Annotated in this window: 46 protein-coding genes and 2 tRNA genes (1 of these 48 only partly in view); 25 read left to right on the top strand and 23 right to left on the bottom strand. The window is 66.5% G+C overall.

Translation table 11 applies throughout. From position 1 onward, the window contains the following. Together ACFXHE_RS25540 and ACFXHE_RS25535 are read right to left on the bottom strand one after the other, a co-directional pair. A partial coding sequence (locus ACFXHE_RS25540) for an IS3 family transposase (protein ID WP_379386882.1) occupies nt 1–378 on the bottom strand: 378 nt, incomplete at its 3' end. A gap of 83 nt (nt 379–461) precedes the next feature. Continuing rightward, nucleotides 462–785 (bottom strand): transposase, encoded by a 324-nt coding sequence (locus ACFXHE_RS25535; RefSeq protein ID WP_376946689.1) that lies wholly within the window; start codon nt 783–785, stop codon nt 462–464. A gap of 244 nt (nt 786–1,029) precedes the next feature. Between ACFXHE_RS25535 and ACFXHE_RS25530 the strand changes: the two genes are divergently transcribed. Continuing rightward, nucleotides 1,030–1,554 carry a very short patch repair endonuclease gene (locus ACFXHE_RS25530; protein ID WP_379386880.1) on the top strand — a complete coding sequence of 175 codons (525 nt, stop codon included), beginning with the start codon at nt 1,030–1,032 and terminating at the stop codon, nt 1,552–1,554. On the opposite strand, the gene ACFXHE_RS25525 is transcribed toward ACFXHE_RS25530, so the two are convergent. The 5 genes from ACFXHE_RS25525 to ACFXHE_RS25505 form a co-directional block, all read right to left on the bottom strand. Then, nucleotides 1,496–2,620 carry a DNA cytosine methyltransferase gene (locus ACFXHE_RS25525; RefSeq protein WP_379386878.1) on the bottom strand — a complete coding sequence of 375 codons (1,125 nt, stop codon included), beginning with the start codon at nt 2,618–2,620 and terminating at the stop codon, nt 1,496–1,498. The genes ACFXHE_RS25530 and ACFXHE_RS25525 overlap by 59 nt on opposite strands. Nucleotides 2,621–2,740: 120 nt before the next feature. Then, nucleotides 2,741–3,274 (bottom strand): hypothetical protein, encoded by a 534-nt coding sequence (locus ACFXHE_RS25520; protein WP_379386876.1) that lies wholly within the window; start codon nt 3,272–3,274, stop codon nt 2,741–2,743. A gap of 81 nt (nt 3,275–3,355) precedes the next feature. After that, nucleotides 3,356–5,122 (bottom strand): DEAD/DEAH box helicase family protein, encoded by a 1,767-nt coding sequence (locus tag ACFXHE_RS25515; protein ID WP_379386874.1) that lies wholly within the window; start codon nt 5,120–5,122, stop codon nt 3,356–3,358. Next, nucleotides 5,119–7,647 carry an ATP-binding protein gene (locus ACFXHE_RS25510; RefSeq protein ID WP_379386872.1) on the bottom strand — a complete coding sequence of 843 codons (2,529 nt, stop codon included), beginning with the start codon at nt 7,645–7,647 and terminating at the stop codon, nt 5,119–5,121. The genes ACFXHE_RS25515 and ACFXHE_RS25510 overlap by 4 nt, the downstream gene beginning before the upstream one ends. Before the next feature lie 105 nt (nt 7,648–7,752). Continuing rightward, nucleotides 7,753–9,177, bottom strand: a complete 1,425-nt coding sequence (locus ACFXHE_RS25505; protein ID WP_379386871.1) for a PIN-like domain-containing protein — start codon at nt 9,175–9,177, stop codon at nt 7,753–7,755. A gap of 256 nt (nt 9,178–9,433) precedes the next feature. Between ACFXHE_RS25505 and ACFXHE_RS25500 the strand changes: the two genes are divergently transcribed. From ACFXHE_RS25500 to ACFXHE_RS25490, 3 genes are all read left to right on the top strand, one after another. Beyond that, complete coding sequence (locus tag ACFXHE_RS25500) at nt 9,434–10,312, top strand: alpha/beta fold hydrolase (RefSeq protein WP_379386870.1); 879 nt, start codon at nt 9,434–9,436, stop codon at nt 10,310–10,312. Nucleotides 10,313–10,581: 269 nt separating this feature from the next. Then, nucleotides 10,582–12,654: a neutral/alkaline ceramidase gene (locus ACFXHE_RS25495; RefSeq protein ID WP_379386868.1), complete on the top strand. Its 2,073-nt coding sequence runs from the start codon at nt 10,582–10,584 to the stop codon at nt 12,652–12,654. A gap of 4 nt (nt 12,655–12,658) precedes the next feature. Further along, nucleotides 12,659–13,159: a GNAT family N-acetyltransferase gene (locus tag ACFXHE_RS25490; RefSeq protein ID WP_379386866.1), complete on the top strand. Its 501-nt coding sequence runs from the start codon at nt 12,659–12,661 to the stop codon at nt 13,157–13,159. Between the two features lie 115 nt (nt 13,160–13,274). Here the strand turns inward: ACFXHE_RS25490 and ACFXHE_RS25485 are convergent, their stop codons facing one another. Next, nucleotides 13,275–14,285, bottom strand: a complete 1,011-nt coding sequence (locus ACFXHE_RS25485) for an MBL fold metallo-hydrolase (protein ID WP_379386864.1) — start codon at nt 14,283–14,285, stop codon at nt 13,275–13,277. 530 nt (nt 14,286–14,815) lie between these two features. Between ACFXHE_RS25485 and ACFXHE_RS25480 the strand changes: the two genes are divergently transcribed. Together ACFXHE_RS25480 and ACFXHE_RS25475 are read left to right on the top strand one after the other, a co-directional pair. Next, nucleotides 14,816–16,864, top strand: coding sequence for an ATP-binding protein (locus tag ACFXHE_RS25480; protein WP_379386862.1), 2,049 nt, complete (start codon nt 14,816–14,818; stop codon nt 16,862–16,864). Nucleotides 16,865–17,695: 831 nt separating this feature from the next. Then, entirely contained in the window at nt 17,696–17,914 is a 219-nt protein-coding gene (locus ACFXHE_RS25475) for a cold-shock protein (protein ID WP_379386860.1), read from the top strand. 87 nt (nt 17,915–18,001) lie between these two features. Here ACFXHE_RS25475 and ACFXHE_RS25470 read toward each other — a convergent pair whose 3' ends face one another. Next, nucleotides 18,002–18,961 (bottom strand): DNA polymerase beta superfamily protein, encoded by a 960-nt coding sequence (locus ACFXHE_RS25470; protein WP_379386859.1) that lies wholly within the window; start codon nt 18,959–18,961, stop codon nt 18,002–18,004. A 412-nt stretch (nt 18,962–19,373) separates the two neighbouring features. Between ACFXHE_RS25470 and ACFXHE_RS25465 the strand changes: the two genes are divergently transcribed. Both ACFXHE_RS25465 and serA read left to right on the top strand, forming a co-directional pair. After that, nucleotides 19,374–19,619, top strand: a complete 246-nt coding sequence (locus tag ACFXHE_RS25465) for a hypothetical protein (protein ID WP_379386857.1) — start codon at nt 19,374–19,376, stop codon at nt 19,617–19,619. 166 nt (nt 19,620–19,785) lie between these two features. Next, a complete protein-coding gene (gene serA / locus ACFXHE_RS25460; protein WP_379386855.1) occupies nt 19,786–21,384 on the top strand; it encodes a phosphoglycerate dehydrogenase in 1,599 nt (532 codons plus the stop codon). 71 nt (nt 21,385–21,455) lie between these two features. Here serA and ACFXHE_RS25455 read toward each other — a convergent pair whose 3' ends face one another. After that, on the bottom strand, nt 21,456–21,698 hold the full coding sequence (locus tag ACFXHE_RS25455; protein ID WP_379386853.1) for a hypothetical protein: 243 nt from the start codon (nt 21,696–21,698) through the stop codon (nt 21,456–21,458). A gap of 35 nt (nt 21,699–21,733) precedes the next feature. Here ACFXHE_RS25455 and ACFXHE_RS25450 point away from each other — a divergent pair, with 35 nt between their 5' ends. Both ACFXHE_RS25450 and ACFXHE_RS25445 read left to right on the top strand, forming a co-directional pair. Continuing rightward, on the top strand, nt 21,734–22,048 hold the full coding sequence (locus ACFXHE_RS25450; RefSeq protein WP_379386851.1) for a hypothetical protein: 315 nt from the start codon (nt 21,734–21,736) through the stop codon (nt 22,046–22,048). Between the two features lie 180 nt (nt 22,049–22,228). Beyond that, on the top strand, nt 22,229–23,236 hold the full coding sequence (locus ACFXHE_RS25445; protein WP_379386850.1) for a 3-isopropylmalate dehydrogenase: 1,008 nt from the start codon (nt 22,229–22,231) through the stop codon (nt 23,234–23,236). A 288-nt stretch (nt 23,237–23,524) separates the two neighbouring features. Here the strand turns inward: ACFXHE_RS25445 and ACFXHE_RS25440 are convergent, their stop codons facing one another. Continuing rightward, complete coding sequence (locus tag ACFXHE_RS25440) at nt 23,525–24,703, bottom strand: MFS transporter (protein ID WP_379386849.1); 1,179 nt, start codon at nt 24,701–24,703, stop codon at nt 23,525–23,527. Between the two features lie 326 nt (nt 24,704–25,029). On the opposite strand from ACFXHE_RS25440, the gene ACFXHE_RS25435 reads away from it, so the two are divergent. From ACFXHE_RS25435 to ACFXHE_RS25420, 4 genes are all read left to right on the top strand, one after another. Then, nucleotides 25,030–25,803 (top strand): fumarylacetoacetate hydrolase family protein, encoded by a 774-nt coding sequence (locus ACFXHE_RS25435; protein WP_354837894.1) that lies wholly within the window; start codon nt 25,030–25,032, stop codon nt 25,801–25,803. Between the two features lie 13 nt (nt 25,804–25,816). Beyond that, a complete protein-coding gene (gltX, locus tag ACFXHE_RS25430; protein WP_379386847.1) occupies nt 25,817–27,283 on the top strand; it encodes a glutamate--tRNA ligase in 1,467 nt (488 codons plus the stop codon). Between the two features lie 158 nt (nt 27,284–27,441). After that, a tRNA-Gln gene (locus tag ACFXHE_RS25425) sits at nt 27,442–27,513 on the top strand. 69 nt (nt 27,514–27,582) lie between these two features. Further along, nucleotides 27,583–27,655, top strand: a tRNA-Glu gene (locus ACFXHE_RS25420). Nucleotides 27,656–27,753: 98 nt separating this feature from the next. On the opposite strand, the gene ACFXHE_RS25415 is transcribed toward ACFXHE_RS25420, so the two are convergent. Together ACFXHE_RS25415 and ACFXHE_RS25410 are read right to left on the bottom strand one after the other, a co-directional pair. Continuing rightward, the gene (locus ACFXHE_RS25415) at nt 27,754–28,254 is read right to left on the bottom strand and encodes a pyridoxamine 5'-phosphate oxidase family protein (RefSeq protein ID WP_379386845.1); all 501 of its coding nucleotides are present in this window, start codon (nt 28,252–28,254) and stop codon (nt 27,754–27,756) included. A 253-nt stretch (nt 28,255–28,507) separates the two neighbouring features. Next, nucleotides 28,508–29,209 (bottom strand): IclR family transcriptional regulator, encoded by a 702-nt coding sequence (locus ACFXHE_RS25410; protein WP_364613585.1) that lies wholly within the window; start codon nt 29,207–29,209, stop codon nt 28,508–28,510. A 116-nt stretch (nt 29,210–29,325) separates the two neighbouring features. On the opposite strand from ACFXHE_RS25410, the gene leuC reads away from it, so the two are divergent. From leuC to ACFXHE_RS25395, 3 genes are all read left to right on the top strand, one after another. Next, nucleotides 29,326–30,750 (top strand): 3-isopropylmalate dehydratase large subunit, encoded by a 1,425-nt coding sequence (leuC, locus tag ACFXHE_RS25405; protein WP_379386843.1) that lies wholly within the window; start codon nt 29,326–29,328, stop codon nt 30,748–30,750. A gap of 57 nt (nt 30,751–30,807) precedes the next feature. After that, nucleotides 30,808–31,416 (top strand): 3-isopropylmalate dehydratase small subunit, encoded by a 609-nt coding sequence (gene leuD, locus ACFXHE_RS25400; RefSeq protein ID WP_354837884.1) that lies wholly within the window; start codon nt 30,808–30,810, stop codon nt 31,414–31,416. Nucleotides 31,417–31,572: 156 nt separating this feature from the next. Beyond that, entirely contained in the window at nt 31,573–32,208 is a 636-nt protein-coding gene (locus ACFXHE_RS25395) for an HU family DNA-binding protein (protein ID WP_379386841.1), read from the top strand. Nucleotides 32,209–32,497: 289 nt separating this feature from the next. Here the strand turns inward: ACFXHE_RS25395 and ACFXHE_RS25390 are convergent, their stop codons facing one another. The 3 genes from ACFXHE_RS25390 to cofC all read right to left on the bottom strand — a co-directional run bounded on the left by ACFXHE_RS25390 (nt 32,498) and on the right by cofC (nt 36,422). Then, complete coding sequence (locus tag ACFXHE_RS25390; protein ID WP_379386839.1) at nt 32,498–33,457, bottom strand: NUDIX domain-containing protein; 960 nt, start codon at nt 33,455–33,457, stop codon at nt 32,498–32,500. Beyond that, on the bottom strand, nt 33,454–35,658 hold the full coding sequence (locus ACFXHE_RS25385; RefSeq protein ID WP_379386838.1) for an RNA degradosome polyphosphate kinase: 2,205 nt from the start codon (nt 35,656–35,658) through the stop codon (nt 33,454–33,456). The genes ACFXHE_RS25390 and ACFXHE_RS25385 overlap by 4 nt, the downstream gene beginning before the upstream one ends. Nucleotides 35,659–35,720: 62 nt before the next feature. Continuing rightward, nucleotides 35,721–36,422, bottom strand: a complete 702-nt coding sequence (gene cofC / locus ACFXHE_RS25380) for a 2-phospho-L-lactate guanylyltransferase (protein WP_379386836.1) — start codon at nt 36,420–36,422, stop codon at nt 35,721–35,723. A gap of 135 nt (nt 36,423–36,557) precedes the next feature. Between cofC and ACFXHE_RS25375 the strand changes: the two genes are divergently transcribed. The 3 genes from ACFXHE_RS25375 (at nt 36,558) to ACFXHE_RS25365 (ending at nt 39,122) form a co-directional block, all read left to right on the top strand. After that, nucleotides 36,558–37,553, top strand: coding sequence for an NAD(P)H-dependent glycerol-3-phosphate dehydrogenase (locus ACFXHE_RS25375; RefSeq protein ID WP_379386834.1), 996 nt, complete (start codon nt 36,558–36,560; stop codon nt 37,551–37,553). Nucleotides 37,554–37,617: 64 nt separating this feature from the next. Then, complete coding sequence (locus tag ACFXHE_RS25370) at nt 37,618–38,715, top strand: D-alanine--D-alanine ligase family protein (RefSeq protein WP_379386832.1); 1,098 nt, start codon at nt 37,618–37,620, stop codon at nt 38,713–38,715. A gap of 107 nt (nt 38,716–38,822) precedes the next feature. Then, nucleotides 38,823–39,122, top strand: coding sequence for a DUF6191 domain-containing protein (locus ACFXHE_RS25365; protein WP_379386830.1), 300 nt, complete (start codon nt 38,823–38,825; stop codon nt 39,120–39,122). Between the two features lie 48 nt (nt 39,123–39,170). Here the strand turns inward: ACFXHE_RS25365 and ACFXHE_RS25360 are convergent, their stop codons facing one another. After that, complete coding sequence (locus tag ACFXHE_RS25360) at nt 39,171–39,962, bottom strand: DUF3515 domain-containing protein (RefSeq protein ID WP_379386829.1); 792 nt, start codon at nt 39,960–39,962, stop codon at nt 39,171–39,173. Between the two features lie 171 nt (nt 39,963–40,133). On the opposite strand from ACFXHE_RS25360, the gene ACFXHE_RS25355 reads away from it, so the two are divergent. The 3 genes from ACFXHE_RS25355 to ACFXHE_RS25345 are packed head-to-tail and all read left to right on the top strand — an operon-like array spanning nt 40,134 to nt 42,088. After that, nucleotides 40,134–41,069, top strand: a complete 936-nt coding sequence (locus ACFXHE_RS25355; RefSeq protein WP_379386827.1) for a thiamine-phosphate kinase — start codon at nt 40,134–40,136, stop codon at nt 41,067–41,069. 47 nt (nt 41,070–41,116) lie between these two features. Then, nucleotides 41,117–41,794 (top strand): uracil-DNA glycosylase, encoded by a 678-nt coding sequence (locus ACFXHE_RS25350; protein ID WP_379386826.1) that lies wholly within the window; start codon nt 41,117–41,119, stop codon nt 41,792–41,794. 33 nt (nt 41,795–41,827) lie between these two features. After that, nucleotides 41,828–42,088: a hypothetical protein gene (locus ACFXHE_RS25345; RefSeq protein ID WP_356997644.1), complete on the top strand. Its 261-nt coding sequence runs from the start codon at nt 41,828–41,830 to the stop codon at nt 42,086–42,088. Here the strand turns inward: ACFXHE_RS25345 and ACFXHE_RS25340 are convergent. Both ACFXHE_RS25340 and rpmB read right to left on the bottom strand, forming a co-directional pair. Then, entirely contained in the window at nt 42,072–42,608 is a 537-nt protein-coding gene (locus ACFXHE_RS25340; RefSeq protein ID WP_379386824.1) for a GNAT family N-acetyltransferase, read from the bottom strand. The genes ACFXHE_RS25345 and ACFXHE_RS25340 overlap by 17 nt on opposite strands. A 73-nt stretch (nt 42,609–42,681) precedes the next feature. Then, nucleotides 42,682–42,873, bottom strand: coding sequence for a 50S ribosomal protein L28 (rpmB, locus tag ACFXHE_RS25335; protein WP_011210730.1), 192 nt, complete (start codon nt 42,871–42,873; stop codon nt 42,682–42,684). 339 nt (nt 42,874–43,212) lie between these two features. Between rpmB and ACFXHE_RS25330 the strand changes: the two genes are divergently transcribed. Both ACFXHE_RS25330 and recG read left to right on the top strand, forming a co-directional pair. After that, nucleotides 43,213–44,937, top strand: coding sequence for a DAK2 domain-containing protein (locus tag ACFXHE_RS25330; RefSeq protein ID WP_379386899.1), 1,725 nt, complete (start codon nt 43,213–43,215; stop codon nt 44,935–44,937). After that, nucleotides 44,938–47,208, top strand: coding sequence for an ATP-dependent DNA helicase RecG (recG, locus tag ACFXHE_RS25325; RefSeq protein WP_379386822.1), 2,271 nt, complete (start codon nt 44,938–44,940; stop codon nt 47,206–47,208). It abuts the gene before it with no gap. Between the two features lie 4 nt (nt 47,209–47,212). Here the strand turns inward: recG and ACFXHE_RS25320 are convergent, their stop codons facing one another. From ACFXHE_RS25320 to ACFXHE_RS25305, 4 genes are all read right to left on the bottom strand, one after another. Beyond that, nucleotides 47,213–47,938: a hypothetical protein gene (locus tag ACFXHE_RS25320; protein ID WP_379386820.1), complete on the bottom strand. Its 726-nt coding sequence runs from the start codon at nt 47,936–47,938 to the stop codon at nt 47,213–47,215. Between the two features lie 97 nt (nt 47,939–48,035). Then, nucleotides 48,036–48,257: a DUF397 domain-containing protein gene (locus tag ACFXHE_RS25315; RefSeq protein WP_379386818.1), complete on the bottom strand. Its 222-nt coding sequence runs from the start codon at nt 48,255–48,257 to the stop codon at nt 48,036–48,038. Nucleotides 48,258–48,580: 323 nt separating this feature from the next. Further along, the gene (locus ACFXHE_RS25310) at nt 48,581–48,952 is read right to left on the bottom strand and encodes a hypothetical protein (RefSeq protein ID WP_379386817.1); all 372 of its coding nucleotides are present in this window, start codon (nt 48,950–48,952) and stop codon (nt 48,581–48,583) included. 24 nt (nt 48,953–48,976) lie between these two features. Further along, nucleotides 48,977–49,053, bottom strand: the 3' end of a protein-coding gene (locus ACFXHE_RS25305; RefSeq protein ID WP_379386816.1) for a roadblock/LC7 domain-containing protein. It continues 346 nt past the right edge of the window; 77 of the gene's 423 nt are visible here — the last part of the coding sequence; its start codon lies off the right edge, out of view; its stop codon occupies nt 48,977–48,979.

Genomic DNA, 49,053 nt, shown 5'->3' with positions numbered 1-49,053 from the left:
GGTGAGATAGGTGATATCGGTCAGCCAGACCGCGTCGATTCGGCCCCGATCGAAGTCCCGGACGACCAGATCCGGCGGGAACGACGCCTTCGGGTCGACCACCGTCGTTTTCACCTTGAACGTGCGTGGGCTGATGCCCTCGACCCCGAGACCGGCCATGATCTTGGCGACGGTTTTGCGGGTCACGATCTCACCGCGCTCGCGCAGCTCGGCGGTAATCCGCGGTGATCCGTAGGTCCCGTCGAACTCGGCGTGGATATCGGTGATCTTCACTTCGAGATCGGCGCGACGCTGCTGACGTGGCGTCAAAACCGTTGCCGCGCATCGTTTGACATGCTCGTAGTAGCCCGAGGTCGATACCCCCAGAAGCCGTGCCATCCGCACGATCGAGAACCGGGGGCGCGATCCTCGCGTGGTGGTGGCGCTGGCCGCTAGGTCGTCGGGGTCGGCGTACTCGGCCATCAGAGCGAACCGGGCCGGTTCGTCTGCATCGCGGCAAAGTACGCCGAAGCTTTTTTCAGGAACGCGATGTCTTTGTCCTGGTCGGCGACTTGCTTTCGCAGCCGCAGCAACTCGGCCCGCTCGGCCGAGTCCAGGGGCTTCTCGCCATGGGCCTCAGCGGCGGCGATCCTGCGCCGTTCGTCTTTGACCCAGTTGCTGAGCAAGCCCTCGTTCAAGCCCAGTTCCCGGGCAACGTCGGCGATCGTGCGTCCGGAATCGATCACCCGATGGGCAGCCTCGACCTTGTACTCGGTCGTGAATGACCGGCGCTTACGAGGAGGCATGGAGACATCCTTCCAGCAGGACCTTCGGTCCTGCCAAATCGGTGTCCACTATTCGGGGGAAGCCTCAGTTGTCGCATCCTCCGGATCGTGCAACCGCCTGTCTTCGATGGCAACTGATTCGGTTCATCGGCGCTGACCGGATTGTGTCCTTACTGAGCCGTAGGCTGACCCGATCACGATATTGTTTGCTTGTGGGCTCAGCCGATCTGTGCGTTAGCGGCTTGGAGGGCGGTATCGCACAGCCATGGGTACTTGGAGGCAAATGAGCAAGAAAGCTCAAGCTGGGCAGTTGGAAAGGGATGGGGTGCCTTGGCATCCGCCCAGCGGATCATGGGCATCATCCCAGGGAAACCGGCGAAGCATGGTGGGAAACCGTAGTCGGGATACAAAGCCGGAGCTGGCGTTGCGGTCGCTAGTGCATGCAGCTGGCCTGCGATACCGGGTGGCCCAGCGACCACTCCCAGAGATACGCCGCAGCGTTGACCTAGTCTTTGGCCCGGCAAAGGTTGCAGTATTCGTAGACGGCTGCTTCTGGCACGGTTGCCCGGAACACTACGTTCCGCCGAAGACTAATCCTGATTACTGGAATTCGAAGATCGGCGGAAACGTTGTCCGTGACCGCGACACGGACGCAAAACTCGAGGCAGCGGGATGGCTCGTGTTGCGGTTCTGGGAGCACGAGGATCCCGCATCCGCCTCGGAGGAAGTTGTCAGAACAGTTGTTCAGCGTCGCGCTCGGGCTTCGGGTCCCCGCGCTCCGCGGACCTGATTGCCATAGCGATCTGACGGCCGATCGCCTCAGCGACTGGGGGTGGAAAGGCATTGCCGACTTGGCGGTAGGCAGCCGTCTTGCGTCCAGTGATCTTCCAGTCGGGTGGAAATCCCTGCAGGAGGGCTGCTTGCTCGACTGTCAGCTTGGGGTGGTGGTCTTTCGGAGCATTCTCGTCGGGGACTTCATCGGCTACCCCCATAGCGTCCACGCTCATCGTGGCCCATGCCTGCTTCGCCCGAGTGGGTCCGAGGTCAGCGCCACCGTGTTTCTTGGATCCGCCGACCAGGGTCGGCGCAATCCTTTTGGCCTTGAGCGCCCAGGCTGCCGCGCCAGGCCAATGCCTCTTAGACATCGAGTGCTCAAGCACCTCTCCAACAGTTGGAGCCTTTTCAGGGTGTTTCTCGGGCCAACTGAAGTACGGGTCGTATCTAGGCTTGAGCGCCACCAGGACTGAACGCGGCCGGAGTTGAGGGACACCGTAGTCGCTGGCGTTGAGCAGCTGCCAGCTCCGAACGTTTTCGGGCTCGTCTTCACGGTGGACGATGTAGCCGTGGTGGACATAGTCGCTGCACGCGAGCGGTTCATCGAGCAAGGGCGCAGGGCTTTCGCAGAAGGCGTGCTCAAGCCTCCACAAGATCCACCGCCGGTAAGCTCGGAACTTTGGTTGCAGGAGTCCGCGGACGTTCTCGATCATGACTGCCTTGGGCTGCAGCGCCCCGACCAAATCGAGCATGGCGGGAAAGAGATCCCTCTCATCCTCATGGCCCAGCTGCTTTCCTGCCATCGAGAATGGCGGGCAAGGTACGCCGCCCGAGAGAAGGTCAAGCTGCTGGTAGCTGCGATCCCCGTTGAGGACGTCGTCCCGGAAAGTCAGGACGTCGCCTTGGATGACATCCGCTCCCGGATTCCTGTTCGTCAGGTTCAATTCAAGGGTGGCGCACGCGTTCGCATCGATCTCCACTAGCGCGGAGTGGGAGAAGCCAGCGTTCTCGAGGCCGAGGGCCTGGCCTCCTGCTCCGGCGCAGATCTCCACAGAGGTGAGCTTCCGCTCGCTCGTGGTCATGCCGACCTCCCCGTATTGAAATGCCGGGTCCTGATGACCCGGCTTGCGTCGGACAACCTTATCCACTCGGTACGACAGCCTCGGACCGGTGGCCTCCTGCCTGCGGGTCCGGAGGTGAGGTCAAGGGTTCTCAAGCCCGAGAATAGCTAGTACCTCTGCCTTTTCCTGGTCGGATGCGTGCTTCATGCGGAGGTTGTTCTTGATGATCGATGGGACGAAGGCAGTATCAATCATCAGGGATTGGAGCGTGTATACGTCGGCGCCGCTTGACTTGCCAGTCTGGATCTGCAGTCCGAGCTCTCGTAGCTCACGTGTCCTGCGTTCGGTGTGGACTGAGTCTTGGGTTGTAAAGCGCAGCCAGTCGGCGCTTACAGGCTTGCCAATCCATTGGAGGAGGACTGCGAAGAGGGTCTCATGGGTCTTGCTGCCGTATGGGACGGTGAGGTATCTATCCGGAATATGTTCTCCCCATTGATCTTTCATCTTAACGGCCAGCTCGGTGCGAACCTCGTGGAACGTTGGGCAGTTGTTCGGAAGCGTCGAGAGGAAGAGCGCTTTCATCGATTCGGCGAGGAGTTTCTTAGTGTAGTTGTACATATCCAGAATGTCCTGGTTGGGAGCCTCGCTCTCCAATAGCTCGTGTAGCTTGCCCACCGCGTGTACGGTATCCGGTTTGAGGCGGGACCAATCCGCCTGTGGATCGGAATTCCCTTGTGCCATAATGAATCTCCCCTATTATTCGCTAATCATTGTTATTGCATTGTCGGGTGGGTAGCGCAGAATATGGACGTCCTCACCTGCATCCTGGATGGCCTGCAGGTCTCCGAGCCACTCCCGTAAGAACTGGGCCCCTCGTTTGTCTTCGTCGTTGGCCCGCATGAAGGACACCTTGCTGCCGATGCGTACCCGCGGGTTCCGCTGGGCGTCAGGCTGCTTGAGGGACGCCTGCAGTTCAAGGCCGGCCGCGAAGCGGCGGATATCAGAGACGAAGTCGAGAACGACGACGCGATCCTTGCCCGGTGCGAGGCGGAGCCCTCGCCCGAGCTGCTGGATAAAGATGCGACGGCTGTGTGTGACGCGTTGGAAGACAACGATATTGACATCTGGAACATCGACTCCTTCGTTCAGCACATCAACAGCGCACAGTACTCCCGTGTGGCCATCGGAGAAGTTCCATAGGATCCGGCTCCGCTCCGCAGCGCCCACCGACCGGCCATCGGAGGTACGGGAAGCGATGACTTCGGCACTAGTGAACGCGAGGGAGTTGATACGGGCCGCCACGCGCTCCGCGTGGTCGATGGTGCCGCAGAAGACGATTGCGCGGGGACGAGGCTGTTCTCCCCATGCATCGGCTAGTCGATCAACGACGGCGTCGTCCCATTCTTCGATGAACAGGGTCCGGTTGATCCCTCGAGGGGTAAGTGCTGCAGAGGTCTTAGAGGAGAGGCCCGTTTTGAGGTTGTCCCAGTCGATGTTGTCCGTATACATCCGATAGTCCACGTTAGCCAGGTAGCCCTCCTGAAGCCCTCGCACAATGTCGATGTCAACGACAGGGAAGTCGAACCATCGGTTCAAAGACTTGCCGTCTGGTCGCCATGGCGTAGCGGTCATACCGACCAGGAAGGCTCCACCGTCACCTGCGGAGAGCTCGCCCAACACTGCGTCATACGCAGTTGTGCCGAGGTGGTGGCATTCGTCGACGATTGCAAGTCTGAAGTCGGGCAGGACTCTTCCAGATGCGACAGCGGAGGCCACTGTGTCGATGCATGCGAAGACGACGTCGAGATCCTCAAGCGTGTCGGTGTCAGGACGCTCGTAGCCATTCCACACCCCGGTAGCCACCGACGCTGGCAGCAAAGGCCAGAAGGAACGCTCCAGTTGGTAGACAAGCTCGTTGCGGTGGGCCAAAACTAGCGTTTTGGTGCCAGGTCGGAGTGCGGCAAAACGCCTGTAGAACTCGGAGGCAACGAAGGTCTTTCCCAGGCCGGTGGCTAGGACGACGAGTGCGCTGCGGGAGCCATTAACGAATTCCCGCATGATGGAGTCCACTGCGCGTACTTGGTAGGAGCGGAGCTCATATCGCTCTGGCATGCGCTGTGCTAAAGGCTCGGTCGGCACTAGTTCTGCCTGCTTCAGAAGGACTCTGCGGTCCCACAGCTGCAAGGGAATTCCTTTGTGCATGAGTTGGACCTGTTGGGCTCGGACCGTCTGGGTAAAACCGTTGAGGCTGACGATTACCGGTATATCTGCCTCGTAGCGGCGGCACGCTGCGACGACCTCGGCGACGACTTCGGTGCCGACTGGTGTGCGCCAGCGCTTCACCTGAAACAGCCAGCGCCTTCCGGAAAGCGTGCCAATAACGTCAGCTCCCCCATCCCCAGAAGCACCCGCTAGCCGCACGCCCTGGTATCCGCGTGCAGCCAGGAGTCGTTGCACCGTGCGCTCGAACGCCTGCCAACCGGTGCCGCTCAGGCCCAGCTCTGTCACGATTCGTTGGGTCATGACGACAGCTTGTCGGCCAGGAATTCCGCTGCGGCGCGGGCCCTGACGACGATGAGACGCTCCGGCTGTTCGTACCGTAGGTACGACGCGGCGTCTTCCAAGCAGCGCAGGTACTTGACTTGGAGCTCATGGCGCATCTTGGCGGTGACAACCGGACCCATATCGCTCTCTTGTGGCCACGTGTCCTGCCAGACCTGGCCGTCAAACCAATCCTGCGGCCGGAACTTGAAGAAGGCCGCGAGAGTTTCGCGGTCACAGTAGCGTAGGTAACTTCCAGTCGACTTCATGTGGCCTAGCTGGGCTAGGTCCACGCCAGATTTGATCATGGCCTCAGCCATTGCCCTTTGCTGGGCATCGTCGAGCTCGCGGTAGAAGTCTTCAGCCCACGGTGAGTTCTGTACCTTCTCGATGATTGCAGTGAAGAGTTCTTTGATGGTGCTGCGTACGGTGTCGGCATTCTCGTCGACATCATCGCCCCAGCCTTGCTTGAGCAGTTCGGATGTCAACACGGCAACCGTGTGGCCTGGCCGGCTCCGTAGGTACGGGTGCAGACTATAGACGTACTGAGCTGCTTCAGTCGCGATCAAATACTGAGGGTAGAGACTAGTTTCAGAAAAGACCTGGTGCGTGAGGTTGATATAGATCACTAGGTACCCGGACTTTGGAAAAGTCACCAGCGGAACCGGGTCTCGACCCCAGTCGGCCGTGATCGGTCTCTGGACGCTGAAGACGGAGATGTCCAGTGGATCACTGGACTTTCCGTTGGCGAGTATGACCGATAGATTCTGCACCCCGAGGCCCGGCTCTGGCTCGGCGCCGTACGAGAGGGCTTCATCGCTCGCAGGGTGTGGGGAGTCCTTCAGGCTGCCGCAGGTCGCACAATGCTCGGCCCCTGCTTCGTTATCCGTATCGCAGAATGCGCAGTGCCAGGGCATCAGCACCTTCACGACCTGAGAAGTGCCGCAGCGTTGACAGCTAATGGCAGAGCGAACAATTACTGCATCGCATTCGGAATTACGGCAGGACTTGCCCTCAAAAACGTGCCCGCAACCAATGCAGGCTTCAGCGCCTTTCGTGTTCTGAGACGCACATGCAGGGCAGGCGAGAAGCTCGTCTAACGGAGGCTCGTTTGCGGATTCGACCAGTTCCCACCACTTCATATCATCGTAATAGCCCGGCTCCCGGCTCAGGAATCGCTGATAATACTCCCGCTCAACCTCCCTGGAGATACGCTCGGCCTTTCCTTTCGCCTTGCTGTACTGGCCCATGTACATATCGCCGCGGCCGAAGCTCCGAACCTTGCGGTAGCCCTGGAACAGGCGAGAGACCGGCGAGTTATTGGGCTCGCCGTCCGCCCATTTGTTCGGTAGCAGCGAGCCTCCGCGTAGAAATCGAATCGCAGCCTGCCACTCGGCGGTAGCCCTTTGGAAGTTTTGTTTCTGGAAATCGACCGGGACCTGGTCGAGGTGGATTTCTCCCACGATGCGGCCGTACTGCTGGTCGATCGGATACTCGCGCTCCAGCTTCCCAGTTACCTCGTCGGCGAATTCGAAGAAGGCGGGCTTTTCTGCCTCACGGATTGCCCTGCCGTTTCGGATCAGATCGATGCCGTAGTCGTTAGCGTCATCGAAGCGTTGGATCCCGACCCAGCCACGCACTCTCTGCACAACCTCTCGGCTTTCGCGGCCGCCGCATCGGGGGCAGGAGTCGCCGGATCCGAATTCGGTCGCGTCTTTCAAGCAGCGGCGAGACCGGTCGACTGCTTCGTCAAAGGAGAACCTCGCAGGTACCTTTCCGTACTTCTGGTGGTCGACGAAGCGCGACTCGGACCAGGTGCAGTGTTCGTACGCCCGGCAGTTGTCGCCATTCACGCTGAGGAGTACTGGACTCCCAAGTTCCCCGCGTAGCAAAGTGGCGTACCTGCGCCCAAGACGTTCGCGGACAGTGCTTTTCGGTATCTGTGCCAGTCTCTTGATGAATCGGCTGTTGGCGTCGCCGTCCGGCCACCAGCCCCTTACCTCCACGACGGTGCCATGCGTCATTTGGGGAGGTTTCGAGACCTGCTCAGCCTCAACAGTGAAGGTGCCGGCCCGCTGGAGATGCGGAATGTCGAGCGTGACTTGGATTGCGTAGTCGTTCTCCGTGCGCGCAGAGATCACCCGGGTGACTTGTCCGAGTTTGCCTGTCGCGATGTTGAAGCCCATTCCGAACAGCCCGAGGGTGTCATAGTGGTTCTTGTTAGAGTATCCGGCCCGCATCGCATCGGCGATCTGCTCCTCAGTCAACCCAGGACCTGTGTCGCGGACCCGGACAAGACCTTCGCCCCGGTTTACCTCTGAGGCACCAGGGATCTCCACCAAGACCTGTTGGACTGCTGAAGGAGTCCCGGCGATGCGGGCTGCGTAGAAGGAGTCGACCGCGTTGTCGATGAGCTCGCTCAACGCATCGATCTCTGTAATAGGCGTCCGGGTCAGAGCGACCAGGACCTCCGGTGTCGGTGTGATGTCCAGCAGCTTGTGCGACATCGCTTTGATCCCCGCTTCTTCTTGTAGTGCGCTGCACTGGCCGATCTACAAACGTAGCGCTCAACTTGGGCGGTGAGGTGGCGTTCGGGCCAGCGCCAAGCACTTTCAGGTGGTGGTTCCGTGCAAGTCGGCTTGCCTTGCGGCAAGTCGCTGAAGAACTAGCCGGTCGGCCTCAGGAGCAGGCTGGACGACTTGGGCGAACCATGGAGCTATCCACGTCGAGCTTCGGTAGGGCCACTCACCATCGCGCAGAACCGTTCCCCGCAGCCAGTCCGGGCCGGGGGGAGGAATGGACCGGACTGCGGCCAGCATCTCGATAAGGGGCTCGTCGTCCCCAGGATTTCGGCGCCCGAGCTCGGCGGTTACTCCGATAAGCCACCACTGGAACAGGCGGTGTGCGGGAGACTCAACCGCGCGACGGATCGAACTGGTTGTCAAGCCTGCGGATTGGTAGGCGGCCACCCGCAACTCTGCCGTCGGTTCCAAGACTGCCGCGCCCATCTCTGTTACGACGATCCCGGGGAGCGGACTCGATTCTGGCGGCGGAGGCAATTCAGCCGCCCGCTTGATTTCCTCTGAAGTCTCTTCTCCAATGTCTGCGTCCAGGAACTGGCGGATTCCGTCGAAGAACTCCTGTGGCTGCTCTATACGCAGTTCGGCCCCAGCACGCTGCCTGATCTCGTCGAACAGCATCGGCCATGGCCTCGCTTTCGCGCCATCCCTCGCAGGCTCGTACCAATCCTCTTTGGTGTCAGAAGAGACGAGTAGGACACGGCGTGGCTCAGGCATTGCGGCGGCCTGCTCGATCACCTCCTCCCACAGGAGGTAGTCGCCCGCCGACCGAAGAGGCGTGCTCTTGTCAGCGTCTGCGAAGCCTGGCGGGATCTCGTTCGGAAAACGGTATGCAAAGGCATCCTCGACCCGCTGTCGCAGCACATGCGGATGCGGCGGTTCACCTACTCGGTCGTCGAAGAGGTTTGCGACCTTCTGCAGGATGCTGTCATCGGTCCACAGTGTGCCTTCGCGGTGGTCCTGTGCATCCTTAAGGGCTTTCACCTGGCCGCGGAGAAGGGCTGCCCACTCCTTCAGATGGTCGTCCACGGTCTTGTTGTTGATGGCCGCTTCAAGGTCCTTCTGGGCTTGTTCGTCCCTGGTGTACGTCTGTAGCAAGTGCTGGACCTGTTTTCGGACAGTGACTAGCGCGCGGACCGCTTCGCCGAACTTCTTACCGATCTGGTCGGACGCATCCCTAAGTGCCGCGTCGTGCGACTTCACCCTGCTGTGCCGACCGCGTACGAACTCCAACCCAACCTGGTGGGGAAGCCACAGGCGTGGCGAGATCAATTCGAGTGCGGCGAAAACCTGACTCCTCGCCTGTGGCGTGTACTCGTACAAGTCCAAGAGGACATTGGTGTCGAGGACGACCAAGGCGCTCTTGAAGTACACCTCACGTTCGGTGTCGTCTGAGTCCGCAGCAGGCACGATCCATGCCTGGTACCGCCGCATCAACAGCGGCTCGTGATCCTCCACCCAGAATCCTCACAGCGGTCGCATGATGTTGTACGCCAATGATTCCGGCGGATGGTCGCTGAGTCAAGATCACCGGGACGGTGTCATCTCTGTGCATGCAACGTAATCCCCTATGCCGCAGATGGTTTGGATGCCGGCAGTGCCTCGTCGATCTTAACGGCGAGCTATCGTGAGACTGCTACAGGGCCGGGTCGTCTGTCCGGACGAGGTCGAGCATATTTCGGGCTGTACTACGTTGTGCAGGTTAACGTGGGCTATGGCTGCTCATCAGGACCCGCCCGCTATTCAGAGTGTTCGTCGGAGCTTTGTCGAGGCGCGGGGAGTGCGTTTTCACATATCCGAGGCTGGAGAGGGTCGCCCGGTGGTTGCCTTGCATGGGTGGCCGCAGCATCACTACGTGTATCGGGACCTGCTGGCGAATCCACCGGAAGGGTTGCGGATCATTGCGCCCGATCTGCCAGGGTATGGATGGTCGGAGGCCGCGCCTCATCGGTGGGCCAAGGATGACGTTGCGTCGGATGTGCTTTCGCTGATGGATGCGATGGGGCTGGGCAAGGACGTCCTGTTGGTCGGCCATGACTGGGGTGGGTTTGTTGGGTATCGGATGGTGCTTCGCGAGCCGGAGAGGTTCAGGGGATTCCTCGTGTTGAACATGGCGCATCCCTGGGTGCCTAAGGGGGATGTGGCTCGGCAGGCTTGGCGGTTGTTGGCTTATCAGCCGTTGATGGCGAGTGTGGGGGTGCCGTTGCAGCGGCGGACTCGGTTCTTGGAGTGGTTGTTTGGGGCCGCTATGTCTGAGGGGCATGGGATGGATCGAGAGACAGTTCGGGTGTTCTCGGAGCGGTTCAGGGATCCGGTGGTGGCTCGGACTGCTACTGACACCTATCGGACGTTCCTGTTGAAGGAGGTGCCGGCTTCGGCGCGGAATCCGGAGACTCGGCGGGCTACCGTGCCGATTCGGGCGTTGTTCGGGAAAGAGGACTCGGCCGTGCATTACTCGCTGGCTGCGGCGGAGACGGCTCGGGCGGATGACTACTCGCTTGAGTTGGTCGTGGGGTGTGGGCACTTCATCGTGGATGAGCGGCCGGAGTTGGTTCGGGAGCGGTTGGTTGAGCTGGATCGAGCGACTCGCTGAGGTTGCGGGCGTGCAAACTCTTTGACAGGGGCTCGCTGGCGCATTGGGTTGCTGGGCTCGGGGAAAACGGCGGTGACCTGGTGGTATAAGCGTGTGCGGTGGCGGGTGGGAAGGCGGCTGGCGATAGGGTGGCGGGCGCGGTTCGGCTCCCATGGCTAGAAATTGGTCAAGTGACCGACTAGTCTGCGGGAAACCTGAAATGAAACAGGTTCACTCTTTGGCGGGTGCGGGCTGGTTCGCATTGTCGCGGGTGTGGAAGTGAGGATGCGATGACTCTGTCCCGGCGGGCTGTGCTGGTGGGGGCTGCGGTGGGCGGCGTGGGGGCCGGTGCGGCGGCGTTCGGTGCGAATATGGTTGGGGCGCAACCCATCAGGCATCGGGCTGCGGGGCAGGACTACCTTGTCGGGGTTGGGATCGCGGACATTACGGGGGCCCCGGCTGGGCAGGGGATGATGGGGTACTCCGAGGCCGATCAGGTCACTACGGGGCTGTTGACGCGGTGTTATGCGCGGGCCTATGTCGTGGTGGATCAGGCTACGGGGGATCGGGTTGCGTTCGTGAATACGGACAATGCCTGCTTGTTCCAGTCGGTGCATCTGGTGGTGATGCAGCAACTTCAGCAGCGGTTCGCGGATCTGTATACCGAACGGAACGTCAATCTCAATGCGACGCACAACCACAACTCGTGTGGTGGTACCGCGCGGGAGTATGCGTATTCGCTTGCGGCCATGGGGTTTCAGCAGAACTCGCATGATGCCGAGGTGAACGGGATCGTGAAGGCGATCGTTGCGGCGCACGAGAATCTCGGGCCGGGGTCGATCATGCTCGGGCGGGGGGAGTTGCACGATGCCAGCGTGAACCGGTCGCGGGTGGCGTTCGAGGCCAATCCGGATGGGGACAAGGCGGCGTTTCCGGATGCCATCGATCCGCAGGTCACCGTGCTGCGATTCCGGCAGGGCGGCAAGGATGTCGGGGCGATCACCTGGTTCGCGACGCACGGTACCTCGCTGACCGATCGCAACACCCTCATCTCGGCGGACAACAAGGGATACGCCAGCTATCGCTGGGAGCACGACGAGATGGGTGTGCGGCACCTGGACGGTGCGCCGTCGTTCGTGGCCGCCTTCCCGCAGACCAATGCCGGCGATATGACGCCCAATCTGTGGATCCGGCCCATGCATCCGTCGGGGCCGACCGAGGACAATCGCACCAACTGCGCCATCATCGGTGAGCGCCAATATCAGGCGGGCCGAAAGGCTTTCGACGCCGCGACGCCGATGGGCAGTGCCGGCGTGGATTCGGTGCTGCACTATGTGAACCTCGCGGACACCCCCATCGACGGCGACTACACCCCGGATGGCAAGCCGGCCCGCACCTCGCCCGCCATGATGGGCGCGGCGGCCATGGCGACCAGCACCGAGGACAACTGGAACTCGCAGCTGTCGTTCCTGCAGGAGGGCGACGCCAATCCGATGGTGGCCGCGCTGGGCGGACTCAACTCGCCGATCGAAGACTGGATGCGAGATGTGCAGGCGCCCAAGCTGATTCTGGCCCCGCTGGGGGTGCTGCCGCCGCGGCCGTGGGTGCCGCAGATCGTGCCGCTGCAGCTGATGCGCATCGGCGATCTGGTGCTGGCCTCGGGGCCGTCGGAGTACACGGTCGTGTCGGGGCTGCGAATCCGGCGACTGGTGGCGCGGGCACTGAATGTGCCGCTGGAGAACGTGCTGCTGCAGGGCTACGCCAATGGCTACTGCGGATACGTCACCACCCCTGAGGAATACGCCTCCCAGCAGTACGAGGGCGGCGAAACCCTGTACGGGCGTTGGACGCTCTCCGCCCATATGCAGGAATTCGACCGGCTGGCAAAGGCTTTGGCGGCGCGCATCGACCTCGGCCGCGGCCCGGCCCCGCTCGACTGGGCCTTCGGATTGCAGCCGAACCTGCTGTCGCCGGTCCCGGCCGACCTGCCGCACGCCGGACGCGCCTACGGTGACGTCCTCACCCAGCCGGACGCGAACTACGGGGCAGGACAGACGGTTTCGGTCGAGTTCGTCGGCGCTCACCCGAATAACAACTTCCACCTGGACGGCACCTACTTCGAGATCCAGCAGGGCTCCGGCGATGACTGGCGGCGCGTCTACGACGACAACGACTGGTGCACCGAACTGCACTGGTCCCGCCCGGACGGCCAGCCCGCCGCCTCCACCATCACCATCCAGTGGACGGTGCCGGACAGTGCCCCCTCGGGCCGCTACCGGATTCAGTACACCGGTGACAGCCGCGACGCCGGCGGAGCAGTCAACGAATTCACTGGAACATCCGCGGAATTCGTGATCGGCTGACCCCATGGTGTTTGTCCGGCCCGCCGACGTAGCGGACGAGAAATTCCTGTGGGCCATGCTGTTCGAGGCGTCGTACGCCCGCGATCGCGGCATGGTCTCGCCGGACGAGCTGATGGATCAGCCGAAGCTCGCGAAATACGTCCAGAACTGGGGTGCCGCAGGTGATCTCGGTGTGGTCGGCGGGTTCGACGGCGTACTGCTCGGTGCCGCATGGCTGCGCCGGTTCACCGCCGAGGACGCGGCCCTGGGGTACATCGACAGCGACACTCCGGAACTGGCAATCGGTGTCGCGCCCGAGAGCCGTGGCACCGGACTAGGAACGGCGTTGATGACCGCAGCCCTCGACGCCGCCCGCGAACAGTACGACGCCGTGAGTCTGAGTGTCCGCCTGGAGAATCCGGCCCGGCGGCTCTACGAACGCCTCGGCTTCGTCGACGTATCCGGATCAGAAGTCATCAATCCGGCCGGAACCACCAGCATCACAATGCTTCTCCGCTTCCGCTGATCGACGGGCCCTCGCTGATCGACACAACCCCACTCTGACCGGGCTGCAGCGCAGCCCGTTGGCGTCGACCATTCGCCGTCCGCCTGTCGGCCGACCAGCCCTGGACTCCAGTCGATCAGTCCTGCGGTGCGAGGGCGAACGCCAGCCGCCCTGGCGCAAGATAGTCGTCGCGGTCCAGCAGCATCCGGATCTCCGGCCGCTCAGCCTCCGGTATCCGCGCCAGTTCCTCGTGCAGCGGCGTCCGGAACGCCTCACCCCGGGCGGTGATCAGCGGCAGCCAGTTGTCGTGATGGTTGGGTACGAACACCTTCGGCCGCAGCGCCTCGATATAGCTGCGCGGGTCCCGCAGCCCATTCGTGAACTGGTTGTATCCCTGCACCGCGCCGATGTGCACGTCCGAGGCGGGCAGCGTGCGCAGCACATCCAGGACGTGCGGTGCCTTGTCCAGCAGCGGGCCGGAGGAATCGTGCCAGGTCAGCACGAAATCGCCGAGCCGGAACTGGTACAGCAGAACTCCGCCCTCCGGCGCGAGCAGGTTGCGCGCCAGGTGTCCGGCGTCGGCCAGCCCCGGAGGATAGGCGCGGATATCGCACAGGCAGGGCTTGGGTCGCACGGGTGCGGAGGCATCCGCCCCCTCGTGCCGCGGTGTCCGCGCCGAGTGCAGGTGGCGCACCGCGGTCACCGAAAGCCCCGGCGCGAGCTCGAAGTCGTAGCGGTCGCCCGGCGCAGACTTGCCGGAACCCAGTTCCTGACAAGCCAATTCGGCCCCGCCCACCTGCTTGCGAGCCGTCGCGCAGTGCTCGGCTGTCCCATGCACCACCGCCCCGCTCGCCCGCGCGATCGCCCCCGCATCGGCCGCATGATCGAAATGCCCGTGCCCGATGAAGATCGCCGCCGGATCCAGCGCCGCGACCTCCTCCGGCCCGGTCGGCACATACCCGGACGTCGCCCCGCGCGGAACCCACGCGTCCAGCAGAAACACCACGCCACCCATGGCCACCGCGAAACTGGCACACCCGAACCAGGACACCAGCACCTGATCCTCCCGCACCGCCCCGCTCACCGGGTCCACCGCCTCCGCACCGAAAAAGCGCTGACGTGCGGCAATGGTCTGACTACTGGCCACCCGGTACCCCTTTTGTCTCGCGTCACAGCGGACAGCGCCCGCCGCCGCCCCGCATTCTGCCTCCATCCGCCCGACCTGTCACCCAACCGCCCTCACCCCCGATCCCCGCACAACGCTCGGCCCGTCGGGGACCGCGATGGCGTCCGGAGTGGTGGATCGGGTTGCTGAGGCTGAAGCCGAGAGGGTATCGCCGCCCGGTTCTGGAAGTTGGCGCGATCGCATCTGTTCGATGGTCGACACCCCCGATTCCGGCGGTAGACCACTGCCTCGCCGATTGGCTCGCTCGTCGGCGGGGACGGGCCGGCGGGCGGCGTCGACGAAGGTAAGGAGCGGGTTGTCAAGGGTCGCTCGCACACTCGCGGAGGTAACCGAGACCTTGCCGTTGCCGTGGGCTATCGGTTGGTGAATCCTGGAATCACACCGTGACGAAGCGGTCGGTAAATGTTCAGCCTGCTGTTAATCAATCAGCGTTGCATCGTATTCAGAGGTAGCTGAACGACGGCTGCTCCGAGGGCAATTGGGGGCCCACCATGTACAACGACGTGCATGCGGCCGCGCGGGAACGCGATGACCACAAGTACACGATGCGCATCAGCCGGCTGGCGATCGACAAACTCGGCATCCGGCTCTACGACAGGGTCTCGGCGGTCCTGGCCGAACTCATCGCCAATTCCTACGATGCCGACGCCACCGAGGTCGAGGTCGTGCTGCCGTGGGGTGCGATGCTGGCCGGAACCGTCAGGGCCGCAGACGAACCGGCATACGAGATCGTCGTCTCCGACAACGGGCACGGAATGACCGCGGAGGAGATCAACGAGCACTATCTGATGGTCGGATCCGACCGGCGCGTGCGCACCGGGTCCGATCTGTCCCGGGAACGGCGGCGGCCGGTGATGGGGCGCAAGGGAATCGGGAAGCTCGCCGCCTTCGGCATCTGCCGCACCATCGAGGTGATCACGGCGGGCAGCCGGGACGACGACCGAACCCCCCTGGGCTGGAACGTCTCCCACATCGTGATGGACCTCGATGACATGCTCTCCGACACCGAGAGCGACTACTTCCCCCGCCCCGGCCGGCTGGACGGCACGTTCGCCTCCAGCAGGGGCACCACCATCATCCTGCGGAATTTCTTTCGCAAGCGGGTGAATACGGGCACCGAACTGAACCGGCAGCTGGCGGCCCGCTTCGGCATCGAACGCGCGGACTGGCGGGTGGAGGTGCGCAATGCCATCGGCCCGGAGAGCTTCATTCTCAGCCAGCTGCCGATCGACGTCATGGAGGAGACCAGGATCGACGCCGGCCGGGTGCCGGTGCGATTCGGGCGGCAATTCCTGCCGGTGACGGGCTGGATCGCCTATTCGAAGCAGCCGTACCGGGACGAGGCGATGGCCGGGGTCCGCATCTACGCGCGCGGCAAGATCGTCGCGCAGACAAGGGATTTCGGCATCTCCTCCGGATTCACCGGCGAATTCAAACTGCGCTCCTATCTGGTCGGCGCCATCCACGTCGACTGGCTCGACGATGACGACGATCTCGTCCGCTCCGACCGCCAGGACATCATGTGGAGCTCCCCGCGCGGTGAGGCGCTCGCGCAGTGGGGCCGGGCGCTGATCAAGGAGATCGGCAGGCTCGGCGAGAAATCCATCCGCCGCCGGGTCTGGGAGGAGTTCGTCGAGCGCTCCCGCATCCACGAAACCCTCGACGCCATCGCGCCCGGCGACCGCGTGTTCCGCGACTCGGTCCTGGACGCGGCGCGAATCCTGGTGGCGCACAAGGATCGTGCCTCGATGGACGATCCCACGCACATCGAGAACATGCTGCGGTTGGCGCTCTCGCTGGGCCCGCAGCGCAGCCTGCTCGACACCCTCAAGGAGATCGCCGAGGACGCCGATCCCGCACTGGACGTGGTGGTCGCGCTGTTCGAGCGGGCCCGGGTGGCCGAGATCTACTCGCTGGGCCAGATCGCCAGTGAGCGTGTCGCCGTGGTGAACCGGCTGCGCTCGCTCATCGACGACCGCCGCTCCCTGGAACGACCCTTCCAGGAGCTCATCGAATCCGCCCCCTGGCTGCTCGCCCCCGAGTGGACCCCGCTGGGCATGAACGAATCCCTCAAACGCGTGCGCGCCAGCTTCGAACGCTGGTACGCACAGAAATTCGGCACCCCGCTGGTGACCACGTCCATCGGCAGCGAGAAGCGCGAACCCGACTTCGTCCTGCTGCACGACTCCGGCGAACTGTGGATCGTCGAGATCAAGCGCATGGACTACCACCTCACCGACGAGGAGTACAACCGCGCCGTCAACTACCTCCACGAGCTCGACCACTTCCTCGACGAGAACCCCCGCATCGGCGCGCAATTCCCGCGCCGCCGCCTCACTTTCATCGTCGACCACATCGACAAGCTCGGCCCCGCGTCCCTCTCCTCCCTGGTCAGCGACCACCGAGTGGACCGCCGCACCTGGCGCGAACTCCTCGACGCCACCCTCCGAGCCCACCGCGACTTCCTCGAACGCGTCTACGCCATGCGCGATCCCGACGCCGACGAGAACACCCCACCCCGAAACATGCGCGCCGGCTGAGGAAACCAAGATCAGGGTGCTCTCACCGGGGAGATTCGCCCGAATCGCCACCACCAGAGCTCCCTGACCGCCAGCGACCCCGGGGTAGGGTCGCCCGCGCCGCATTGTCAGCGCCGGGCCGGAGGGGCACGGCCCGCGTGACGCGGCAATGCGCGATGCGGGGCGCGGTGCCCGGGCCGAAGAAGGGCCGGCCCGGGCACCTGCGGTGAGAACACCGCGAAAGAACAGCCGCGCGGAGTGCGATTCCCGGGTGACCTCGTTCCGTGGACGCGAAGAGGCGAACGCGATGCGGCGGTCGTGGTGGGGCGATACCCCATGGTCCCGGATGGGACGAGCGCTGCGAGAGCTTGCAGGAGTTCGTGCTAGGTGCATGGGCTTGTAGGCATGGGCTGCGGAACCAGATGTACGCGAGCCCATCTCACATCGGCCCGAGGACCACAACACACGGAGCATCCGTGCGACCAGGCGATCCAAGACCCGGGTGCTCTCAGTGCGGAGATTTGTCCGAATCACCTCCGGCGCAGCTCCCTGATCTTGGTCGGGAGGTGCGGGATACGAGGCACTGGGCGCGTGCTGGCGTTCGGGATTCCAGGTGAAATGGGGTGTACGGGAGGGGCGTTGGCCAGGGTGGCGCGGCGCAGAGGACTCGGCGGGTGAGTGATACGCGGGGGCAGGGGGATTCGATATAGCGGTAGGGCCGTGTGGGTTGGTCGTGGCTGCGGGAGCGGCTGGGCGGGCGTGGCGGCCGACCGCGTGGGCCGGGGGCGTGACACCATGGACCGCGGCACGCGCGGGGACGTGGGAGTCCGGTCGGATCGAGAAGGTTTGGTAATGGTGCACGGCACGGTGAAGTGGTTCGACAGCGAAAAGGGGTTCGGGTTCCTGAGCCCGGACAGTGGCGGGCCGGACGTGTTCGTGGAGTACACCGCGGTGGAGGGCGAGGGCTTCCGGTCGCTCGTGGAGGGGCAGCGGGTCGAATTCGAGGTGCGGGGCACCAAGCCGGGGCCCGAGGCGCTGATCGTGCGGGTCATCGCGGGAGCCGACTACTGAGACGCGGCGTCTGGCCGAACACGCATCGCGGCGGCCGTCCCGAGGTGATCGGGGCGGCCGCCGTTACGTGATGCCCGTGGGGTTCTGTCAGCCGTGCAGCCGCCGGCGGAAGAATTCCGCGGATAGAGCCTGTGCCTGTTGCCGCTGGGCCGGGTTATCCCCGACGAATTCCGCGGCGGCTCGTTCGAACTCGCTGGAGATGAACGTCGCGATCGGTTCGGGCACGCTGCCGGCGCCCATTTCCCGGGTGCGGGATTTCAACTCCGTCAGTTCCTTCACCGCGGTAGTGAAATCGTCGCGAAGGTCGCATTCGTCGAGCAGGGTCGGCAAATGCATAGGCGCCACTGCTTTATCCGGGTATTCGTGTAGCCAGCGCAATGCCATGGCCGGCCGCAACGAATAGAACACCTTTTTCAGCGAACGATTGGTATCGAAGAGACGCCACTGCCGGCGGCCCAGATGCAGGTAGTGCCGGGCTACCCGGTTGCGGTCGGCGACTTCGTCGGCCAGTGCGCGCAATTCGTCCCGGAATTGCGCGTCACCGCGGTAGACGATCGGCGACATGAGCCATTCGATGAGGACCGCGTTCCCGTTCACCAGCAGCCGCAGCGCCTTCACGAGGTCCCAGCCGTTGACATCGAGTAAGCCCACCAAGGGAGTCTCGATGACGTCGCGACCGGGCCAGGGGGTGAGGTAGCCGTCCAGCGGCCGGAGGTAGACGAAGCGGCAGTCGTAGTCCGAGTCGGGGGAGGGGAAGCCCCAGGCGCGGCTACCGCTCTCGATGGCGAGCAGCACGTCGACGCGGTGTTCGCGCACGATCCGGTCCAGTTCGCCGTCGATCGTGGCGACCACCGCCGGGTCCATGGAAGCGGGGATCGAGCGCAGGGTCATGACGGTCGACGTTAGCGCCCCGGGATCCCGCTGGTCCACGCGTTTTCCGTGCACCGAGGCCCCCAGAAATAGGGGCGTGATAGCCACGTTATATGGCGGGAATTCGACACTCATATGAATGGGACCACAGAATCCAGATGGCGTGATGCCGGTCACACAACGTAAATCCCCCGTAACAGGCCGTGAAACCGGCCCGATAGGCTTCACGTCAGAAAGTTCGTACGGAATTCAGAAGAGGTATTTTCATGATCCCCGTTATCATCGACACCGGTTCCGCTGCCCTCAACGGCCTGCTCGACACCGGTTCGGCCGCGCTGCACGGCATCCTGTCCACCCTGTGGACCGGCTCCTTCGGCCGCTAGGAACTGCTGACGTCGATTACTCGACTTTCGAAAGCCCGGCCTCGGACTCCGTAGCTCCGATGCCGGGCTTTCGGCTATCCGTGAAGGGTGTCTCAACGCCCTGAATTGCGCCTCCCGAGCGCGCAAGTCCGTAAAAGTCAGCCGAAAGCCGGGGTCGCACTTTCGCTGAGACACCTTCCCGGCGATGCCCTATCTTTGGCTACGCCGTGGCCGAGATCATGATCGCCGTGGCGGACCGGGCCGCCGACACCCCGGCCTGCTGGGATGCCGACCTACCGGCCGCCGACGTGGAACCCGCAGGCGAGAACCGACGCATCGGAAAGGTCCACGCGAGAAGCGGTATCGGGGCTGTCCTTGTGAATATCGAAGCGCTGCAGTCACTGGCGCTGATCTGGACCGCGGCCGACGGCGCGGCGGCAGATCCGATGCTGACGGCCGAAGTTGCCGCCTGAGTCGTGCTCCCAGAGCCGGTTCCGGGATCTCCGACACACGCTCCGGGTAAACCCGCAGTTCACAGGTTTGATGGCAGTTGCCTACCAGGCGGTAAAACACCCCGGATCCCAGCGCACTAAGCTATCGCCCGTAAATCCCGGAACCCTTCCTCAGGAGTACCCCACCGTGAGCCAAGCAGGCCGTCCTGTTGTTCTGATCGCCGACAAGCTCGCCCAGTCGACCGTCGACGCGCTCGGCGACGGTGTCGAGGTGCGCTGGGTCGATGGCCCCAACCGCCCCGAGCTGCTCGCGGCCGTGCCGGAAGCCGATGCGCTGCTGGTCCGTTCGGCCACCACCGTCGATGCCGAGGTGCTCGAGGCCGGCAAGAACCTCAAGATCGTCGCCCGGGCCGGTGTCGGCCTCGACAATGTCGACGTGCCCGCGGCCACCGAGCGCGGCGTCATGGTCGTCAACGCGCCGACCTCCAACATCCACACCGCCGCCGAGCACGCCGTCACCCTGCTGCTCTCGGCCGCCCGCCAGATCCCGGCCGCCGACGCCACCCTGCGCGAGCACACCTGGCAGCGCAGCAAGTTCAACGGTGTCGAGATCTTCGGCAAGACCGTCGGCGTCATCGGCCTGGGCCGCATCGGCCAGCTGTTCGCGCAGCGTCTCGCCGCCTTCGAGACCAAGGTCGTCGCCTACGACCCCTACACCTCTCCGGCCCGCGCCGCCCAGCTGGGCATCGAGCTGCTGACCCTGGACGAGGTGCTCGAGCGCGCCGACTTCATCTCCATTCACCTGCCCAAGACTCCTGAGACCAAGGGCATGCTGAACAAGGAGACGCTCGCCAAGACCAAGAAGGGCGTCATCATCGTCAACGCCGCCCGCGGCGGTCTGATCGACGAGCAGGCCCTGGCCGACGCCATCACCTCCGGCCACGTGCGCGCCGCCGGTATCGACGTCTTCGAGACCGAGCCGTCCACCGACAGCCCGCTGTTCAACCTGCCGCAGGTCGTGGTGACCCCGCACCTGGGCGCCTCCACCGCCGAGGCCCAGGACCGCGCCGGCACCGATGTCGCCAAGTCCGTGCAGCTCGCCCTCGCCGGTGAGTTCGTGCCGGGTGCGGTGAACGTCACCGGTGGCGCGGTCAACGAGATCGTCGCCCCGTGGCTGGACATCGTCCGCAAGCAGGGCGCGCTGCTGGGCGCCCTCGCCGACGAGCTGCCGGTCTCCATCGAGGTCCAGGTGCGCGGCGAGCTGTCCTCGGAAGACGTTGCGGTGTTCGAGCTCTCGGCTCTGCGCGGCGTGTTCTCGGCCCTCATCGAGGACTCGGTGACCTTCGTCAACGCCCCGTCGCTGGCCAAGGACCGCGGCCTTCAGGCCTCCGTCACCACCCACAGCGAGAGCCCGACCCACCGCAGCCTGGTCGACCTGCGCGCCGTGTTCGGCGACGGCCGCACCCTGAACGTGGCCGGCACCCTGACCGAGCCCGCCCAGGTCGAGAAGATCGTCAACATCAACGGCCGCAACTACGACATGCGCGCCGAGGGCCTGAACCTGGCCGTCCTCGCCTACGAGGACAAGCCCGGCCAGCTCGGCCGCCTGGCCACCAAGCTCGGCGACGCGGGCATCGACATCCTCGCCGCCCAGCTCACCCAGGACCTCGACCAGGAAGGCGCCACCGTCGTCCTCCGCGTCAACAAGGAGGTCCCGGCCGACGTCCAGACCGCCATCGCCGAGGCCGTCGGCGCGGCCAAGGTCGCCCTGGTCAGCCTGGACTGAGATAGACCGCTACGCGATGAGGGCCCCTTCCACGGACAGTGGAAGGGGCCCGATGCGTTCGAGGGGAAGTATCAGCGACCCGGCCGGCGATCCCGGGCTTCGATCGCGTCGCGCGCCTCGGCCAGACCGGCCGTCGGGTCCTGGTCCCGGTACAGCTTGATGGCCTGGATCTTCTTGCCGCGCTGCAGGAGATCGTCGATCGCGCTGTAGTCGATGACGCCGCCCGGATCGGCGATACCCAGATGCTCGATGATGAGATCGATCTTGCGTTCCAGGCGATGAAGTTTGCGCTCGAGTCGGAGATTGTCGAACATCCACCGAACATTACCGACGCCGCCATGATTGATGAATGCGAGGAAAGACGCCGCCGACCGAGCCGCTGTCCGCGCGGGAGCGGCGCAATCTGCTGATCGGGAGCACTGTCGTCGTCGCGCTGATCGTGGCGGGGGTGGTGGCGTGGGCGGTGCTCGATCATCGGCCGGATTACTCGCGCTCCGAGAACGGTTGTGTCGCAGTGCTTTCCGCCGGGACGATGGGTGGTCAGCAGCAGCGGGCGTGTGGCACGCAGGCGCAGGAGTGGTGCCGGACGGTGGCGGGGCAGCAGGACGCTTTTTCCCTGCGCGTGCAACAAGAGTGTCGGCGCGCGGGAATTCAGCCCTCGTAGTCCCACGTGCAGCCGCAGCCCGCTGGCGTGGCCCCGTGCGAGCGGCCGGTTATCCCACTGGTTGGGAGCGATTCGCCCTGGTGAAAGGGGTTGCGGGCGTACCCGCTATGGTGGCCGGTGACTCTCCAGCCAGCGCGGAGAGGATCACCCGCGCGTTTTATCGAACGGAGCATGGATTTCATGAAACTGGCTGTCATTCCGGGCGACGGTATCGGTCCCGAGGTCATCGCCGAGGCCCTCAAGGTGCTCGACGTGGTGGTGCCCGGTGTCGAGAAGACCGAATACGACCTGGGAGCCAAGCGGTTCCATGCCACCGGCGAGATCCTCCCGGACAATGTCATCCCGGAGCTCAAGCAGCACGACGCCATCCTGCTGGGCGCCATCGGCGACCCGTCGGTGCAGAGCGGCCTGCTCGAGCGCGGCCTGCTGCTGCGCACCCGCTTCGAGCTGGACCACCACGTGAACCTGCGCCCGTCCAAGCTGTACCCGGGCGTCACCAGCCCGCTCGCGGCCAACCCGGACATCGACTTCGTGGTCGTGCGCGAGGGCACCGAGGGCCCCTACACCGGCACCGGCGGCGCGATCCGCGTCAACACCCCGCACGAGGTGGCCACCGAGGTCTCCACCAACACCCGCTTCGGCGTCGAGCGCGTGGTCCGCTACGCCTTCGAGACCGCCCGCAAGCGCCGCAAGCACCTGACCCTGGTGCACAAGAACAATGTGCTGGCCTTCGCCGGTTCGCTGTGGTCGCGCACGGTCGCCGAGGTCGGCGCGGAGTACCCGGATATCGAAACCGCCTACCAGCACATCGATGCCGCCACCATCCACATGGTCACCGACCCGGGCCGCTTCGACGTGATCGTCACCGACAACCTCTTCGGCGACATCATCACCGACCTGGCCGCCGCCGTCTCCGGTGGCATCGGCCTGGCCGCCTCCGGCAATATCGACGCCTCGGGCACCAACCCGTCCATGTTCGAGCCGGTGCACGGTTCGGCCCCGGACATCGCGGGCCAGTCCAAGGCCGACCCGACCGCCGCGATCCTGTCGGTGTCCCTGCTGCTGAACCACCTCGGCAAGGCCGAGGAGGCCGCCCGCATCGAGGCCGCCGTCGCCAAGGATCTGGCGGCGCGCTCGGGCGCCGCCTCGACCGTCGAGGTCGGCGACCGGATCGCCGCCTCGCTCTAGCGTTCCACGGTCAAGCCCCCGTTCCCGCGACCGCGGGAACGGGGGCTTTTCCTTGTTCACGGCCGGATATCGAGTCCGACAAGGTGATTCGCCGGTCCGTACCACCCGGCGAATCGTCGAAACCCGACTACTTCACACGCTTCGTCCGTTCCCTCCTCGTCGCCGAAATGCAATCCTGGGAGGGGTTTCGTTGAAACCTCCTGGGCCAGTGAGGCATATCGCAGATTTTTATTCGGATGCGAAAACTTAACGGGCACAGCTCTTCCGGATTTGCCGGCAATCAGCCGGTCACCGGGAACCCCTGGGCACCAACGGGACTGCCGCCAGCGCCACCACCGCCGCCAGCAGGTAGGTGATCGGAAAACCGGCCGCGGTGATCAATGCGCCGAAGGCCGGAGCGATCACGGCCGCCGCCAGGTTCTGGCCCGTGTTCTGGATCCCCAGCCCGCGACCCGACCAATAGGGACCGGCGATCTCGGCCACCGCCGTGAAGGCCAGGCCGTTGTCGGCCACCGTGATGACCGAGGCCGCGACCAGAATCGGGACGGCCGCCCACCACTGGTGCGTCCAGGCCGCTACGGCCAACGCGGACATGGAGATTACGGCCGCGATCGCCACCGTGCGCAGCGGCCGCAACCGGCTGCCCACCCGATCCGACCAGATCCCCGCGCCGATTCGCCCTCCCGCGCCCAGGATTTGGGTGGCGGTGACCAGCGCGCCCGCCGCCGGCAGCGACATGCCGACATCCCGGTGCAGCCACAGCAGGCCGAAGGTCCAGATGGTGGCCTGCGGGATCACCAGCAGAATCGACACCCCGTGAATGCGCCACAGCGTGGAGTCGCCGCGGTACGGGTTGGCGGGACGCCCTGCGCCCCCGGCGGATTCGGGCCGCGGCGGATCCACAATCCCGAACAGGCAGCCGACCGCGGCCGCGCCCGCCATGGCCGCGGGGACCAGGACGGCCGTCGAGAACCCGTGTGCCGCAGCGACGGCCGGGATGGTCATGGCGCCGACGGCCACGCCCAGCGGCTGGGCGGCCTGCCGGATGCCCATGGCCATCCCGCGCTGATCCGGCGGGAACCAGCCCACGATGACCCGCCCGCTGGCGGCATTGGTGCTGCCCGCTCCGGCCCCGGCCAGGAACAGCAATGCGCCCAGCGCAACATAGTTCGAGACCGTCGCCGCCGCCACGCCCGCCGCGAACATCAGCGCGGGACCGGCCACCAGGGCCTTGTGCTCGCCCACATGATCGACGATCCAGCCCCACGCGATCAGCGTGCAGACCAGGCCGACGGTGGGCATGGCGACCAGCAGACCGGCCGTGGCCAGCGGCATTCCACGCTGGGTCAGTGCAGGCAGCAGGAAGGCGGTGCCGTGCACCAGCGCGGCGCTGGAGCTCTGGGCGAAGACACCGAGCGCCAGCATGGTCCACCGTCGTTTCGTCCCGATCTGTGTCACGGTGGCCATCGCCCTCACCTCTGTCTCACTATATGGAATTAGTGTCCTACACTGTGAACACCGGCTCTCACCGTACACGTGATGCGCAAGACGATTTCTGGGACGAGCTGTCAGTTTGCTCACACTCGCTCACTGATCTTGTGAGTCCACCCGCGAGACCCGAGTTCGCTTGCGTATAAGGGCTTTCCACATTCGGATCGGGGCGATGCGGGCCGGGATGCCGCCCCGCCCGGCCGTCCCCGCCCCCGCCCGGCCCGCCCTCGTCCCCGGCTCCGGTCCCGCCCCGCGGTTGGGCGCGTTCGGGCAGGTCGAGGCCGGTCGATAGGATGCCAACCATGCGCCTAGGTCGAGTTGCCAGCCCAGATGGAGTCGCTTTCGTCAGCATCGAAGGGGACGGTTCCGACGCCGTCGTCCGAGAGATCGCCGAACACCCGTTCGGCACCCCGACCTTCACCGGTCGCAGCTGGCCGCTGGCCGACGTGCGCCTGCTGGCCCCGATCCTCGCCAGCAAGGTGATCTGCATCGGCAAGAACTACGCCGCGCACGCCGAGGAGATGGGCGGCCCGGCCCCGGCCGACCCGGTCATCTTCATGAAGCCGAGCACCTCGATCCAGAGCCCCAATGCCCCGATCATCCTGCCGCCCAGCTCTTCTCAGGTCGACTACGAGGGCGAACTGGCGATCGTCATCGGCCGCCCCTGCAAGGACGTGCCCGCCGCCCGCGCCAACGAGGTGATCCTGGGTTACACCGTCGCCAATGACGTCACCGCCCGCGACCAGCAGCGGCACGACGGCCAGTGGACCCGCGCCAAGGGCTACGACACCTTCTGCCCGCTCGGCCCGTGGATCGAGACCGCGCTGGACCCTTCGGATCTGGAGATCGTCACCGAGGTCGACGGCCAGGTGAAGCAGCGCAGCCGCACTTCACTTCTGCTGCACGATATTCCGAAGCTGATCGAGTGGGTCACCGCCGTAATGACCTTGCTCCCGGGTGATGTCATCCTCACCGGCACTCCGGAGGGCGTCGGCCCGCTGCAGGCCGGCCAGACCGTGTCGGTGACCGTCTCCGGCATCGGCACCCTGTCCAATCCCGTTGCCGCCAAACGCTGAACGAAAGAGAGCCATGACTGACGTCCGGGTTCGTTTCTGCCCGTCACCCACCGGCACACCGCATGTGGGTCTGGTCCGTACCGCCCTGTTCAACTGGGCCTACGCGCGCCACCACGGCGGCACCTTCGTCTTCCGCATCGAAGACACCGACGCCGCACGCGATTCCGAGGAGTCCTACAACGCCATCCTCGACGCCCTGCGCTGGCTCGGCCTCACCTGGGACGAGGGCCCCGAGGTCGGCGGCCCCTACGGCCCGTACCGGCAGTCGCAGCGGCGTGACATTCATCTCGATGTGGTGCAGCGCCTGCTGGCGGCGGGGGAGGCCTACGAATCCTTCTCCACCCCTGACGAAGTCGAGGCCCGGCACCAGGCCGCCGGCCGCGATCCGAAGCTCGGCTACGACAACTTCGACCGCGACCTGACCGCCGAGCAGATCGCCGCCTACAAGGCAGAGGGCCGCCCGGCGGTGGTCCGGCTGCGCATGCCCGACCAGGACCTCACCTGGAACGACCTGGTGCGCGGCGAGACCACCTTCCGCACGGGCGTGGTCCCCGACTTCGCGCTCACCCGCGGTAATGGCGATCCGCTCTATACGCTGGTCAACCCGGTCGACGACGCCATGATGAAGATCACCCACGTTTTGCGCGGCGAGGATCTGCTGTCCTCCACTCCGCGGCAGCTCGCGCTCTACGAGTCACTGAAACGAATCGGTGTCGCGGAGTTCACCCCGGAGTTCGGTCACCTGCCCTTCGTGATGGGTCAGGGCAACAAGAAGTTGTCCAAGCGTGATCCGGAGTCCAATCTCTTCCATCACCGCGACCGCGGGTTCATTCCCGAGGGTTTGCTGAATTATCTGGCGCTGCTCGGCTGGAGCATCGCCGATGATCATGACCTGTTCTCGATGACCGAGATGGTGGCAGCCTTCGATATCTCGAAGGTGAATTCGAATCCGGCTCGATTCGACCAGAAGAAGGCCGATGCGCTGAACGCCGAACATATTCGGAAGCTGACCCCCGGTGATTTTGCTCACCGGCTGCGCGAGTTCCTTACCGGACACGGCCATATCGGCGCCGAGATCGACGAGAAGCTGTTCGAAACCGCAGCCGATCTGGTGCAGACCCGGATCAAGGTGCTCGGCGAAGCCTGGGATCTGCTGAAGTTCCTCTTCATCAAGCCCGAAGAGTTCGCCATCGACCCCGCCGCGGAGAAAAAGAATCTGGGCCCTGATGCCGCTCCGGTGCTGCAGGCGGCGGTGAAGGCCCTCGAAGGCGTTTCGGAATGGACCGTCACGCCCCTCGAAGAGGCGCTCAAAGCCGCGCTCATCGACGAACTGGGCCTCAAGCCGAACAAGGCCTTCGCGCCCGTGCGCGTGGCGGTGACCGGTTCCCACATCAGCCCGCCGCTGTTCGAGTCGCTGGAACTGCTGGGCCGCGAGCTCACCATGGACCGCATGCGGTCCGCGCTCGCCGGCATCGCCTGAGATCGGTTCCGCGAAGGCCCGCAGGTAATCCGAAATGATGCACAAACCGGCCCCTGACCAGCCGGTTTGTGTATCTGCCGGGGGATGCTGCTAATCTTCTTCTCGGCCGGAAAGCGGTCGGGAGCTTCCCCCGGGAGGAACCTGAAAGCCCAGGTCAATGGGGTATGGTGTAATTGGCAACACAGCTGATTCTGGTTCAGCCATTCTAGGTTCGAGTCCTGGTACCCCAGCTGCGAGAGCTCCGGCTCTCGAATTCGAGAAGCTTCGGCGGACCACAAAGTCTGCCGGAATCTCATCCTGGTCCCGTCGTCTAGCGGCCTAGGACGCCGCCCTCTCAAGGCGGTAGCGCGGGTTCAAATCCCGTCGGGACTACAAAGCGAAGGCCCCCAGCCAATTGGCTGGGGGCCTTCGCTTTGCTGTATGACCACGGTTGCCGGCCAGCAGCGTCCATGGTTGCCGGCCAGCCGTGCCTATGGTTGCTGACCAGCGGTGCTGCCGCCCAGCGGCATGGCGGGCAGGCCGAGTTTGCGGTGATCCCAGCTGCGGGTGCGCTCGGGCACCACGCGCACGGCCACCCGCTTGTTCAGCATGGCCTCCACGAACGGCTTGGCCTCGTCGCTGTACGGCCCCGTGTAGCGCTCCCAGACGCTGATTCCCACCTTGAACAGCGCCTCGGGGTCGTCGATGACCTCCGCGCGGCCCTCGATGGAAATGCCGCGCAGCTGGTCGTAGGTGTCGCCGGCCTCGAGCATCACGGTGATACGCGGATCGCGGCGCAGGTTCACCGTCTTCTGGGCCTTGGCCTTGGTCTCGAACCAGATCTCGCCGTCGATCACCGCGTACCACATGGCGACCAGATGCGGTGCGCCCGTGGCGCCCAGCGTGGCCATGGTGGCGATCCGGCTGCGCTCGATGAATTCGGTGATCTCCTGGTCGGACATCACGATCTGCGCGCGTTGATTAACTCCCATGGGCCGACTGTAATTTACGGCGTATGAGCGCAGTCACAGTGGCCATTTCCTGCCACCTGGCTCACAGCCGGAGCGGCCGATCCGGCCCTGGAAACGGCGCCTCCGGGTCCGCAAACCAGCGCAGCCCCCGCCGGAATCCGGCGAGGGCTGCGGTCGGGAAGTCGGGAAACTGCGGTCGGGTGGCTGAGCGACCCGTGGGGCTGTCGTGACGGCAGTGGCCACCCCGAGGGTTGCCCCGGGCCCGCAAAGTCCGTCAGAGGCGCTTGTGGAGGGCGTCGGCGGCGGCCACCAGATCGGCGGCCCAGCGGGCGCCCGGCCGGCGGCCCATGCGGTCGATGGGTCCGGATACCGAGACGGCCGCGACCACGCCGCCCGCGGCGTCGCGCACGGGCGCGGACACGCTGGCCACGCCGGCCGCGCGCTCGGCGGCGCTCTGCGCCCAGCCGCGGCGGCGCACCTCGGCCAGGGCTCGCTCGCCGAAGACGGCCTCGGGCAGGACCGTGCGCTGCATCTCGGGATCGGCCCAGGCCAGTAGCACTTTGGCGGCCGAGCCCGCGGTGAGCGGCAGGCGCGCCCCGATCGGCACGGTGTCGCGCAGACCCGCGGCGGGTTCCATGGCGGCCACGCAGACGCGGGCATTGCCGTCGCGCCGGTAGAGCTGCACGCTCTCGCCGGTGATCTCGCGCAGGCGCGGCAGGATGGTGGCGGCGGCGTCGAGGAGCGGGTCGCTGGCGGTTGTCGCCAGCTCCGACAGGGCCGGGCCGGGCCGCCACAGACCCTGGCTGTCACGGGCCAGCATGCGGTGGGTTTCCAGGCCCACGGCCAGGCGGTGCGCGGTGGCGCGGGGCAGTCCGGTGCGGGCACAGAGCTCGTTGAGGCCGCAGGGTTGCTCGGCTACGGCGTGCAGGACGGCCATCGCTTTGTCCAGAACCCCGATACCGCTATGCTGTCTCATAGAACGATATTAGCGTCTCGCATGTTGGGAAATGCAAACCAACCGCTCCCAGCTCGGACGCCAGCCCCCGCGTCACCAGCCCGGGCGTGGGTATGTCAATCGAGAGGTGAGCAGTTATGGCCGACCGGCCACGCACTCTGGCGGAGAAGGTTTGGGACCAGCACGTCGTCGTCCGCGGCGCGGGCGAGGGCGCGAATCGCGAACCCGACCTCATCTACATCGACCTGCACCTGGTGCACGAGGTCACCAGCCCGCAGGCGTTCGACGGACTGCGCGCCGCGGGTCGCCCGGTGCGCCGCCCGGATCTCACCATCGCCACCGAGGACCACAACGTCCCGACCATCGATATCGACAAGCCGATCGCGGATCCGGTGTCGCGCCTGCAGGTCGAGACGCTGCGCAAGAACTGCGAGGAATTCGGTGTGCGCCTGCACCCGATGGGCGATCTCGATCAGGGCATCGTCCACGTGGTGGGCCCGCAGCTGGGCCTGACCCAGCCGGGAACCACGGTGGTGTGCGGTGATTCGCACACCTCCACCCACGGTGCGTTCGGCGCGCTGGCCATGGGCATCGGCACCTCGGAAGTGGAACACGTGCTGGCGACGCAGACTTTGTCGCTGCGCCCGTTCAAGACCATGGCCATCAATATCGACGGGCAGCTGCCCGCGGGCGTCACCTCCAAGGACGTGATCCTGGCGGTCATCGCGCAGATCGGCACCGGCGGCGGCCAGGGCTACGTGCTGGAGTACCGCGGCGAGGCGGTGCGCGGCATGTCCATGGAGGCCCGGATGACCATGTGCAACATGTCGATCGAGGCCGGCGCCCGCGCGGGCATGGTCGCGCCCGACGAGGTCACCTACGAGTTCCTGAAGGGCCGCCCGCACGCGCCCGAGGGCGCGGACTGGGAGGCCGCCGTGGCCGCCTGGGACGCCCTGAAGACCGATGAGGGCGCGGTTTTCGACGCGGAGGTCCACATCGACGCCTCCGCGCTGACCCCCTTCGTCACCTGGGGCACCAACCCGGGACAGGGTGCGCCGCTGGGCGACTCGGTGCCGGATCCGGAGCAGATCGTCGACGAGAACGAGCGTGCGGCCGCCGAGAAGGCGCTGCAGTACATGGACCTGCGGCCGGGCACTCCGCTGCGGGATGTCACCGTGGACACGGTTTTCGTGGGTTCGTGCACCAATGGCCGGATCGAGGATTTGCGTGCGGTCGCAGACATTCTGACGGGCCGAAAGGTCGCGGACGGTGTACGCATGCTGATCGTGCCGGGCTCGATGCGGGTGCGGCTGCAGGCGGAAAAAGAGGGTCTGGGCGAGATTTTCACCGCCGCGGGCGCGGAATGGCGCCAGCCGGGATGCTCGATGTGCCTGGGTATGAACCCGGATCAGCTTTCCCCCGGTCAGCGCTGCGCCGCCACCTCGAACCGGAACTTCGAAGGGCGACAGGGCAAGGGCGGTCGCACGCACCTGGTCTCGCCGCTGGTCGCCGCGGCCACCGCGGTGCGTGGAACCCTGTCCTCACCTGCGGATCTGAACTGATCACATTCCGGTAGCGGCCCAGATGCCGCTGCCCCCACAGACTCAGGAGAATCACCGATGGAAGCCTTCAAGGTCCACAAGGGGATCGGCGTTCCGTTGCGCCGATCCAATGTCGACACCGACCAGATCATCCCGGCGGTGTATCTGAAGCGCGTTACCCGAACGGGTTTCGAGGACGGCCTGTTCGCGGCGTGGCGGACGGATCCGAACTTCATTCTGAACACTGAGCCCTTCAACCGGGGTAGTGTGCTGGTCGCTGGTCCGGATTTTGGTACCGGATCCTCACGTGAGCACGCCGTTTGGGCCTTGAAGGACTACGGGTTCCGGGTGGTGATCTCGTCTCGCTTCGCCGACATCTTCCGCGGGAACGCGGGTAAGGACGGGCTTCTGACGGCCCGGATGGCGCAGAGCGATGTGGAATTGCTCTGGAAGTTGCTCGAGGAACAGCCGGGTTTGGAATTGGCGGTGGACCTCGAGGCGCGAACCGTCTCGGCCGGAACGGTCGTGTTGCCGTTCGATATTGACGACTACACCCGGTGGCGCCTGCTGGAAGGGCTGGACGACATCGGGCTCACTCTGCGGCACAGTGATGAGATCGACCGGTTCGAAAACGCAAGGCCGACTTGGAAACCCGCCACCATTCCGGCCCGTATTTCGCAGACGTAATCATTGATGGGCGTTAGCTGAACCCCCTCAAACCAGGTAGCTGAGCGTGTGCCATGCGTCATGTATTTCCGCGTGGCACATAGACTCTTGCCCGGAAAGGGTTTACCGTGGTACCTAGTCGGTCCGACGACGGGCCATTAGTCTGCGGAGGATTCAATGAACAAGGCGGAACTGATCGATGTTCTGACCGAGAAGTTGGGTACTGACAGGCGCACCGCTACTGCTGCAGTCGAGCAGATGGTCGACACGATCGTGCGTGCTGTGAACAAAGGTCAGAGCGTCACCATCACCGGATTCGGTGTCTTCGAACAGCGTAAGCGGGCCGCCCGGGTCGCTCGTAACCCGCGCACCGGCGAAACCGTCAAGGTAAAGCCGACTTCGGTGCCGGCGTTCCGTCCCGGCGCTCAGTTCAAGGCGATCATTGCCGGCAAGCAGAAGATCGCTTCGAGCGGCCCGGCCGTGAAGCGCGGTGTGGCCGCCCCGGTTTCGGGTAAGACCACCGCCAAGAAGACCACCGCCAAGAAGACGGCCAAGAAGGCCGCCACCAAGGCGCCGGCCAAGACCACGGCCAAGAAGGCCGCCTCGAAGGCGCCCGCCAAGAAGGCCACGGCCAAGAAGACGGTGGCGAAGAAGACGGTCGCGAAGAAGACCCCGGCCAAGGCCACCGCTGCCAAGAAGACCACGGTCGCCAAGAAGGCCACCAAGGCCACCGCTTCGAAGGCCGCCGCCAAGAAGACGGCCAAGAAGGCTCCCGCCAAGAAGACCGCGGCCAAGCGCACCGCTCGCCGGTAGCGAGGCCACAACCCGTCGCTGACGGGGGTTTTCGAGCAGGACAACACGTGAGACGGCCCGGCATCGCCGGGCCGTCTCGCATGTGTGTGGGGGGGTGGGTTGGGGGTTCGATGGGGGCTGGAATCGGCAGTGTGCCAGGCTGGAATCGGCAGTACGCCCGGCGGAAATCGGCAGTGCGCCGGATGGATTCGGCCGGACAGGGGCCGGTACAGCGACGTTCCAAGGGTTCTCGCCGGGCCGGGCCGTCGGCCGGCGGGGAAAAAGCGCCCGCCGACGGGCCGGAAAGCCGTCAGCCCCGGGGGAGATCGGCCGGGGTGAGAGCGCGGTCGAGATGGTCGGCCGCGATCAGACGGCCGTCGTGGAAGGACAGCACCCAGACGCTGCCCTTGCGATTGCGGGCCGGTGGCAGGCTGATGCCGTCGGCGGCGGCCCACCACTCCAGCAGATCCGGAATCACCTTGCCCTGACTGGAGATCACCCGCACGGTGTCGGCGGAGACCAGGTCGCGGGCGCGTTTGCGGGCGGCATCGGGTGCTGCCGCATAACCGGATTCGGAGAACAGCGGTTCGAGTTCCACGTCCACGCCCAGCTTTTCCGCCAGCGGGGTCACAGTTTGGACACAGCGGTCCGGTGGGGCGGAGAGGATTTCGGCCGCGCCGAAGGCGAGCAGGTTCGGCACCAGGGCGCGAGCCTGTGAGCGACCGGCCTTTTCGAGCGGGCGCAGATCGTCGTCACCGGCGAAACGGTCGCTACGACCGGCCTTGGCGTGCCGCACCAGCAGCAGGGTGGCGGTTTCGGCGGGCTGGCGCAGGAAGTTCCGGACGATGCTGCGGTCCATGGGATAGGACAGGGCGTCCATCACGGTGTCGAGACGGCGCCAGTCCAGGGCGTCGACCTCCAGATTGGATTCGAACTCCCCGTCCAGGACCCGGGCGGCCCAGTAGTCCACTCGCTTGAGCTTGCGATGCCCGGTCACCGGATACGTCACGTGGCCCAGATAGCGGCCCAGGCGCGAATTCAGGCCCGTTTCCTCGGCCACCTCGCGCACGGCCGTGACCACCGGCGTCTCACCGGGATCCAATTTCCCCTTGGGCAGCGACCAGTCGTCGTATTTGGGCCGGTGCACCAGGGCGATCTCGAGCGCGCCATCCGCCGCCGGACGCCACAGCACCGCGCCCGCCGCCAGAATATTGGCGGCGACGCGGGGATCGGCGAAATCGGCGGCAGGATCGAAGTGGGCTGGGCTCACTGGTGCACCGGACGTCGCAGCCGCATCAGGTGCTCCTGGTGATCGCGGATCTGATCGCCGGGGACGTCGGGTCCGGGCTGGGCGGCCCAGCTGCCGTCGGCCTGCAGCACCCAGCAGCGGGTGGCCGGGTGCAGCGCGGAGTCGAACACCTGGCCCAGTTGCTCGGTCAGCTTCGGATCCTTCACCTGCGCCAGCACTTCCACGCGCCGGTCCAGGTTGCGATGCATCATGTCGGCGCTGCCGATCCAGTATTCGTTCTGCGCCTGGAAGTGCAGAACACGCGAATGTTCCAGGAAGCGGCCGAGAATCGAGCGCACCCGGATGTTCTCGCTCATACCCGCCACCCCGGGCCGCAGCCCGCAGATGCCGCGCACCACGATGTCGACCGGCACCCCGGCCTGGGAGGCGCGGTAGAGGGCGTCGATGATCTGCTCGTCGACGATGGCGTTGGCCTTCAGCCGGATTCGCGCCGGTTCGCCCTGCGAGGCCAGCTCGACCTCACGCTCGATGCGTTCGACGATGCCCGCGCGCACGCCGGTCGGGGCGACCAGCAGGTTGCGGTAGTTGGCCTTTCGCGAGTACCCGGTCAGCGAGTTGAACAGGTCGGTGAGGTCCGCGCCGATCTCCGGTGCGGCCGTGAGCAATCCGACGTCCTCGTACAGGCGTGCGGTCTTGGGATTGTAATTACCGGTGCCGATGTGGCAGTAGCGACGGATGGTGGCACCCTCGCGCCGCACCACCAGGCAGGTCTTGCAGTGGGTCTTGAGCCCGACCAGGCCGTAGACCACGTGCACGCCGGCCTGCTCCAGCGCCCGCGCCCATTTGATATTGGCCTGCTCGTCGAAGCGGGCCTTGATCTCGACCAGCGCGACCACCTGCTTGCCCGCCTCGGCGGCGTCGATGAGCGCGTTGACGATGGGGGAGTCACCCGAGGTGCGGTACAGGGTCTGCTTGATGGCCAGCACCTGCGGGTCGGCGGCGGCCTGCTCGATGAACCGCTGCACGCTGGTGGAGAAGGAGTCGTAGGGGTGGTGCACCAGCACGTCGTTCTCGCGCAGGGCGGCGAAAACGTTTCGGGGCGTTTCGCGTTCGCCGAACGCCGGCGGGGTGGCCGGGACGTAGGGGGCGTCCTTGAGGATGGGGCGGTCCACGCCGTAGACCTGCCACAGGCAGGACAGGTCGAGCAGGCCGGGCACCTGGATGACATCGGCCGGGTCCACGTCGAGTTCGCGCAGCAGCAGATCGAGCATGTGCTCGGTCATGTCGTCGGAGACTTCCAGCCGCACCGGGGATCCGAAGCGGCGGCGGGCGAGTTCGCGCTCCAGAGCCTGCAGCAGGTCCTCGTCGCGGTCCTCCTCGACCTCCAGGTCGGCATTGCGGGTGATCCGGAACGAATGCTGTTCCACCACTTCCATTCCCGGGAACAGCTGATCCAGATGCGCCGCGATCAGCTCCTCCATGGGGAGGAAGGCGGCCAGGGAGGGGCCTTGTGCCGCAGCGGAATCGCGGCTCGAGGCGGTATTGCCGGTCGCGACCCTGCGGACCCGGACGAAGCGATCCACATTGTCGGGCACCTTGACCCGGGCGAAGTGCTCACCGCCGGTGACCGAATCCTTCACCGTCACGGCGAGATTCAGGCTCAGGCCACTGATGTAGGGGAACGGGTGGGCCGGGTCGACCGCCAGCGGGGTCAGCACCGGGAAGACCTGATCCTGGAAATATCCGGACAGGCGCTGCCGCTCGGTGTCCTCCAGGTCGGCCCAGCGGATGATGGCGATGCCCTCGGCGGTCAGCGCGGGCAGCACCTGGTCCAGGAAGACGCGGGCGTGGCGCTCACCGATCTCCTGGGTGCGCACGGCGATCATCTCGAGCTGCTCGGTGGGGGAGAGGCCGTCGGCGGACCGCACCGACAGTCCGGTTTCCGCGCGGCGCTTCAGACCGGCCACCCGGACCATGTAGAACTCGTCCAGATTCGAGGCGAAAATGGCGAGGAATTTGGCGCGCTCGAGCAGCGGCTGGGAATGGTCCTCGGCGAGGGCGAGGACGCGGGCGTTGAAATCGAGCCAGCTGAGTTCCCGATTGACGTAGCGGTCCGCCGGGAGCGGCGCTATGGCGGTGGGCGGTGTGGTTGCCGCGGGCGGCGCCGCCGGTAGTAGCGGCGATTGCTTGACGGTATCCGTATCGCTCACTCTCACGATCATTCCTTATGTCGCGGGTGGGGTGCCGAACTGGCACCATCCATTGCAGCGCAGATCACGCCGCGTCAGCACAGTGAGGACCCAGCTCGTCGCAGATCTTCGGTTGCTCGACACGCCTGCGACACGCCGATTTCACGCAACAGCGCGCCGGTGGCCGTCCCGACCCCGAGCGCGGCGGCGCGCTCGAGATCCGCGGCGGTGTCGACGTCCTGCCGCAGCCCGGGCCAGTTGCCCAGCAACTCCACCGCGCCGCCGGCGATGTGACGGCGGGCGGAGTCCGGACCGAAAAGCGGGTTCAGCGCGGCGGATCCGCCGCGCACCAGCAGGGCGACGGTGCCGCTGCCCTCGTGATCGGCGACCACCGAGCGCTGATGCCCGGTGCTCGCCAGCATGTCGCAGAGTTCGGCCGGGCGCAGCGCGGGCAGATCCGCTTGCAGGGCAAGCAGATCGACCGGGCCGTGGGCCTTTCGCACCGCGGCCGCGCCAGCGGCCAGGGCGGCGTTCAGTCCGCTGGTGTGCGGCGGGATCGCGGCGGGTTCGGGATGGACCGTCGCGCCCAGGTCGCGCACCAGATCGGCGACCGCCGGATCCGGGGTCACCACCGTCACCGAGGCGACCCCGCGGGCGGCGGCCGCGGCGGTCACCGTGTCCGACAACATGGCCAGCACCAGGCGCGGCCGCTGATGCGCGGGCAGCCCATCGGACAACCGACTCTTGGCGAGTCCGAGACTCTTGACCGCGATGACCGCGTGCACGGCTGTGTTCACTGTGCCCTCCGCTCCGCTCCGGCCGCGCGCATGCCCGAATCCTCCCACTCCAAGATGACGGCCGTGTGAGCGGCGTCGAATTCCAGGAGATGCCACAACGGCATGGCTCCGATCACACACGCATATATTGAGCAGATGGCAAGGGCAGCGGTGTTGGGCGCGGGGTCGTGGGGGACCGCGTTCGCGAAGGTGTTGGCGGAGGCGGGAACCGAGACCATCGTGTGGGCTCGACGGCCGGAGGTGGCCAAAGTGCTTGCCACCGAGCATCGCAATCCCTGGTATCTGCCCGATGTGGCGTTGCCGCCCCTGGCCGCGACCGATGATCCCGCGGTCGCGCTGGACGGTGCCGACATCGTGGTGCTGGCGGTGCCCTCGCAGTCGCTGCGCGCCAATCTCGCGGCCTGGAAGGACCTCATCCCGGCCGACGCCACGCTGCTGAGTCTGGCCAAGGGCATCGAGACCGGCACCCTGCTGCGGATGAGTCAGGTCGTCGCGGAGGTCAGCGGCGCGGATCCGAGCCGGATCGCGGTGCTGTCGGGCCCGAACCTGTCGCACGAGATCGCGGCCGGTCAGCCCGCCGCGACCGTGGTGGCCTGCCCGGACGTGGCGCGGGCCGAGGCGGTCCAGCACGCCTGCGCCACCGGCTATTTCCGGCCCTACACCAATTCCGATGTGATCGGCTGCGAGATCGGCGGCGCCTGCAAGAACGTGATCGCGCTGGCCTGCGGTATCGCCTCGGGGATGGGGTTGGGTGACAACTCGATCGCCACCCTCATCACCCGCGGGCTGGCCGAGATCATCCGGCTCGGGGTGGCCGTGGGCGCGGAACCGGTCACCTTCGCGGGGCTGGCGGGTGTCGGCGATCTGGTGGCCACCTGCACCTCGCCGCTCTCGCGCAATCGCTCCTTCGGGCACGCGCTGGGTGCGGGCGGCACCATGGAGACCGCGCTGGACGCCACTCATGGCCAGGTCGTGGAGGGTGTGAAGTCCTGCACATCGGTGCGGGCGCTGGCCGCGGCGCACGGGGTGGAAATGCCGCTCACCAATGCCGTGCACCAGGTGTGCCACGAGGGGCTGTCGGCGGCCGAGGCGGTCGGGCAGTTGCAGGGTCGCCGCCTGAAATCGGAATGACCCGTCCCTGGTCGGGATGACCGTGTAACACTGCCGCCATATTCGACCGGGTACGGTTCGGGGCATGACCAACAGGACCAGGGTGGCGGTGGTGTTCGGCGGCCGCAGCAACGAGCACGGGGTGTCGTGTGTCTCGGCACGCACCGTGCTGGCGAGCCTCGATCCCGAACGGTACGAGGCGGTTCCGATCGGCATCACGCGCGACGGCACCTGGGTGCTCGGCGACGCGGATCCGCGGGCGCTGTCCGCGCAGGATCGGGCGCTACCCGCGGTCGACGAACAGGGCACCGCGCTGGCGCTGACCGCCGATCCCTCGCGCGGCGGCGCGCTGGTGCCGCTGGACGGCGCCGACACCGTGCTGGGCGCCGTGGACGTGGTGTTCCCGGTGCTGCACGGCGCCTTCGGTGAGGACGGCACCCTGCAGGGTCTGCTGGAGCTGGCCGAGCTGCCCTATGTGGGTCCGGGCGTGCTGGCCAGCGCGGCCGGGATGGACAAGGAGTTCACCAAGAAACTCCTTGCGGCCGAAGGTCTTCCGATCGGTGTGCAGGTGGTGCTGCGGCCCGGCGTGGCGACGGTCACCGACGCCGACCGGGCCCGCCTGGCGCTGCCGGTCTTCGTGAAGCCCGCCCGCGGCGGGTCGTCCATCGGCATCACCAAGGTGGACAGCTGGGACGAGCTCGACGCCGCCATCGAGACCGCGCGCCGCCACGACCCGAAGGTGATCGTGGAGGCCGGCATCGTCGGCCGCGAAGTCGAGTGCGGCGTACTGGAATTCCCGGACGGCCGGGTGGAAGCCAGTGTGGTGGCCGAGATCCGGATGCCCGAGGACGACGCCGAGGCGCCCGACTTCTACGATTTCGACACCAAGTACCTCGACGACGTCTGCGAGTTCGACGTCCCCGCCAAGCTGAACGACGATGTGTCCCAGCAGATCCGGGAACTGGCGGTGCAGGCCTTCCGGGCGCTGGACTGCCAGGGCCTGGCCCGCGTCGACTTCTTCGTGACCGCCGACGGTCCGGTCATCAACGAGATCAACACCATGCCCGGGTTCACCGCCATCTCCATGTACCCGCGCATGTGGGAGGCCACCGGCATCGACAACCGGACGCTGGTGAGCACCCTCATCGAGACGGCTCGCGCGCGCGGCACCGGCCTGCGCTGACCGCATCTCCGGCGGCCCGGTTCATCAATTCGGATGAGGGACCGGGCCGTTCGCATGCGACCTGCGGGTGACGGCGGCCGCCTCGGGCAGGGCGTAGCCTCGATCAGGTGATCGTGGCTCTGACGATTCCCGGCCTGGCCCTGCTGATCATCGCGGTGGCCTTCGCCGATGTGGCCTACCGCAGGGTGACCGGGCGCACCGCGCTGCCGTGGATGCGGGCCGAGGATGGCGACCGCAGCGCGGCGGCCATCGGCCTGGAGCAGTTCGACGCGGCATTCAACTCGGCCAAGCGGCACGAGATGGAGCAGCGGCAGTCGGTGCTGATGCACCGGGAGAACCCGGGCGACGGGGACGAGGGTGCGGAGATCGACCTCACGGCCGGGAAGGCCACGCTCCGCAAGCTCTGACGGATGGAGCGAGCACCGGCAGATATATATCTGCCGGACCGGCCGCCGTCAGTTCGGGATCGGGTTCGGGTCGATCGGCTTCTGCGGGATCGTCTGCTGGATGGCCGCCGAAATGTCCTGCAGCGGAGCGGGTCCGGCATTGTCGGGCATGGTCAGCGCGATATAGATGCCACGGTCCACCGCCCAGTAGGTGCCGGAGGTGACACCGCTGGTCTGGTCACGCACCTCGAACCAGTTGACGCCCGAGTCGCCATTGACCGCTTTGCTGGTCTGGATCTGGTTCATGCTCGAGGACTTGACGAATTCCAGCGGCCGATCCAGGCCGCAGCGCACCACGATGGCGTCGCCGCCGTCCGGCAGCTGCCAGGCGTGCGTGGCGGGCGGCGCGGGCTGCACCAGCTCGGAGGTGGTGTAGTCGCCGATCTTGTCGGGCAGCGCGGGCATCAGGGCGGTGCACTCCGGGCCGGACGCGGTGGGCGCGGGCACGGCGCCCAGCACCAGCGGGTCGCGGCTGTGATGACGATTGGCCAGTACACCCATGACGAGCAGTCCGACGACCAGCGCGACCGGGAGGGCGACGGCGGTGGCGATGAGAGCCGGCGAGCGGCGGACCTCATAGTCCTCGTCCGAGTCCTGGCTCGCGGCAGCCTCTTCAACGGCGTCGGAATCCTTCGACTTCGCAGCCTCCGAGTCCTCCGACTTCGCGGCGTCTGCGGTCTCCGCCGCCGTGGCGTCCGTGGCCTCCGCCGTGGCGTCGGCAGGCTTCGCCGCGTCGGCTTCGGTCGCGTCGGTGCGCTCCGGCGTGGTGTCCGGTTCGGTGCCGCGGGTGTCGTTGCTCATCCGGTCGTCGGTCCCCGATCGTGGCGTGCCGGGCACGCGTCCCGGCTGCTGGTCGTCGATTGCGGGTTCGAGGGTACCGTCGAGCGGTCAGGCGTCCGCATCACACTCGTCCCGAAGGAGACCGCCATCACCGCCAGCAGCAGGCCGCAGTCCGTTCCGGCCGCCCGCACCGTGGGCGAGCTCGGGGAATTCGGGCTCATCGCGCTGGTGAACCAGGGGCGGACGCAGACGCCGGGGGTGCTGCTCGGTCCGGGCGACGACGCGGCGGTGATCGCCGCGCCCGAGGGCCGGTTCGTGGTGACCACCGACATGCTGGTGCAGGACCGGCACTTCCGCACCGACTGGTCGAGCGCGCACGATATCGGCCGCAAGGCCATTGCCCAGAACGCCGCGGACGTGGTCGCCATGGGCGCGGTGCCCAGCGCCTTCGTGGTGGGCCTGGGCTGCCCGTCGGACACCCCGGTCGAATTCGTGCGCGCGCTGGCGGACGGCCTGTGGGCCGAGGCCGGGCGGGCCGGGGCCTCCATCGCGGGCGGCGACATGGTGCGCAGCCCGCTGCTGATCATTTCGGTGACGGCGTTCGGCGATCCACGCCGCGCGCCCATCAAGCTGTCGGGTGCGCGGCCGGGCGATGTGGTGGCGGTGGCCGGGAGGCTGGGCTGGTCGGCCGCGGGGCTGGCGGTGCTGACGGCCGGGGCCGACGCCGCCGAGTTCGCGGACGCGGTTGCCGCGCACCGGGTTCCGCGGCCGCCGTACGACGCGGTGCTGGAGCTGCCGGACACCGCGGAGATCACCGCGCTGACCGATGTGTCGGATGGGCTGCTCGCCGATCTCGGGCATATCGCCGAATCCTCCGGTGTGGCCATCGATCTGGCGGCGGCGACGCTGGCCGATCCCGGACTGGCGGCGGTGGGGAAGGCGCTGGGCGTCAACCCCCTCGACTGGATTCTGGCGGGCGGCGAGGATCACGCATTCGCAGCGACTTTCGCCGATTCGGGCGATTTGCCGGAGGGATGGGTGCGCATCGGACAGGTCCGCGCAGGCGCGGGCGTCACCGTCGACGGCACCCTCCGGTCCGGACCGGCCGGTTGGGAATCCTTCGCATAGCCGGGTCCGGTACCGCAATGAAACTCGACACGATAAGTTTTCCCGACATGGGTGCGAAACCACTGTCGGAAGTCATCGATACGGGCTGGGCCGAGGCCCTCGAGCCGGTGACCGACCGCATTGCCGCGATGGGTGAATTCCTGCGAACCGAAAACGCCGAGGGGCGTGGCTATCTCCCGAAGGGGGAGAACGTGCTGCGGGCCTTCCAGCGGCCGTTCGACAAGGTACGGGTCCTCATCGTCGGCCAGGATCCGTATCCGACTCCGGGCCATCCGGTGGGGCTGAGTTTCTCGGTGGCTCCGGATGTTTCGCCCATTCCGCGCAGCCTGTCGAACATCTACTCGGAGTACTCCAAGGATCTCGGCTTCCCGACACCGTCCAACGGTGATCTGTCGCCGTGGTGCGATCAGGGGGTGCTGATGCTGAACCGAGTGCTGACCGTGCAGCCGGGCCAGCCGGCCTCGCATCGCGGCAAGGGCTGGGAAGCGGTGACCGAGCAGGCAATTCGCGCGCTCGTGGCCCGGGACCAGCCGCTGGTGGCGATTCTGTGGGGCCGCGACGCCTCGACATTGAAGCCCATGCTGGGCAGCACTCCGTACATCGAATCCGTTCATCCCTCACCGCTGTCGGCTTCACGAGGATTCTTCGGTTCTCGGCCTTTCTCCCGAACCAACGAATTGCTGGGTACCCTAGGGGCCGCGCCGGTGGACTGGCGTCTGCCGTAGCGCTGATCCGTTACCTGATTCAGGAGCATGTGTATGCAGAAGAAGACTGCCCGTGGTGTTTTCGTCGCGCTGGCCGCGGGTGCGGCGCTGGCCGCGGCCCCGGCCGCCGCGAACGCCGAGCCGTTGACGCTGGACCCGTACGTCCCCGATGCGAAGACCACCACGGTCACCCCGGTCGGCAGCCTGCTCGACACCAACAGCGTGAGCGGCCTGTCGTCGAACGTGACCTCGCGCCTGGCGTGCGTGGTGCAGTCGATCAGCCAGCAGGTGGACTGCATCAACGGCGCGGCGTGATCCCGGGCGTCGGGCGCCGGTCCTCGTCGCGCGGCGCCCGGCGCACCATCCGCACCTGCATTGCGGGACTGAAGGCTTCGACTCGGCGTTCCCCGTCGAGTTCGAAGCCGTACTTCTTGTAGAAGGCCTGCGCGCGAGGGTTCTCCTCGAACACCCAGAGTGAGGTTTCGGCGTCGTCCGGCAGCACCGTGCGCATCAGCTCGTCGGCGAGGCCGGTGCCGTAGTAGGCGGCACGCACATACATGGCATTGAGTTCCCGTGGCGTGGGCGAGTTCTCCTCGGCCGCGGGGCCGGCGGCCGCGAATCCGACGACGGTGTCGTCGACGACGGCGACCCACACGTGCCCCGGATACTTCACCCGGACCCGGTCCCAGGCCGCGGCGCGCCGATCCACATCGAAGGCATCCAGCACGTGCTGGGGGATCAGGCCCTGATACGCCTCACGCCAGCAGGCGACGTGGCAGGCGCCGAGACTGTGGGCGTGCTCGGCCCCGAGCGGGACCACCCGCCATTCGCTCATGCGTCCTCCCACTGCAGACAAAAGCCCCGGATCACCCAATTCCGGGTGCCGGGGCTTCTGTGGAAAAACTGATTCAGCCGCGAACGACCTTGCCCGCCTTCAGGCAGGAGGTGCAGACGTTCATGCGGCGGGTGTTGCCGGGGGCAACCTGGGCGCGCACGGTCTGGATGTTCGGGTTCCAGCGACGGTTGGTGCGCCGGTGCGAGTGCGAAACCGACTTACCGAAGCCGGGGCCCTTGGCGCAGACGTCACAGACGGCAGCCATAGTCGCGAGCTCCTTCATGTCATAGTGGGACGCGCTGCACGGTGCACAGCGTGTCCGAAAGCCTGATGTCTTGGACGTACCTACCAGCAAATTGCTGGTGAACGCGGGCCGATACCTGAGAGGGCAGGACCGTGCCTGCGTGAGGCAACCGCACAAGAGTAGCCAACCCCGCCCGGGCGTGTCCAATCAGCCCCCGGGCACGGTTCCGTGTGCGGCGTACGAATGCCAGGTGGCGGCGTGGTGTCGGTTGCCCCGACTAGGCTGGCGGCCGGGATTCCACGACGCGAGAGGACGGTGACGGTGCCCGGGGTAGCGGACGCGTTCGACGGTCACGAGGGCCTGGATGGAACTGCCCTGCTGAGGTGGGGCCGGCTCGCCCTGACCGCCCTGGAACGCCACCGGGACGAGATCAACGCCCTCAATGTCTTCCCCGTCGCCGACTCCGACACCGGCACCAATCTGCTCAGCACCATGCGGGCAGCCGTCAGCGGTGCCGAGGCAGTGCGCACGAACGAACCAGGGGTGCGCACGAACGAGCCGGCAGTGCGTACGAACGAGCCGGAGCTGTCCGCTCGGGCGGTTGCCACGGCCATGGCCAGAGCGGCGACCATCGGAGCGCGGGGCAACTCGGGGATCATCCTGTCCCAGGTGCTACGCGGGATAGCGGACGCGGTGGCCGCGGGGCCGCTGACGGAGCAGGCGCTGCGGGAGGCGTTACGGCAGGCCGCGCGGCTGGTACGGGAGGCGCTGAGTTCGCCGGTCGAGGGGACCATGCTCACGGTGCTGGAGCGGGCTGCCGAGCGGGCTGCCGACTGTTCGGAGCGGGATCTGGTCGCGGTGGCGCTGGCGGCGGCCGATGGAGCGGCCAAGGCGTTGGGGGAGACGCCCACCCAACTGGGGGTACTGCGCGAGGCCGGGGTGGTGGACGCCGGGGCGCGCGGATTGCTGGTGCTGCTGGACGAATTGGTGGCGGCGGCCGGTGGGAGCGCGCCGGCGCGACCGGCTTACCGGCGCGGCGCACCGGAACAACACGGGGTGAGCGCCACGGGCGAGCTCGACGCGGACGCTCCGGGCGCGGGGCTCGGGACAGCTGCCGGAGCGGCATCGAATCCGGTTGTCGCGGTGGCGAATTCGGCTGCGAGCGGATCGTTCGGCCGGGCGGGGGTGGCCGCGCCGCACTACGAGGTCATGTTCCTGGTGCGCGGGACCGACGAGGAGCGGATCGGCGCCCTGCGGGATCGGCTCGGCGCGCTGGGGGATTCGGTGGTCGTCGTGGGTGACGGGTCGCAGACCTGGTCGGCGCACGTGCACTGCGCCGATGCGGGGGCGGCGGTCGAGGCCGGGCTCGAGACGGGGGCGCTGAGCGGGATTCGTATCGAGACGCTGACCGTGTCCACCCATGCCCCCGGCGGGACGGATCGGGCGATTCTGGCGGTGGCGGCCGGGGCGGGTGCGGTGCGGCTGTTCGAGGACGCGGGCGCTGTGGTGCTGGAGGGCGACGTGACGGCGGACGTGCTCCTCGAAGCGATTCGCGCGGTCCGGCAGCGGGAGGTACTGGTGCTGCCGAACGGAGCGCTACCCGCGCACGAGCTGGTGGCGGTGAGTGTGGCGGCGCGGGACGGGCAGCGGGAGGTGCTGATGCTGCCGTGCGGGTCGATGGTGCAGGGGCTGGCGGCGCTGGCCATGCACGATACGGGGCGGGCCGCGGCGGACGACGCCTTCGCCATGTCGGAGGCGGCGGCCGGGACACGATGGGGGGCTTTGCGAATGGCGCCGGAGCGGGCGCTGACCATGGTGGGGATGTGCGAGGCGGGGGACGGGCTCGGCCTGGTGGGCCACGATGTGGTGGTGATCGATCCGGATGTGCGGGCGGCGGGGCGCACGCTGCTGGACCGGATGCTCGGGCTGGGCGGTGAATTGGTGACCATGCTCATCGGATGCGATGCGCCGGAAGGGCTTTCCGCTGATCTGGCCGGGCATGTGGCCGCGGGTTTCCCGGGTGTGGAAGTGGTGGTGTACCCGGGCGGGCAGGCCGGTGACCTGGTGCAGATCGGGGTGGAATAGATGGCGACACTGGCGGATCGGCTCGACCACGTGCTCGGGGTGAAGGCGGCCGAGGGGCTGCAGGAGCACTTCGACATGCAGACCGTGGAGGACCTGCTACGGCACTATCCGCTGCGCTACGCCACCCAGGGGCAGCCGCTCACCGAGGAGGCGCCCGAGGAGGGTCAGCACATCACGGTGATGGGGCGGATCACCAAGACCGAGCTGCGGCCCATGAAGAATCGGCGCGGCAGCCTGCTCAAGGTGAACCTGGACACCGGTGGCGCGCGCCCGGTGGAGATCACCTTCTTCAATGGCGACAAGGTGCGCTATCTGGTGAAAGAGGGTGTGCGGGCGATGATGTCGGGCACCGTGCACTGGTGGCGGCCCGACCGCTGGAACCTCTCGCACCCGGACTATCTGATCCTGCCGGAAAAGGGTGACGGGTCGATCGAGAGCCTCACCACGGTGCGCGGCGGCGGTGCGCTGCGCGGCCTGGCGCAGAGCGCGAAAGGCGCGGGGGGAGTGGATGTCTCGTTCTTCGAGCGCGAATTCATCCCGGTGTACCCGGCGACCGCCAAGGTGCAGAGCTGGGATCTGCTGCGCTGCATCCGCCAGGTGCTCGACCAGCTCGACCCCATCGACGATCCGCTGCCGGAAGCGCTGCGGACCGAGCGCGCGCTGTTGCCGGTCTCCGACGCGCTGCGCCTGATCCACCTACCCGAGCACAAGGCCGATATCGAAGCCGCCCGCGGCCGTTTGCGTTTCGACGAGGCGATGGCCCTGCAGCTGGTGCTGGCCGAGCGCCGCCATCAGGTGGAGGGCCGGGCGGCCAAGTCGTGCCCGCCGCGCACCGACGGCATCGCGGCCGCCTTCGACAAGCGGCTGCCGTTCGAGCTGACCGAGGGGCAGCGCACGGTCATCGACGAGATCTCCGCCGACCTGTCGCGCAGCCATCCCATGCACCGGCTGCTCCAGGGTGAGGTGGGTTCGGGCAAGACCATCGTGGCCCTGCACGCCATGCTGCAGGTGGTGGACAACGGCCAGCAGTGCGCGCTGCTCGCGCCAACGGAAGTTCTTGCGGCGCAGCACTATCGGTCCTTGACGAAGATGCTCGGCGATCTCGGGAACGCGGGGGAGCTGGGCGCGGCCGACCAGGCCACCAAGGTGGTGCTGGTGACCGGCTCCATGTCGGCGGGCCAGAAGAAGGCGGCCCTGCTGGACGCGGTCACCGGCGAGGCGGGCCTGGTGATCGGCACGCACGCCCTGATCCAGGACAATGTGGAGTTCTTCGATCTGGGCATGGTGGTGGTCGACGAGCAGCATCGTTTCGGCGTGGAGCAGCGGGATGCCCTGCGCGCCAAGGCCAAGGACGCCGCCAGCCCGCACCTGCTGGTCATGACGGCCACCCCGATTCCGCGCACCATCGCCATGACCACGCTGGGCGATCTGGAAACCTCGGTGCTGACCCAGCTTCCGCGCGGCCGCTCCCCGATCACCTCGAAAGTCGTTCCCGCCAAGGTGAAACCGGCGTGGGTGGATCGGGCGTGGGAGCGCATCGGCGAGGAGGTGGCGCAGGGGCGTCAGGCCTATGTGGTGTGCTCGCGCATCGGCGACGAGGAGGAGAACGGAAAGGGCAAGGGCCGCAAGGCGAAAGCCGAGGAGGAGAAGGAGGGGCCGACCACCCACTCGGCGGTCGACATGTACGAGATGCTCGGCTCCGGGGCCTTCAAGGAGCTGCGGGTGGGCCTGCTGCACGGTCGGCTGCCGGCCGATGAGAAGGACCGCGTCATGCGCGCCTTCAATGACGCCGAGATCGATGTGCTGGTGTGCACCACGGTGGTCGAGGTCGGTGTCGACGTCCCGAATGCCACGGTCATGGTGATCGTGGACGCGGATCGTTTCGGCGTGAGCCAGCTGCATCAGCTGCGCGGCCGCGTCGGCCGGGGCAAGCATGCGGGCCTGTGCCTGCTCATCACCGAGACCAATCCGATGGGAACGGCCATGGCCCGGTTGGAGGCGGTCGCGGGCACCACCGACGGCTTCGAACTGGCCGTGCTGGATCTGCGGCAGCGCCGCGAGGGCGATGTGCTGGGCTCGGCGCAGTCGGGCACGGCCCGCAGCCTGCGCCTGCTGTCGCTGCTCGACGACCTCGAAGTCATCACGGCCGCACAGCAGCTGGCGCGTGAGATCGTCGAGTCCGATCCGGGCCTGCGGAACCATCCCGGCCTGGCGAGCATGATGCGCGCGGCCGTGGACGGCGAACGCCTGGAGTATCTGGCCAAGTCCTGACGGCTCAGCCGTCCGTGGGCTCCGGGGTCAGCTGCGCCAGTTCGTTCCACCGGGCGAGTTCTTCGTCGTGCGAACCGGTGAGCGTGGCCTCGGTGACGTCGACCGCGGCCGCGTCATCGCTGTCGCCGTCGCGGGTGAGCAGCAGCAGCGGCCAGGTGGGCCGGCCGGGCTCGGTCCCGTCGAACGGCTGCCAGGTCCAGGGTCCGCCGAAGCGCCACACGCACCCGCCGGCGTCGGCGACCTCGTCGCCGATCTCCAGGAAGGCGTATGGGCGGAACCGTAATTCGACGCGCCGGGGGATGTCGTCCTCGGGGTCGAACGCGGCGCCCTGATCGTCGAGCTCCGGATCGAAGGACTGTCCCGCGCGCAGGTAGACGACCTCCCGCCGCGGCCGCGGCAGCCACCCCGTCACGCGCGGTGGATCGAAGTGCCGCACGGCGGCGACGTGGACGACGGTCGGCGGAATCCCGATGCGGCAGTCGGCCTCGGCAGCGAGTTCCCCGGCGGCGGGCTGGATCCGGAACACTTCCCGTTCCCATCCGGGCGCGTCCGGCCCGGCCGCCACCGCCACCACGCCGTTCCACCGCACTCCGTCGCTCGCCGGATCCACGGCCCACCACGGCCATTCGACGAAGACGTCGTTCGCCGTCACCTCGGTTACCCGCGCCGCGGTGAACGGACAGGACAGCTCGAGGATGTCGCCAACCCGGTATTCGAACGCCACAGCCACCGAACCTAACCCGTTCCCACCCCCGCCGTCGCATTCCGCGGGACCGGCCGGTCTCGAGTACCGATGGCGGACGGGTGGGTGCGGCGCGTCCGGAAAGTCAGCCGGCGGCGGGGAATTCGTCGGCCTTCACGCCCTGGATGAAGGCTTCCCACTCCCGGACCGTGAAGAGCAGCACCGCGCCGTTGCTGCCTTCCTTGCTGTGCGCGACCACGATGCCGCGGCCGGGCCAGTAGCCGACCTGGACGCAGCTGCCATGGGGGCCGCCGGCCGCGCTCGTCCGCAGTTGGAGTCCAGCGGGCAGATCTGCCTGGGTGATCATGAGGGCGGTTCCTTTCGTCCTTTCACAGGTCGGGTCGGACGCGAGGCGAGGAAGAGCAGCCGGGGTCCACGATGCGGGACAGCGCCGTCTGGCATCGGCTGAACGAATGCGAACACGGGGTCCGGAGACGGCCGGATGACCGATTGTTCGACGGTGTTCACACTACCGGGTAGCCGCTGGGTGCGCGCCCGATCGATTGCAAATCGGTGACCCGTCATGGGGATTCAAGATCGACGGCTCGCCATGGGTACAGACACGTTCGCCCGCACGGAATTCGGCGATGCCGTCCGTACGGGCGAACAGGGATGCTGCCGGGCGGATTCTCACACTTCGAGGTCCTCCTCGATGCCCTTGAGGCGGTGCCGGGCCATGGCCAGGTTGGCGCGGCCGCGGTCCAGGGCGAGATAGAGGAACAGGCCCTTGGATTTACGGCCGGTCATCGGCCGGATGACGTGGTACTGGCCGCTGAGGGTGATGAGGATGTCCTCGATGTTCTCTTTGATGCCCAGTTGATCGATGGTGCGCATCTTGGCTCTGACCACCTCGGTATTGCCGGCCGCGGCGATCTGGAGATCCAGCGCCTTGGAACTGCCGAGCATGCCGAGCGCCATGCCGCTGTTGTAGTCGACCACGGCCGCGCCGATGGCGCCGTCGATCACCATCATGTCCTTCAGTGCGATATCCATGTTGGACATGGGTTTTCCTTTCAATCGGTGTTATCACTTGGGGTTGAGGGTCTGGGTGGGGTCGGCCTCCCCGGTCACCGCCGCGAGGTGGTCGGCGATGGCGCGGGCGG

The sequence above is a fragment of the Nocardia sp. NPDC059229 genome (assembly GCF_042754165.1).
In the GTDB taxonomy this organism is placed as follows: domain Bacteria; phylum Actinomycetota; class Actinomycetes; order Mycobacteriales; family Mycobacteriaceae; genus Nocardia.
Note: the sequence above shows the minus strand (reverse complement) of the source record. Positions and strands in the feature narration are given on the sequence as shown.

What these genes read in the sequence shown, in the direction of transcription:
- ACFXHE_RS25510 (WP_379386872.1), bottom strand. Translation starts at nt 7,647, where the DNA reads ATGTCGCACAAGCTGCTGGACATCACACCGACACCGGAGGTCCTGGTC.
- ACFXHE_RS25415 (WP_379386845.1), bottom strand. Translation starts at nt 28,254, where the DNA reads ATGGGAGTTAATCAACGCGCGCAGATCGTGATGTCCGACCAGGAGATC.
- gltX (WP_379386847.1), top strand. Translation starts at nt 25,817, where the DNA reads ATGACTGACGTCCGGGTTCGTTTCTGCCCGTCACCCACCGGCACACCG.
- ACFXHE_RS25475 (WP_379386860.1), top strand. Translation starts at nt 17,696, where the DNA reads ATGGTGCACGGCACGGTGAAGTGGTTCGACAGCGAAAAGGGGTTCGGG.
- ACFXHE_RS25440 (WP_379386849.1), bottom strand. Translation starts at nt 24,703, where the DNA reads ATGGCCACCGTGACACAGATCGGGACGAAACGACGGTGGACCATGCTG.
- leuD (WP_354837884.1), top strand. Translation starts at nt 30,808, where the DNA reads ATGGAAGCCTTCAAGGTCCACAAGGGGATCGGCGTTCCGTTGCGCCGA.
- ACFXHE_RS25490 (WP_379386866.1), top strand. Translation starts at nt 12,659, where the DNA reads ATGGTGTTTGTCCGGCCCGCCGACGTAGCGGACGAGAAATTCCTGTGG.
- ACFXHE_RS25370 (WP_379386832.1), top strand. Translation starts at nt 37,618, where the DNA reads ATGACCAACAGGACCAGGGTGGCGGTGGTGTTCGGCGGCCGCAGCAAC.
- ACFXHE_RS25395 (WP_379386841.1), top strand. Translation starts at nt 31,573, where the DNA reads ATGAACAAGGCGGAACTGATCGATGTTCTGACCGAGAAGTTGGGTACT.
- ACFXHE_RS25375 (WP_379386834.1), top strand. Translation starts at nt 36,558, where the DNA reads ATGGCAAGGGCAGCGGTGTTGGGCGCGGGGTCGTGGGGGACCGCGTTC.
- ACFXHE_RS25455 (WP_379386853.1), bottom strand. Translation starts at nt 21,698, where the DNA reads ATGTTCGACAATCTCCGACTCGAGCGCAAACTTCATCGCCTGGAACGC.
- ACFXHE_RS25345 (WP_356997644.1), top strand. Translation starts at nt 41,828, where the DNA reads ATGCAGAAGAAGACTGCCCGTGGTGTTTTCGTCGCGCTGGCCGCGGGT.
- ACFXHE_RS25315 (WP_379386818.1), bottom strand. Translation starts at nt 48,257, where the DNA reads ATGATCACCCAGGCAGATCTGCCCGCTGGACTCCAACTGCGGACGAGC.
- ACFXHE_RS25410 (WP_364613585.1), bottom strand. Translation starts at nt 29,209, where the DNA reads ATGAGACAGCATAGCGGTATCGGGGTTCTGGACAAAGCGATGGCCGTC.
- ACFXHE_RS25350 (WP_379386826.1), top strand. Translation starts at nt 41,117, where the DNA reads ATGGGTGCGAAACCACTGTCGGAAGTCATCGATACGGGCTGGGCCGAG.
- ACFXHE_RS25525 (WP_379386878.1), bottom strand. Translation starts at nt 2,620, where the DNA reads ATGACCACGAGCGAGCGGAAGCTCACCTCTGTGGAGATCTGCGCCGGA.
- ACFXHE_RS25340 (WP_379386824.1), bottom strand. Translation starts at nt 42,608, where the DNA reads ATGAGCGAATGGCGGGTGGTCCCGCTCGGGGCCGAGCACGCCCACAGT.
- ACFXHE_RS25450 (WP_379386851.1), top strand. Translation starts at nt 21,734, where the DNA reads ATGCGAGGAAAGACGCCGCCGACCGAGCCGCTGTCCGCGCGGGAGCGG.
- recG (WP_379386822.1), top strand. Translation starts at nt 44,938, where the DNA reads ATGGCGACACTGGCGGATCGGCTCGACCACGTGCTCGGGGTGAAGGCG.
- ACFXHE_RS25360 (WP_379386829.1), bottom strand. Translation starts at nt 39,962, where the DNA reads ATGAGCAACGACACCCGCGGCACCGAACCGGACACCACGCCGGAGCGC.
- ACFXHE_RS25310 (WP_379386817.1), bottom strand. Translation starts at nt 48,952, where the DNA reads ATGTCCAACATGGATATCGCACTGAAGGACATGATGGTGATCGACGGC.
- ACFXHE_RS25530 (WP_379386880.1), top strand. Translation starts at nt 1,030, where the DNA reads ATGGGTACTTGGAGGCAAATGAGCAAGAAAGCTCAAGCTGGGCAGTTG.
- ACFXHE_RS25495 (WP_379386868.1), top strand. Translation starts at nt 10,582, where the DNA reads ATGACTCTGTCCCGGCGGGCTGTGCTGGTGGGGGCTGCGGTGGGCGGC.
- ACFXHE_RS25480 (WP_379386862.1), top strand. Translation starts at nt 14,816, where the DNA reads ATGTACAACGACGTGCATGCGGCCGCGCGGGAACGCGATGACCACAAG.
- ACFXHE_RS25435 (WP_354837894.1), top strand. Translation starts at nt 25,030, where the DNA reads ATGCGCCTAGGTCGAGTTGCCAGCCCAGATGGAGTCGCTTTCGTCAGC.
- rpmB (WP_011210730.1), bottom strand. Translation starts at nt 42,873, where the DNA reads ATGGCTGCCGTCTGTGACGTCTGCGCCAAGGGCCCCGGCTTCGGTAAG.
- ACFXHE_RS25515 (WP_379386874.1), bottom strand. Translation starts at nt 5,122, where the DNA reads ATGACCCAACGAATCGTGACAGAGCTGGGCCTGAGCGGCACCGGTTGG.
- ACFXHE_RS25385 (WP_379386838.1), bottom strand. Translation starts at nt 35,658, where the DNA reads ATGATCGTGAGAGTGAGCGATACGGATACCGTCAAGCAATCGCCGCTA.
- leuC (WP_379386843.1), top strand. Translation starts at nt 29,326, where the DNA reads ATGGCCGACCGGCCACGCACTCTGGCGGAGAAGGTTTGGGACCAGCAC.
- ACFXHE_RS25500 (WP_379386870.1), top strand. Translation starts at nt 9,434, where the DNA reads ATGGCTGCTCATCAGGACCCGCCCGCTATTCAGAGTGTTCGTCGGAGC.
- ACFXHE_RS25445 (WP_379386850.1), top strand. Translation starts at nt 22,229, where the DNA reads ATGAAACTGGCTGTCATTCCGGGCGACGGTATCGGTCCCGAGGTCATC.
- ACFXHE_RS25535 (WP_376946689.1), bottom strand. Translation starts at nt 785, where the DNA reads ATGCCTCCTCGTAAGCGCCGGTCATTCACGACCGAGTACAAGGTCGAG.